A 57,671-nucleotide genomic window follows, 5' to 3' on the forward strand; every position below is an offset into this window, starting at 1 on the left:
GCTTGTTGAGTTTGGCAAAGCCAATTTGATTGAGAAGGCTCGTCAACAACCGGATAAAGTGAAAATGGTCTTAGATAAGATTAAGACTGATGGTTTGATGCCTACCCTAGAAACAGTTTTTAACAAACTAAATCAGCCTCTACCATTAGGCTATTGTAATGTTGGAGAAGTAATTGCTGTAGGTAAAGGCGTAAAAGAGTTCAAGGTAGGCGATAGGGTTGCTTCAAATGGAAATCATGCAGAGTATGTAAGCATACCTCAGAATTTGGTCGCTAAGGTTCCGGATAATGTGTCTGACCAAGAAGCAGCATTTACCGTTATTGGAGCAATAGGTCTTCAAAGCATTAGACTTCTCAATCCTACTCTAGGTGAAAGGATTGTTGTAATCGGTCTTGGCCTAATTGGATTAATTACTGCTGAACTTCTTCTGGCCAATGGTTGCGAGGTAATTGGGTTTGATTTCGATCAGGCAAAGGTTGACTTAGCAAAAGCTAAAGGAGTAAAGGCATTCAACCTTGCACAAGGAGGAGACCAAGTAAAGATTGTTGAAGAGTACACCAATGGTGTGGGTGCAGATGGAGTAATTATTACCGCTTCGAATAAATCTAATGACATTATTTCGAACTCTGCTCAAATGAGTAGAAAGCGAGGAAGGATAATTCTTGTTGGCGTTATTGGTTTGGATATTTCGAGAGCCGATTTCTATGAAAAGGAGTTGACCTTCCAAGTTTCTTGTTCCTATGGTCCTGGTCGTTATGATGAAGCATATGAACAAAAAGGTCAAGACTATCCCCTTCCATTTGTAAGATGGACAGAAAAAAGAAACTTTGAGGCGGTACTAAGCGCTATAGCCAGCGGGAAGTTGGACGTTAAATCACTCATTACTGAAGAGTTGCCATTAGAGGATTTCCAAAAGATTTACGGCAATATTGGATCCTCCAAATCAATTGCTACTCTATTAAAATATAGCAGCGATCAGAAGCAATTAGATCGCAAAGTAGCTGTTGGGCCATATCAATCTAAAGGAGGAGAGCTAGGCATTATCGGAGCTGGTAATTTTACTAATGCCATGATATTACCGGCACTTCAAAAGAACGGTGTACAGGCAAAATATATCGCCAGTTCTGGAGGTTTAAGCTCTAAAACATTAGCAAAGAAGTTTAATGCTGGGTTTGCCACAAGCGACTATAACGAAATCCTCAACGATTCAGATGTAAATCTGATTTTGGTAACAACCAGACACAACATGCATGCTAAAATGACTTTAGATTCATTGCAGGCTGGTAAACATGTATTTGTTGAAAAACCTTTAGCCCTAACCCTAGAAGAGGTAAATCAAATACGGCAGGCTGCTATGGACAATAGTAAGTCTGTAGTGGTAGGTTTTAACAGAAGGTTTTCTCTGCATATGACTAAAATCAAATCAGCATTGGGAGATGGAGCAGGAGCTATTAATATGATTGCTACAATGAATGCTGGTTTCATTCCTTCAGATGTTTGGGTGCATGATATGGAAGTCGGTGGAGGCCGAATTATTGGGGAGGCATGTCACTATATTGATCTGATGGTTTATCTATCAGGGAGTAAAGTTAGCTCGATTTGCATGAGTGCGTTGGGTAACAATCCACAAGAGAATACAGATAATGCTTCTTTGCTTGTGAAATTCGAAAACGGATCTCAGGGAACAATAAATTACTTTGCTAATGGCTCAAAGTCCTACTCTAAAGAAAGAATTGAAGTATACTCTCAAGAGAGAACTTTTGTCTGTGACAATTTTAGATTGACCAAGGGGTATGGAGTGAAAGGCTTTGGTAAGGTTAAAACTAAACAAGATAAAGGGCATGTTGAGCAGTTTAGAAGGCTCAGTCAATTCGCCAAGCAGGGAGGTAATCCGATCATTCCGTTTGAGGAAGTTATAAATGTTAGCAAAGCGAGTATTCTCGCAATTCAGAGCCTTAAAACTGGCACCTGGATAAATGTGGAGTAAAGTTCAACTTGTATTTAATACTGTAAAACATCTGAAATGGACTCAAGTTCAATATCAGATGTTTTACCGAATAAGAGGCAAATTAGGAATAAAGCCGCATCTAAAACCTTATGATTTTAGATCAAGAGATCAGATTCTTGTAGGCGAAATAAACTCATCTCTTTTTAATGATTTAATTCAATTTAAGGAGAAGAAAATAGAGTTTAATTTCCTGAACTTACCTCATCAGTTCGATGGAGATAGAATTGATTGGAATTTCAACGAGTACGGAAAGCTTTGGACATATAACCTTAATTACTTTGAATTCCTTCTGTCGGATGACTTGTCTTATAAAGAAGGAATTTCACTCATTGAAAACTATATAGATAACTGGGATCACTTAAAGGATGGGGGTGAGCCTTTTCCTATTTCTCTAAGAACCATCAATTGGATTAAGTTTCTTTCTAAAAATAAAGTCACAAATGAAAGAATTGATGAAAGGTTGTATCATCAGGTTCAATTACTCCTCAACAACTTGGAATACCATCTTTTGGCAAATCATTTACTTGAAAATGCATTCGCCCTAATATTTGCTGCCTATTATTTTCAAGACAAACAGATTTATGCTAGAGCAAAAGCTTTGTTACTCCAAGAACTGAAAGAGCAAGTTCTTGCTGATGGTGCACATTATGAGCGTTCACCAATGTATCATCAAATCATGCTGTTCAGATTGCTCGATGTTGTGAGTATCGTTCAAAACAATTCATGGAAGAATCAAGAGATGCTTCCTGAATTAAAGTCTAAGGCTCAAGTAATGCTGAGCTGGCTCGTTAATATTACATTGTCTTCTGGTGATATTCCTTATGTGAAAGATTCGGCACCAAACATAGCCCCAAAGAGCTCTGAGCTTTTAAACTATGCTGAGAGCCTAGGATTGAGTTTAAAAAATAATATCCTGCTTAAGGAATCAGGTTATAGATGGCTTCAGTCGGGAGATGCCAGACTTTTGGTTGATGTTGGTCAGGTAAGCCCTTCTTATCAACCAGGACATGCCCATGCAGATGAACTGAACTTTTTACTATTTGATAAAGGAACCCCCGTTATAGTCGATACTGGTATTTCAACTTATGAGAAGAACGATCAAAGGCAATTAGAACGCTCTACAAGTAGTCATAATTGCTTGGTTGTTAATGGTGAAAACTCTTCACAAGTTTGGGGAGGGTTTAGGGTTGGTAGAAGAGCTACCGTCACTTTGAATAAAGATAACGACTCCATAATATCAGCTGCTCATAGTGGATACAAACCTCTTGGTGCTCTGGTTCAAAGGACATTTAAGGTAACTTCTAATGGTTTCATAGTTGAATCAAAGGTCGAAGGAACGAGTCAGTTGGATGCGAGTGCTCATATTCATTTTCATCCTGAGGTTTCAGTTGTGAAAATATCCAAGAATATGTATCGACTTGGTAGATTTGAAATTTCCATTGAACCTGTTGCTGAATGTTTTTTAGAAAGCTATATGTTTGCCACTGGATATAACCAGTTAGTTCAAGCTAAAAGACTAACAATTAATAGAATTATGGAGAATAAAATAAAAATAAACTATGCTAATTGATATTATTGCAGGTGCCCGACCAAATTTCATGAAAGTGGCTCCAATTATTCACCAAATAAAGAAGAGGCAAGATGAAGGAGGTACTTTGCAGTATCGACTTGTTCATACCGGACAACATTATGATAAGAAAATGTCAGGGTCATTTTTTGAACAGCTGAATATCCCTGAACCCGATGTTAATTTAGAATCTGGATCTGGGACTCAAGCAGAACAGACTGCCAAAATTATGGTGAGATATGAGGCACTTCTTCTAGAGAAGCCTTGTGACTTAACTCTTGTTGTTGGTGATGTTACTTCTACCATGGCTTGTTCAATAGCTGCAAAAAAGCTGAATATAAAAGTAGCTCATGTTGAGGCAGGTATTAGGTCATTTGACCTTACTATGCCTGAAGAAATTAATCGTATGGTTACAGATAGTATCACAGACTTTTTCTTCACCACTTCAGAAACAGCGAATAAGAATCTATATAATGCTGGTGTTTCCAAAGAGCAAGTACACTTTGTTGGCAATACCATGATTGATACCTTAAGAGCAAATGAATCTCGACTACAGAAACCTGATATTTGGGACCAACTGGACCTTCAGGAAAAGAAGTACTTAGTCATGACAATGCACAGGCCTGCTAATGTTGATGAGGAGGCCAAGCTTAAGAACTTTATGGAAACTATAATTGCTAATTCTGGTGATTTTCCAATCGTTTTTCCAATTCACCCAAGAACCGCCAAGGTATTTGAAAAATTAGGCTTGGACAGTGACAAATTAAAACTAGTAGATCCGCTGGGGTACTTAGAGTTTAATTACTTAGTGAAAGGAGCCTTGGCTGTTATTACTGATTCTGGTGGAATTACAGAAGAAACCACCGTAATGGGTGTGCCTTGTATGACGCTCAGAGACAATACGGAGAGACCAGAAACTTGTGAAATTGGAACGAATGAGCTTATTGGAACAGATATTAAGGCTATTCCTCCAGCTATGGAAAAACTACTCTCTGGAAACTGGAAAAAAGGAAGTATACCTGAGCTTTGGGATGGAAAAACAGCTGAAAGGATTGTTGCTATTTTAGAACAATTGTAATGAGATTGCTCTTTATTACCGATAACTTTCCTCCTGAAGTAAATGCTCCAGCCACTAGAACATACGAACATTGTAAAGAATGGGCCTCTAAAGGAGTTGATGTTACGGTGATTACTTGTGCACCAAACTTTCCACAAGGAAGAGTTTACAGTGGATACAAAAACAAACTCTATAGTAAAGAAGAAGTTGATGGAATAAAAGTAGTTCGGGTATGGAGCTATATAACCTCGAATGAAGGGTTTCTTAAGAGAACTTTGGATTATATAAGCTTTGCTAAAACTTCATTTTTTGCGGGGCTTTTTGTAAAGACAGATATTATTGTAGCTACTTCTCCTCAATTTTTTGTTGCTCTCTCTGGCCGTTGGCTCTCTTTTTTCAAAAGAAAGCCTTGGGTTATGGAGGTAAGGGATTTATGGCCAGAGTCCATAAAAACGGTTGGTGCCATGAAAGATGGATTCTTGTTTAGATCTCTGGAAAAACTAGAGCTTAGCCTTTATAGGTCGGCTAAAAAGGTAATTACTGTAACTGATAGTTTCAAGATAAACTTAGTTAGTAGAGGGATCAACTCATCTAAGATTTCGGTTATTAAGAATGGAGCAAACTTAGACCTTTATGATAGCAATCAAATTGATGAATCACTTAAAAAATATTTAGGTTTAGATGGAAAGTTCATATTAGGTTACGTAGGAACACACGGTTTAGCACATAAATTGGATTTCATAATTGCTTGTGCCAATGAGATTAATGAACCTTCAATTCACTTTCTCTTTATTGGTTCTGGAGCTACTAAAGAAGCTTTGGTAAATCAATCTAATAAACTAGAGTTATCGAATGTGACTTTTTTGGATTCCATTGAAAAGAAAGATGTTTGGAGGTATATTAGCATATTAGATGCAATGATTGTTCCGTTAAAAAAGTCAGAGTTATTTAAAACGGTTATTCCTTCCAAGATATTTGAGACAAGCGCCATGAAAGTTCCGATTCTTTTGGGTGTTGATGGAGAAGCTCGATACATTGTAGAGTCTTATAATGCTGGCTTATTTTTTGAACCAGAGAACCAAGAAGAATTTTTAAAGGCTGTAAATATGTTAAGGGATGATACGGCTCTAGTATCAAGCATAAAGGCTGGCTGTGAAAAGCTCGCAACAGACTTTGATAGAAAAAAGCTAGCTGATTTAATGTTGATGAAGTTGAAGCAATGCGTTTAATTTTGCACTTAACAAATAATTAATATCCCCACTTTTTAATACTGTGTTTACTTTCTACCTTTGATATTCTCAATTGAGTAGTATGGAACAATTTTTTTTACTTGGTGGTACTGCCTTTTTAATTACTTTTTTGATCTTCCCTGTTTTCATTAAAGTATTTAAAAAGCGCAATTATTTGGATACACCTGGTGGACGGAAAATCCATACTGTTCAAACCCCTTCAATGGGTGGGCTTCCAATCTTCATTGGATTTGCCATTTCGTTGTTGATATGGATGCCTTTTGAACAACTTCGAGAAATTAAATATGTGATTAGCGCACTTACCATAATGTTCATTATCGGTTTCAGGGATGATTTGATAAATCTAAGAGCATTTCAGAAACTCTTTGGTCAGATTGCAGCAATGTTAATTATAGTGGCTGTTTGTGATATTAGACTAATGTCGCTTTATGGCCTTTTTGGTGTCTATGAAATCCCATTGGTTGTAAGTTATGCGCTTTCGGCTTTTACAATCATTGTCATCACAAATGCCTATAACCTTATTGATGGTGTAGATGGTTTAGCGGGCTCAGTTGGCATAATTTGTAGCATCTTCTTTGGGATTTGGTTTTACCTTGTTGGCGCTAGCGCTTATGCTTTTCTATCATTTGCTATATTAGGTGGTTTACTGGCTTTCCTTCAGTTTAATTGGGCACCTTCCAAAGTTTTTATGGGAGATACCGGTTCTTTAATGATTGGATTTTTCCTGTCTATCGTTACTATAAAGTTTATTGACCTAAATTATAATCTTCAAGCGGCTCATCCTTTTCGTTTTGATTCGTTTGTCGGGCCAGCTGTTGCTGTGCTGATTGTGCCGCTTTATGATACGCTCAGAGTGTTTATTAAACGAATGCTAAGAGGTAAGTCTCCAATGCATCCAGATCGAACCCATTTGCACCATATACTTCTACGCTTGGGATGTAATCATGCTCAGGCAACAGGTATTTTGGGAACAGTGAATGTGATTTTTGTTCTCTTAGCATTAGTACTTAAAAGTTTTCCGGATATGGTAGTACTGCCAGCATTGATAATTACAGCCCTAACCCTAGGTACAATTACTGAGCTTATTTTTAAGTCAATGATTGAAAAACGAAAAGAAGAACTGAAGGAAAGAAACCGAACTTATAGGAAAGAGGCAAAAGTGGTCTCTATTTCAAAGTCAGTGGGCTAGTATTTTATCACCGAAAACAATCTTGTGAAAGCTAAACATTTCTATGTTTAGCTTTTCTTTTATCTTGCAATTGATTTAGACAGAATAACCAAAGAATGGTGCAAAAAATTAGATCGTACTTTTACATAATTGGGTTGCTATCTTTGTTCGTTAGTAAGCCTGTTCACTCACAAACCCTACCGGATTTTAGTACCGTCAAAGTAGACGAACTTTCTGATGATCAGATTCAGAGCTTAGTGCAAAAGGCTTCGGCCATGGGCTATTCACAGCAGGATATATACAGCTTAGCGCAACAGCAAGGTTTGTCTTTAACCGAGATTTCTAAATTAGGAGAGAGGATAAATAAGATTAAGAGTTCTAGGGTAGCCAAAGGAGAGGTGTCCCCAATTGAAAGAGTCAGTAGAGGGTCTAATGATACGACTTTATATATCCAAAGCGCATATATAAATAGTTCCAATATATATGGCCTATCTATTTTTCAAAACGGAACGGCAAAGAAGGGGTTTGAACCTAGCTTAAATATACCTACACCACAGAGTTATATTTTGGGTGCTGGAGATGAACTGTTTATTGATATATATGGAACCTCTGAGCAATATTATCAGGCAGAAATTAATGCTGATGGAAATATTCTTCTAGAGAATTTTGGCCCAATTTTCTTGTCTGGACTTGATATTAATGCTGCTCAGAGTAAGATAAAGAACCAGCTTTCAAAAGTATATACTGAAATGGGAGGCGACTCCCCTTCTACTTTTGTTTCGGTTAATTTGGGAAAAATTCGGTCTATCAATATTACGGTGGTGGGTGAAGTTGCTATTCCTGGCACATACACTTTAAATGCGTTTGGTACTGTTTTTAACGCTCTGTATACAGTAGGTGGAGTAACGGAGAATGGGACGCTAAGAAATATAAAAGTGATTAGGTCAGGTAAACTGATTACTCAGCTTGATGTTTATGATTTTTTAATGTCAGGAGATAATAAGAGTAATGTAAGGCTTCAGAATGATGATGTTATTTTGGTGGAACCTTATACCAATCGGGTTGAGATTGTTGGAGCAGTAAAAAGACCAGCCATTTTCGAACTGAAAGAAAACGAATCTCTTTCTGACTTAATTAGGTATGCAGGTGGCTTTACAGAGAATGCTTTTTCTGACCAAATAAATGTGGTTAGAAATGTTGGTAAAGAGAAAGTGGTGGCTGATGTCTTCAAAAATCAATTTGACATTTTCACACCAAAACCTGGCGATGTTTATCAGGTAAAACTAGTGTTAGATCGCTTTACAAATCGAGTTCAAATAAAAGGAGCCGTTTTTCGCCCTGGGCAATATTCTATCTCTGAAGAGTTGACTGTCAAAGCACTTATTGAAAAGGCTGACGGATTGAAAGGAGATGCTAACTTGAGCAGAGCATTAATCATCAGAACAAACACAGACTTATCAACCGAGAATATTTCTATCAATTTGAAGGATTTGATGGAGGGCGTTTCTTCCGATATTCAATTACAACGTGAAGATGTGGTTCAAATATTTTCAATATACGATTTGAAGGAAGAGAGTTATGTAGAAGTATCTGGCGAGGTGAATTCTGGTGGAGTTTTCAGGTTTTCTGACCGTATGACGATAGAGGATGTTTTAGTAATGGCCGGAGGCTTTAAATCTTCAGCATCGGCATCAAAAATTGAAATTACTCGAAGGTTTGGTGATGCTAAGGCAGGTAACGTTTCGGAGGTGTTTGTGGTAGATGTTGATAGAAATTTGTCTCTTAATGAAGAGGATGACGCTTTTGAACTTCAGCCTTTTGACCATGTTATTGTCAGGAAAAACCCTGATTTCTTTGTTCAAAAATTTGTAGCTATTGAGGGCGAAGTTGCCTACCCAGGTAATTATGCCATAAAGAATCAAACTGAGCGAATTTCAAGCTTGCTTGAGCGTGCCGGTGGCGTTAACCAGTATGCTTATATAGAAGGGGCTACATTACTCAGAAAGACCGAGTTTCATTCAGAGATCAGTACTATTGAACAGAAGGTTCAAGCTTTAGAAGCATTACTTAATCGATATGCTGAAGCAGATCCATCATTATCTGAGTCTGAGTTGGCTCAGGTCGCTAGACTCAATCAACAATTAAATGAGCTTGATAAACAGAGTTTGGATATTGAAGGAGACCCTTTCTATGCTAAAAAGGAAAGGCTCCGAGAAATCGTACAGCGAAATGCGCTCTTTGGCGATGTGCAGCTTGGTAACTCTGATGCAATTGGTATCAACTTAAAGAAGATTTTGGAGGAGCCTAACTCTAAATATGATCTTATTCTTGAAGAAGGTGATGTGTTAGTTCTGCCTAAGCAACAAGAAACCGTGAGATTAAGAGGGCGTGTGCTTTATCCTACCACTGTGGTTTATGAGTCTAATCGAAACTTGAAACACTTTATCAATTTAGCAGGTGGCTTCGGTAATAGGGCTCAGCGTAAAAACACTTATGTCATTTATGCCAACGGAAGTGTGGCCAAAACCAAAAAGTTCTTGTTTTTCAAAACCTATCCTCAGGTATCTCCTGGGGCTGAAATTATTGTACCTGCTAAACCACCTAAACTACCCGTAGCAATTTCAGAAGTAGTAGGAATAACTAGCGGACTGGCCACTTTAGCACTTCTTATTAGTCAGATTAATTTTTAGATATGATGGATAAGGCTAATAACTCCTCAGAAGAGAATATAACTTTAGCTGTTTTAGTTCAGCGTATAAAAAACTGGATAGCTTTTATGTTTTCAGCTTGGAAGAGAATACTCCTCGGTACTCTCTTTATTGGTGCCGTATTTTTCCTTTATCAGTTTGCAAAAAAGAACAGTTACAGGGCAGAGACAACATTTGTACTAGAGTCTGAAGGAGGTGGTATCGGAGGGCAGCTATCCTCTCTGGCTAACCTAACAGGAATTAACCTCGGCTCTATGTCAGAAGGGAGCGGTCTGTTCCAAATAGACAATATCATTGAACTGTATAGATCTTACAGAATGATGAGAAAGACTTTGCTTACTGAAGTTGAAGTTTCGTCAAAAAAGCAACGACTAATAACTCATTATATTGAGGATGTTAAGTTGTCCAAAAAAATGAGTAAGACTGGAATTAATTTTGAAGTTCCGGATAATCAGATAGAGATCAGGCATGACAGTGTTCTCAAAGAGGTGGTAGAAGATATTCTTAAGTATAATCTTTCCGTTTCTAAGCCGAGTAGGAAACTCACTATCCTTAGTGTGGCGTATTCATCCAAAAGTCAGGAATTCAGTAAGGTGTTTAATGAAACTCTCGTAAAACATGTTAATGAATTTTATCTGGAGACCAAAACCAAAAAGAGCGGAGATAACTTAGGAATACTGGCTTATCAAACCGATAGTGTGAAAAGGGTATTGGATAAAACACTAGCCGATTTAGCCGAATTTGAAGAGAGACATCCAAACCTGAATCCGTTGAGGGCGAAAGAGCTTTTACCTTATCAAAAACTTCAAATTGATGCTAAGGCTTCTGCTGCGGTTTATGAAGAACTGGTTAAGAATCTGGAGCTTGCAAAAATTAGCGATCGTAATAATCAACCATTGATTCAAGTGATTGATGAGCCAGTTTTACCTCTTAAAAACCAAAAGATGAAGTGGTATAAGGCTTTAGTTATTGGCTTGGTCATTGGAGGGGTTTTAATGGTCTTTTGGGTAACCATGAGTTACTTTTACAGATTAGCCTTGAGAGAGGATAAAGAGTCAATCGAATAACCTTTTATCCATTTCTATTTCTTCTATCTTTGAACTCCCATATTTAAACCGTTTTGAAGCAAAAAATGCGAAATATTGTTATTACTGGCGTAGCTGGGCTAATTGGAAGTAGAATGGCAGACTGGATAGCGGTCAACCATTCAGAATACAATATCATTGGAATAGATGATTTGAGTGGCGGATATATTGAAAACGTTAATCCTAATGTCGAATTTCATCAGGTTGACTGTAAATCGGCAGAATTAAAAGAGATTTTTGCTAAATATAAGCCAGAAATTGTTTACCACTTTGCGGCATATGCAGCCGAAGGACTTTCTCCTTTTATAAGAAATTTCAATTATCAGAATAATCTTTTATCAACCTCTAATATTATCAATGAGTGTATTAGACATGGAGTTCGAAGGTTAGTTTTTACCAGTTCAATGGCTGTTTACGGTAACGGAACCCCTCCTTTTGATGAACAAGACACTCCAGCGCCAATAGATCCTTATGGAATTGCTAAATATGCTTGTGAAATGGATATCCAAGTAGCAGGTGAACAACACAGTTTAGATTGGTGTATCATACGCCCCCATAATGTTTACGGGATAAAACAAAATATTTGGGATACTTATAGAAATGTCCTCGGTATTTGGATGACCCAATACCTAAATAATGAACCCATGAGTATTTTTGGCGATGGTGAGCAGAAACGAGCATTTAGTTTTGTGGATGATTGCCTTGAGCCTTTGTGGAAAGCAGCTACTGATGAGCGTGCTTCAAAAAAGATAATTAACCTTGGCAGCTCTGTTTACCATAGTATCAATGAGGCCAATGAAATACTAAAACGGGTGATAGGTAAGGGTGAAACCATATACAAAGAGGCACGCCATGAAGTTAAAAATGCACACCCAACCTGGCAAAGATCGATAGAGCTACTCGACTACAAAGACCGTACTTCATTGGAAGAAGGTCTGACTATTATGTGGAATTGGGCTAAAAAACAACCTTTAAGAGAAAGGTTTAGATGGTCCGAATATGAACTTGAGAATGGCATTTATGATTTTTGGAAAAAGACAGAAATAGTAGCAAACGCATAAATATTTCATATGCTACCCTCGTTAGCCATAGTTATTGTAAACTGGAATAGCTTTGATGTAACACGTAACTGCCTCGCTTCATTGAGTGATATTGACTATCCTGATTACCGTGTGATAGTAGTTGACAATGGGTCGAATGATGGTTCTGGAGATAAGCTCAAAGCGCAATTTCCTAAAATCGTTCTTTTAAAGAATGAGAAGAATCTTGGTTTTACTGGGGGGAATAATACGGGCATTGAATTCGCTGTGAATGAGAATTTGGAATTGTTAATGCTGCTGAACAACGACACGATTGTTACGCCTGATTTTGCTAGCAGCCTAGTTGCAGTTTTACAACAAGATGTAAACATAGGAGCAATTCAGCCAAAGATAATGTTCAACCAAGAACGAGAAGTCATTTGGAATGCAGGAAGTTCATTTTCAAAGGTTTGGCATTTGACAAAAACTATTGGAATGGGTGAAGCCGACAAGGGGGCGTATGATGAACAGAAGGCAATTCCTTGGGTGACAGGCTGCTGTTTCTTGACAAAATCTTCAATAATACGCGAAGTAGGAAAGCTAGATGATCGCTTTTTCATTTATTATGAAGATACTGATTGGTCATTTAGAATTAAGAAGGCAGGATATAAGTTAGTTTATGAGCCTTCCTCTAAGATATATCATGAAGTAGGTAAGTCGAATGATAATCGGGAAACTTTTGGGGAGGGTAATCTGTCACCATTTTCACACTATGTCAATATCAGAAATCACATTTTTATAGTGAGACGATATGCCAAGGGTGTTTTTTTTATTACCTCAATGATTTATCAGCTTTACAAGCTTACTGGGTATTCACTATATTTTTTAATCCGAGGCAGATTTAAAAAGCTTAAGGCGTCATTTCGAGGTTTTTATCATGGCCTAACATTTCAAGTTTGAATTATTCCGTATGATTCCTAATTGCGAGAATTCCTGTAACTTGAAACTAGCTTTAATATACTTATGGGTGTCTTGAATGGTCTGTCTTGTTAGTTCTATTCTTAATATTGAGCCTATTTTTAGTATGGGGTGTAATCTATTGCGCTCAACAAATCCTATTTAAAAGGAATCTACATTTCCTCATCTATTTTTTTTGTGTATTTCTCCCTTTTTATGTCACCCTTCAGGCATTAACCTACCAACAAACAGGGTCTCCTTTGTTGGTGAGTTTAATCACTTATTTAAAAGAAATAATGGTGTTTATAACATTGCTGTCTTGGTTGCTGTATAAAAGGAATCTTTTTACAACTCCTATTAGATTGCAGCCTACGGACTATCTGTTTATTGCACTAATTGGTTATGCCCTTTTGTATCTTTTCTTACCCATAGGGGAAGTGTCATTTGTGAATAAGACCCTCTACTTTAAGAATATTTTAATGTTAGGATTAATGTACCTCCTTGGAAGGATTATGATGCTAGAGTCATATCAGGTAGTGAGTATTCTAAAAATAATTCTGACTGTGACTGTGCTGGCTTTCATATTAAATTTGTTCGAAAAGTCTATTGATACTCATTTTCAGACATTTATTGGTTATGCAAATCTAAATCAAGACATCAATGGGATTGATCCTGCAGGTGTTCATGGACTTACTTATACCTTTGGAGCAGAGAGTGGAGCTAAACGTTTTGCTGCCTTTTTCGAGAACCCATTGGGCCTAGCCTCTGCAATGTTGATGAGTTTTTCTGGGGCTTTTTTCCTTTTTCTCAATAGTAAAACAAAGCGTTATCAGTATGGAGTTTTGGTTCTCATTTCAGTTGGCTCTCTTCTTTTTGCCTACTCCAGGTCTTCTCTTGTGGGGCTATTTTTAATCATGTTTTTTATTGCAATTATTCTTGGTTACTATAAGCTCATCTTGTACGGGTTCTTAATGGTTGTTCTATTCTTCGCATCTATATTTCTTTTTGCAGGAGATGATTTACGCTACTTTGTGATAGATACTTTTAACTTGGCAGATTCATCAAGTATTGGACATGTTGTTGAGTGGTTAGAAGGAATAGAAAGCATTATTTCTAACCCAATGGGCATTGGGTTAGGAACAAGCGGAAATGCTGGCGGAGTGAATGAAGAGTTGAAAGTGGGTGGTGAAAATCAGTTTATTATTTTCGGAGTTCAGCTGGGTATCCCCTTTTTGATGCTTTATATTAGTCTACTCTTTTCCTCAATTTATTATTCAGTTAAAGCATATAAACTCGGTAGTACTATTTCAGAACGAGCCTTTCCTTTTATGGCGGCTACTTTTAAGTTTGCCTTTCTATTGCCTCTAATGACATCCAATGCGGAAATATATTTATATGTGGCGTACTTGTCTTGGTGGATGGTGGGTTATAGTATTCAAACTTTCGAAAAACTAAAAACAGAGAATCAGTTATAGTGTAATGCTATAGGCTCATTTATTGACTATGGATTCAAATATCAAACCTAAAACTGTTCTAATTGATATACATAATTTATATCGAGCAGAGACTGGCGTGAGAAAGTATACTGAGTTATTGATAAAAATTTTTTCTAATAGGAAGGACGGGAATTACAGGTACGTTTTTTACCCAGAACCTAGTAAGACTAGTTCATTTAATACTTTCAGAAAAAAGGGATCTCTGTTCTACAGGTTGATGGCTCAAATTGATATCATTGTTTGGAAGCAGATTACTATACCTTTTAAGGCTTTTATTATAAAAGCGGATATTGTTTTTTTTCCGGACTATTACCCTACTTTTTGGAGAATGAAGTCTCATAAGGTAGTCATGTTTCATGATACTTTTTTTTGGGATACTCCAGAACACTATGGTAGAATTTGGCTACCATATTTTAAATGGATTACTCTTCAGGGAGTAAAAAGAGGGGCATCAGTGATGACAATAACTAACTCTGCAAAATTAAAAATCCAAGGTATTCTCCCCTTTGAAGTGAAAGTCTCCGTCATTTCGCATCCTCATAGAGAAATGAAGAAGATTGTATCGGAAACGGATGAAATTTTGAGAAGCTTAAGCTTGGTCAACAAAGAATATTTTCTTCATGTAGGAGTCTTTGAAAAAAGAAAGAGTCTTCAGGTTTTGGTTAAGGCGTTTGATTCTTTTTTAAAGGAAACAAAAGATAGAAACTTTAAGCTAGTTTTAGTTGGTAACCCAGCTGCGAATAAGAGGTTTAATGACTTCCCAGAAGTTGTCAATCTCATTAAGAAATTAGGCATAAAAAAATCTGTAATTTTACCTGGCTACCTATCCGATTCGGACATTGCTAAATTATATAAATGTGCCCAAGCTTATATTTTTCCTTCTAATAATGAGGGTTTTGGAATTCCTATCTTAGAAGCGTTTGAGATGGGATGTCCTGTAATAACCTCAAGTCAGGAGGCGCTTGTCGAGGTATTAGGTGGTGCTGGCCTGTCTTTTGAAATGGGGAATCATAATGAATTGAGCGAGTTAATGTTGAAACTGCATTACAATTCTGAATTGAGGCAAACCTTGATAGAAAGAGGAAGTGTCAGGCTCCTAGACTTTAATCGTAACGAATATTTGAATAAAATGGAGGCTTATTTTTATAGCTTACCGTAAAGAGTGAAGGATTAAATGATAATGGATTGTCTTAACTATTGACTGTATTTAGATATTTCACGTCTCTATTTCGGTGTTTTAAATTTGTAAATTAAAGTGGTAAATAATAAGTCTAGAAGAATTCTCATGCTCCATAGCTCCTCCGATTTATATGGAGCAAGTAAAGTAGGGCTCGAAACAATAAAAATTTTGAAGGAGAACGGTTGTTATGTGGTGGTGGCTTTATCGAGTAACGGGCCATTATGTAAAGAGATTGTCAGCCTTGATTGTCCTGTTGAAATAATTCCGCTGGCTACAGTAAGAAGAAAATACTTTAATCTCAAAGGATTTTTTAATCGAGCCAGAGCTTTTCGTAACTCTATGAGAGAGCTAGATCGGATTACTAAATTACATGATATTGACACAATTTATTCAAATACTACAGGAGTTATTACCGGAGCTTTTTATAGTAAGCGTAAAAAACTCAAACATGTATGGCATGTACTTGAGATAATACCAGGTCCTAAATGGCTGTTAAAAGCTTATGCATATTTAATGCTACATTATTCTGATTGTGTTATAGTGGTTTCTGAGGCTGTTAAATCTCATTGGCTTAAGGTTGACAGAAATCTGAATATTCACAGGCTTTACAATGGTTTTAGTATTGAGCCATATTCAGGAAATGATAGTCTTAGAGATGAGCTAGGACTTCCTAATGATCAGTTGCTCATAGGTATGATAGCAAGAGTTCATTTTTGGAAAGGTCAATCGTATTTTTTAGAAATAGCGAGCCTACTAAAACAGAAATATCACAATATTAAGTTTGTAATGGTAGGAGACGCCTTTCCTGGTTACGAATACTTATATGATGATCTAAAACAAATCATAAAAGAAAATAACCTTGAGGATGCAGTTATAGATTTAGGCTACAGAACTGATATCAATAGAATTCTTCAGTCACTAGATATTTTCGTTCTACCATCCATTTTGCCAGACCCCTTACCCACTACTGTTCTAGAAGCGATGGCTTGCAGTAAGCCAGTGGTAGCTACAAATCATGGGGGAGCGCCCGAAATGGTCAAGTTAAATGAAACAGGGCTTTTAATACCATGGGACAATGCACATATGGCGGCAGAGACTATATTACCATTAATTGAAGATGGAGAATTAAGAAAAGTGATGGGGAAAAAAGGGGAAATTCGTGTAAATGAGGTGTTTTCATATGAACAACACCGTGAAAATTTAATTGCGATAATGAATAGTATTTAATAATGCGAGTATCAATTATAGGCACCAGAGGTTATCCATATGTTTACAGTGGGTATGAAACATTTATTAAAGAGCTTGTCGAAAGGCTGGTAAAAAAAAATGTAGAAGTAACAGTTTATTGTCATCGTAACCTTTTTAATGATAGGCCAAAGGAAGTGAATGGAGTAAAGCTGGTTTATATACCAACAATAGAAACCAAGTCATTGAGTCAGTTAATTCATTCTTTTTTCTCTATGACCCACGCCTGTTTGAGTAAAACGGATGTGGTTTTTGTTGTGAACTCAGCAAATGGTCCATTTGGCTTAATCACCCGTCTGTTTAGAAAGCCCACTGCTATAAATGTGGATGGTTTGGAATGGCTGAGACCAAAATGGAAGGGTTTGGGTGCAAGCTATTTTAAATGGGCTTCAAAGCAAGCAACAAAGTGGTATGATGTGATCATTAACGATGCCGATGAAATGCGTAGGATATACCTTGAGTTGTTCAATCGTGATTCTGAAGTAATTGCCTATGGTGGAAATATAAAATATTCTAAATCGCCAGAATTAATTGAAGAGTGGGGACTCGAACCTGGTGGTTACTATTTAATTGTTGGGAGGTTTATTCCAGATAATAACTGGGGAATAATGATTGAGGGATTTCGAAAGAGTAATTCAAAAAGAAAGCTTGTTATAGTAGGAGACGTGCCCTATCAAGATGAATACTCATCAAAGTTGAAAGCCCTTAGTCAAATTGACGACCGACTTATTTTTACTGGTTTGGTTAGGAATCGTGATGCTGTTGCTGAGCTTTTTCATAATGCCTATGTTTACATGCATGGTCATGAGTTTGGTGGAACAAATCCAACAATGCTAGAGGCCCTGAGCTTTGGTTCAGCCATAATAGCATTAAATACCCCTTTCAATAGAGAAGTACTTCAGAATGAAAGGTATGGTCAGTACTTTGAAAAGAATGAGACTAGTGTTCAACAATTGGTTGATAAAATAGATGCTGAATTTGAACGGGTTCAAAAAATGAAGTCTACTTCTAGAGAAGGGATCACAGAAAAGTATAACTGGGATTCAATCACGGATCATTACATAAGAGTATTTGAAGATTTAACTAAGAAGGCTGGCTAAATTCTACTTTTCGAAATCAAAGTATTTGTCCGCCTTATGCCTCATTTTGAATTGCTTGTAAATACGTTTTTTAATAGGCGATAAAAATCTAAGCTTATCTTTTATGATGTGAATAGAATGTAGTTGCGCCACTTTAAAAGAATTACGTGCTGATTCGTTTACTTCAGCTGGGTTATTCTGATTTCCACTTACTTTTATTAAAGCTAACCCTCCCCACATTTCTCTATTATTCCCATTGTGCCAAAATGAGCCTGTGATATAATCCAATTCTACATATTCAATGTTGTCATAACTAGAATAGTCAATGTCTTTCATTCCCTTGCGGCACTGTGGGTTATAACTGTCATGCAAAAGTATGACTAAGTCATTCTTATGAGGGTAATCGAGAATCATCTTTAAATCATCATGCACTCCTTTTCTTGAGTGATCTCCATCCACCAAAACGAAATTTAATTTTTCACCCGCTTTCTCAATATTTTTAAATAGATCCTGAAGTACATTCACAGACTGATCAACAATGAATTCTACGTTATCAAACAAAGGCTGAAGCGTTCTCTTGGGTTCTGGACTAATGTCTATAGAGTAAACTCTCTCAGAGAATTCACTAATTACTTGTAAACTACCACCCTGATAAGTACCTATTTCTACAGAACAATTGGGTTTTAAGTGCTCAAGTAATCCAATCAACGCATATTTCTCTGATCTAGACATCTGCCAAACTAAATCGGGATTAACTCGAAATGAAGAAATAAAAGGTAGGCCGTTGTCCATGCTTAAGCTGTTTATTTATTTTGATAAATGTAAACTAAATAGCGATTTTAGTTATTTAATTTGAAATTATGAGCTGTAAATGATTGCTGAGGTCAACCAATAAGTGCAACAAACTTATTACTTAGGACTTCAATTGGGTTTTGATAATTAAACTTTCTAATAGGTCTACAATTTAGCAACCATTCTACTTCTTTTATTCTCAAGTCGGATACTTTTCTAAGGTCAGTTTTCTTTGGGAAGAACCTTCTAATTACACCTATTCTATATTCGACATTTACTTTGTCCTGTGATGTGTATGGCCTTGTAAAGTAAGTTTTCACATTGAGGTCTTCTGCTATTTTAGCGTGCTGGGCAAACTCCTTTCCATTATCAAAAGTGATTTTTTCTATCCATGAGTTACTAAAGCACGTTAACCTTTGCTCCATTTTCTGATACAATTCATGTGCATTATTGCTGGAGAGTTTTTCTATTATTATCAGGGTTTTTCTGTTGGTCATTACCAACAGTGTCGATTGGTTGTTGCCCATCATTGGATCAACCTCTATTTTTCCAAAAATATTCGGCTTCACCTACGCCCAGCACTCTGATTGGGCGATCGATGTTTATAAGACATTGCTCTAAAAACAGGAATCTTTTCGAACGAAATTTATTACCAATACCTCCTTGCTTATCAGAATCTAAAATTGTTTTTGCATTTTTCATGAAAGTGACCAGTTACTTTTGTTTTAACATGCTCAATATATATTTTTTTTGAGTGAAATAATTCTTGTCTTTAAGTTTCAAAAAATTAGTGAAAATCAGTTTTTCGCCCTCATTTAGCTCTGAGCAATAAACCTGATAAAATGAATTGACTAAATCGAATTGATCTTTCATAAAAATTTTTGGTTTAAAAGTAAATAGTATATTTTTCTTCACTTTTTTAAAAAATCCTTCCTTCTTCTCTTTTATGGAGAAGGTGATGTTTTCTTCATGTTGCCTATAATTTACTGTGGGTTTATCCACAATACCAATCTGGCCAAAACTAAAAGCTATAAGAGCGAGCCATGCATCGTGATTTAGAATGATTTTATTTGGTATATCCTTGGCAAATTTTGCCATTGCACTGTTAAATAGTGTGGTACAGCCATTTACTACGTTACCAAATAATACCGTTTCAAGGCAGTGTTTATAATGGCTCCTGTTTGTTTCTTTCCAAAAGGACTTTGCAACAATTTCATCATTATAGTTTATCACAATTAAGTCTGAATAGACCAAGGCTGGTAATAACGGATCCTTTTCAATTTCGCACATTTTCAAAACTGAATCTTCTATTTTTCGCTTATCCCAGGTATCATCTTGGTCGCTTAATGCTATATAACCATCGTTGGACAGCTGTTGAATTCCTCTTTTAAAATTTTCTATGAGCCCGATGTTTTCTTTATTAATATGGAGGTGAATCTGTCCTTGACGTTCAAAATCTCTGAGAACCTGAACGGTGTTGTCTGTGGAACAATCGTCAAAAACATGAATTCCAGCGATCGGATAAGTTTGGTTAAGAATACTCTCTATTTGTTTTCGGATATATTTTTCACCATTATATGAGGCCAAAACTACATTTATGATTAATGAATCGGACGACATGTTAAGTGTGGTTCTTTTTAATTAGAAATGATAACCCCTCTTTAATAAACGTGTTTTTGAACAGAACGTATTGGAGGCTGAAGTATATTAAAGCACAGCTCACTATTGCCAATAATAGCTCTGAAATGTTATTCAACCCATTACTTTTAATCAATATAATAATCGGTAAAAATAAAGTGCAAATTACCCCAGATTGTAAAAGGGAAGTCCATGGAAGTATTTTAAGTAATCTTTTTGGAGTAAAATAGATGTAGGAGAATGTAACAACGAGTTCAGTTAAGGCTATTGAAATTGCGGTGCCGATAAATCCAAACTTCGGAACAAGGATTATATTAACTAATATAAATGTTATTAATCCATATATAGAAGCAGTAAACATTTGTTTATTCAAACCATGGGGTACTAAGACCTGATAGGCAAAGACATAACCGAACCCAATTAGAAGGGGAAGCAAAGCCATGTAGATCATTCCTTCGGAGGCAGGTAAAAAGGATTCACCCGAAAAAAGTATGATGATGTTCTCTCTTAGAAACCATAAACCAAAAAAAGCAGGAACAGCTATAAATGATATGAACGAAAATGATTTTAAAAGAAGTGCTTCTTCAAGCTTAGAGTCTTTACTGGATATACTTTGTGCAACTCTAGGTAGAAGTACAGCACAAAAGGCTGTAATAACTGGTATAACTGCTTTCGAAAGTTTTGTGCCAGCGGTATAAAAGCCAACTTGACTCTTATCGGCCAAAAAGCCTAAGAGTACAGTATCTAAGTTGGTATATACTGTGGCAGCAAAAATGGTACTAAAGATGAAAATCAGATGTAGAGTATGCTGCTTGAAATTGAGGCCTTTACTTTTTAGATGAACTCTTCCTCTTAAGAGAAATATGTTGATAACATTATTGCCGACAAGAATGAATGTCATTACAAAAATGTAAGGAATTACATCAGTCTGATTATGGACAAAAGTGAAAAGGAGAATCAAGCCAATTGATTTAACCGCAAACGATCGAATCGCTACAAGTTTAAACTCTTCTAGGCCGTTAAAAAACCAATCTAAGCTTAAAGTGCCTAGAAGAATAACTCCTGTGGCAATTAGAAAAAGCAATTTATCTTGACTTAAAGTAGGTATAGAAAAAACCAAAGTCAGATAGATTAAGAGCACAATAAATGTTGATATTAAATGTATGATGAATAGTTCCGAGAAAATGTTATTCAGGTCAGATTGGTTTTTTTTTACCTTAGCAATTTGATTGATACCGTAAATGGGTATTCCCAAAGCTGCTACTATGGAAAAGTATTGAGCAAATGAGATTACAAACTGTGCTCTACCGATTCCATCAGGGTTCAATATCCTTGAGGCGTAAGGAAAAGTGACCAAAGGAAAAACTACATTTGATATGCTCAATAAGAGATTATAAGCGTAGTTCTTTTTAATAGACATAGTTAGAAACGATATATCAAGTCAAGACTGGATTTGAAGTTAATTACATCTTTGCCTGGTACAAAATATTGAGCACCTGGAACAATCTGGTCTTGAATTTGATATTGGTAATTAAGAGATTTAATTACTCCTAATCGAGCATTTATAAGGAGGTTCCCGAAATCCCAACTAAGATTTGAGAAAGCACTGATATCAACCCAATGTCTTCTGGGGTCTTGTATATCATTGAATGCAAAAAAATAGTAATCATTATTATGAACATATCGCTCAAAAGTCAACCCTATTTTCTTCAATTCATTAACCCAATTGACCTCAAGGGTCTGGAGATTGCTTCCTGGCCCAATTCCCGCACCTAATACTTCTCCATTGTGTGTATACCCATGGCGTACACGACTGTGAATATAGAATGTACCTGCCTCTCGTATAATTCTGCCGGCACTTTGTTGTAATTGAGTAAATTCGAAAGAGGCGTCTATTTTTTGATCTTCCTTTTGTTGAAAGGGGAATAGTTTCCTAAACCCAGCGTTATAGGCAGCTGAATGCCATGGTTCTAAGAAAAAGTCTCGAAAATTCTGAGCAGCATCATTCCTTCCAAATTCAAAATATACTTCAGTCTGGATTTCCGGCCAAACGAACCTTAGAAAGGCAGAAGCTAACTGGTCTCTCTGAATTTCAGTTGCTATACCCCCGGGGTCATTTTTCCTCCACAGGTTGGAAACAGCACCAAAGTAATCCTTACTTTCTTTAGCATTTTCGTGGTACTGTTGAACTACCCTGGTAGCGCCTAAGTATAACCCTGGTATCCACTTAGGTTGATAGCTAAACATAATCCCTGAAAGATATCTCCAATCGTTAACTTTTGGACGATAAATAAATCTTCCGTTATGTACAATGTTATTACCTGGCGGTAAAAATCCAGATTCGTCTAGCCTACCCCCTATCATTTGAAATTCGAAAGATCCTAACCAACTCTTAATAGGTTTGATTGAGTTGATAGTTAGGTGTTTAAATCCTCTGGCGTTATTAGTCATTACCAGTGAGTTGAACCGTCCAGGCCCCCACCATAGGTTTTCATTTGATAACCCCAAAGAAATAGGCCCTGCGTTTAGTCGAATACTGCTCTGCCCCCAAAGGAATTTTTCATAATTCCCATCACCGTACCTTTCTGGCTGATCAATACTGTTTAAAGTATAACTATAATATCTGGCCCAAAGTACACTTCCCTGGTCAAGAGGAATTCCTTCGAATGATTTGTTTTCCGCGTATTGATAAGTTGGGTAAAACTGTAAAGACAATGGGCCAACTCTAGTATTGAACCCAGCGGATATGGTTTGTTGGTAACCACTTGCTGGTATTAGAGCTCCATCATTCCAGCCATATGGTTGTTTTTCTGTATACTGTGAATTAATCTGCACAGGTAGGAAGCTGAAGTCAAACCATGGTGTCTTAGAAGAACTAAATTTGACTTGAGGTTTTAATAAATCACTTTTTGTTTCGGGTGTATAAAGGCCTCGACTCTCAGTTGAATTTAAATAAATAGGCCTTAAAAGGAATGAGGCACTTGAGTCGTTGTTTTCAACGAGCTGAGACCTACGGTAATAATCCTCTATTACAGGCAACCCTACAATGAGCTTGTTTTGTGAAACCGCTGTAAATGCTGAAATCAATATAATAGACGAAAAGATACCTTTTCGAAACATTGATAAAAGTATAGAATTTAGAGTTGTTATTAGGGTCATAAAATCTCTGGTATTGTAATGCCTATTACTTTGAAGTTATCAATGGACCAACTTTTCAGGCAATAATCAGTTGCCGTGACTCCAGGAAGTTGAGCGCCAAGGAAAAATTCAATTGATGATCCACTTTGGTTAAACTTTTTGCTATACCTGTACTGTTTGGTTCCGCCCAAAATAGAATCAAACTTACAAACACCTGGGAGGTTTGTGTTTAGGGCATCTGCGTTTTCTGGATTTAAGCTACCTAGACTATTTGGGTAGCTCTGTTGAGTGTTACATTGGTGTGTTTGACAGAGAGTGTTTATGAAAGTAGAGTAGACTATATTATGACTGTCAATGTTGAAAATCCAAATATCGGGTTGGTTATTATTGTTAGAGTTTCCGTTTCCTTCCCAGCTGTCATGTATGTATAGATCAAAGCTTACTTCAATCATGTCAAATTCAGGTACATTATTTAAGTTCATTAGAAAACCATCAAAACCAAACCGGCCAAGTACATTTGAACCATCATAATTTTCGATTCTTGCGTTTTGGAAACTGCTTATAGACTTTGTTTTAGTTTTCCCATCTAAACCATCTTCAAAGTCATTAAAATAGATAGTTTTCTCTGTCACTTGGTCATTTAAACACCCAGACAATAAAAAGACTGTAATCATATTTATTAGAATAATAGTTTGATGTCTTTTCTTGTGGGTAGTTGGTTTTAATCTGGAGAAGGCATTCAAAATAATTTTCCTAAAATAAATCGAACCATTCGTCATGTGAGTTTCTAATTTTTTTTCCACTATTGAGTTTTACAAAGAAAACGTATTTTGACTGTTTTCAATCCAAAGATGAAAAGATTTTGATGTTGTATAGTATGTTTTAGTCATTCTTTACATATTAAACGGAGACTATATTTCTTAGCTTTGTGGAAAAACACAAATATGCTTAGATATTGCCTGTTGACGGTTTCGTTTTTTATGTCTTATTATTTTGTTTTAGGTCAAACTAAAGTTGAAATACAGGATAGTTTACAGGCGTATGTGTCAACAGGTACCGTTCTTTCTTCCAAAAGCTTTGCCCCATTCTACCTTATCAATAACCAATATGGAGAAGTTGATGGTGATGCGCCAGTTTTTCTAAAAGGGGAGGTGGGGTATAAAAGAACTATAAGTGAGTCATGGAGTCTTTTATCAGGCTTGGGGTTTCGCAATGAAAGGTTCTCCACGTATTATGTTAGAGCTAAATTCAAGGACTGGGAATTTACTGCAGGAAGAGCAAAAAGAACTTATGGAGGGTTACCCTCTGGACTTTCGTCAGGTTCTTTAGCCATGAGTGAAAATGCATTGCCACTTCCAATGATTGAGCTTAGTTTGAATGAGTTTAAGTCTGTGCCTTTTACTCATGGTTACTTAAAGTTTAGAGGCTCTTTGAGACAGAGTTGGATGGAAGAAGATCGATACATTTCAAAGGCATTGCTTCATGGAAAAACCTTTTATGGGATGGCCGATTTAGACGATTTGATTGGTCTACAAATTTCATCGGGCATCGTTCATTTTGCTCAATATGGTGGCGTTTCACCTCAAGGAGATAAACAGCCGAGTAGTTTGAATGACTATTTTCGAGTTTTTATGGGTAGAGGTATACATAACCCAGATGGCAGTAGTGCTGGTGAGGGTAATGCTATTGGTAATCACCTTGGCTTAACCGAGTTTACTTTTAGAAAAAGGTTGGGTGATCATACCTTAAGTTTGAACTATCAAAAGCCGTTTGAAGACGCGGGTAGTATTCAGTTTATAAGTTTTAAGGACTTTTTAATTGGATTGGAATGGGGCTTACCAAAGAGGGAATATCTGGTGAGTAAATTTTATGTCGAGGTGGTAAGAACAAAATGGCAAAGTGGGCGAGGGCTACCTGACCCAACAGATGATATTCAAACAGAAGAAGACAATAGGGGCAATGAGTTTGGCGAAAGAGATGACATCTATAATAACTATCTATATCGTTCGGGTTGGACTTATAATGATCAGGTGATCGGAAACCCATTGATTTTGACTTATCAGCATACACTTAATTTTCTGGACCCATACCCTGATTATGGGGTGGCCATTGCGAATAATCGGTTAACAGCACTTCATATTGGTATAGAGGGGAATTTCAGCTCAAAAATTACCTATAAAGGGTTATTTACTTACTCAAAAAACTTTGGTACTTATGCTGGTATATATGAGGGTAGATTTAATTGGGGGGGTATAGATAGAGACCCAAGTTTTGAGTATGTTTTTCTTCCAGCAAAAAAACAAGTATATACTTCTGTTGAGGTTAGCTATAATCAAGCTTTTAATCTTAAGCCCTTAGGTTTAAATCTTAGGTTGGCGAATGATTCGGGTGAGCTGTATAATGCATTTGGCTTAGAGATGTCAGTTTTATATAGATTGTCAAATTATTAATTCGAAAAACTATAAGTTCGTGGTATGAGTTGTTTTAATATCTTTGTGCCAGTATACTTTTTATGAGTTAATTAAAAATAAGATAACTCTCAAACTGTGAGAAAGAGATTTAATAGATATTTCCCTTATTTATTTGTTTTAGGAGAAATGATTGTTTTAACAATCATTTTCTTTAGCTCTCTATTCATAGCAGAGGGTGAGTTTGCTGTTGACAAACCATATTTATTATTGTTAATTTATTTATCTGTTTGGCCAATTATATCATACCTGAATAAGGATTATAAAATTGGTAGAGCAGTAAGTTATTACAATACATTTAAAAAGGCTTTTTTTAGTGTATTCATTTTCATTTCTGCCATTTCTATTTTTTGGTTGTTCTCTCAATCTGAATCGCTAGAACGACATTTCTTAACTACACTGGTACTACTTCTGTTTCTGTGGTTGACAATTTACAGAGTTTCAGTACATCTTATTTTGGATAAGTATAGAGAGTTTGGAGGTAATATTAGGTATGCTGTTATACTTGGTTATGATGAACTTGGTACTAAATTGTTTGACACCCTTAAAAGGAAAAGCCACTATGGAATTAGATGTATTGGCTTTTATGGTGATGTCAAAGATGGAATTGAGAACTATTCATACTTGGGAAGCTTCAAAGATTTTATCAAAGCAGATTTAGAGAGTATAGATCATATTTATGTAAGTGAAAGAGCTCCTAAATATGTGTTAGAAAAAGCAATAGAAATTGGAGAAAACAGTCTAAAAAGAGTAAAGCTCTTGCCTGAGTTCAAGACAGAGGCAATTAAGAGCTTTGTACTTCGAAGATATGATGCAGTACCTGTAATAGATGTAAACAATTTACCGCTAGATGCTAAGGTTAATACCTTTGTAAAGCGAATTTTCGATGTGGTGTTTGCCACATTTATGTTTGTGTTCGTTTTGAGTTGGATGTATCCGATTTTTGGGTTGATCATAAAACTAGAGTCTAAAGGGCCAATATTGTTTAAACAACTCAGACATGGAAAGGGGAATACACCATTTTACTGTTATAAATTCCGAACTATGATAGAGAACAGCGAAGCTGACTTTACATGGGCCAGTAAGAATGATCCTCGGATAACCAAGTTTGGGGCTTTTTTAAGAAGAACTAGTTTAGATGAATTTCCTCAATTTTTCAATGTGTTAATTGGCAATATGTCAATTGTTGGGCCAAGGCCGCACCCGCTGTCACTCAATAAAGCGTATGAAGCTAAAATAGAAAAATATGCTAAACGACACGCTTACAAGCCAGGGGTTACTGGTTTGGCACAAGCCATGGGTTTTAGAGGTGAAATAACGGATTATTATCAAATGAATTCTAGAGTAAGGTTAGATAGGTTCTATCTCCAGAACTGGTCTTTTATATTAGATATTAAGATTATATTCCTTACGATTTATGCTTTGGTTAAAGGTCAGAAGTTAGCTTATTAGGTTGACTATATTTTACTCAAGAGTTTACTTCTTCAAAATAATCTCTTTTTGAAACTCAACTTTGAACCCCAAGTTTTTGGAAGAGTAGTTTCCCCAATTATATTCTGATCCAACCAATAGCTTATTGTTCTTGATATTAATTAGTGTGCTTAATGCAACAGAGGTAAGTTCTATCGGTGTGCTTAGAGGCTTGACCTTGGCTCCATGGTTTACAAACTGCCTAAAGGAGAGAGTATATCGTAAATTTTGAATGCATCCTTGTGAATAGAAGCTAAGGCCAGTAACTACATTGTTTATTTTATTTCCTTGGGCATTTTCTGGATTAATAATTAAAAATATTGGGCTTCCAATAATTTGATTTTTATAAGTCCATCCATTACGGTAAACACCATTGTTGAGAAAATCATCTGGTCCAGCTCCAACACCGTTAAGGGAGCCACCTTGATTAGTGGTATTGACTATTTCAACTCCTAGTTGATTGACAATACCTGATTTATCAATCTGGTTTAACGAAAAACCGTATACCCCAGCGTTCCAGTTTTTTGGTTTTAACCCAGAGCCGTCTTCCCATAACCACTGAATGTAATTAGTTACATGCCATTTGTCACTAATGGCTGCTTTTATTTGTAAATCCCAGGTTCCTAGGTGATTTCCAAGGGCATTGAGTTTATCTGTTTCTAAAGCTCCGTCCCCTCCTTTACTCGCCATCATGATACGTATGAAGTCTTTAAATCCAGTTGGCTGGCTAATGTTGCTCTGATTATTTTTTCCACCCCATTGTGCATTATGAGTTATTCCAAAGCTGAATTCAGCGGGGACATTTTTAGGGTGAAACTTAAAGTGAAGGTATTTCTGGTGAAGAAATGCATTGCTTTGGTATCTATTAGCTTCAAACCAACCATGAGCTATATATCCTTTAACACTTAAGAATGAGCTAAAAATGGGTAGCCAATTACGGGTTTGAATCGAAAACTTCGGTATTGGTCTGGCATTGTTCCCATTGATAAGATTTCCAAAACCAAGATTGTTGTTATTACCAAAAAATTCATCCTTTTGGCCAAAAGTAAAGAGGAAATTCGAGTAACTAATACCAAAATAGTTTTGAATAAACCTACCACTAACATCACCTGAAACCGAGCCTATCCATTCAACACCATAGAAATAATCAAGGTTTTCTTTTGAGCTGATCTTTTTTCTTAGATGTAAATTGCTATAAATAAAGTTAGACTCCCCACTTCTAAAACGTTGACTATTGTTCCCTTGCATCCAAAATGGCAGCGTATCTTTAGAGGAGGTTATTCCTCCTTGAGTTAGCGTGAGAGCGTGAGAATATCGAGTAGAATCATTTTGGAGCTGGAAACCCAATAACGATTGAGTATAAAGTACCAAGAAGACGGTAAAGACTTTTTTCAATAACATGTAATTAAGACACCATAAAATAAGATATGGTTGTACTCTTATTTTATATAGTGTTCGAAATTTTTATGGTCCTTATCAAAAAGTTTCTCTTCTGGAAGTGACTTGAAGTAATCATAGGTTATTTTTAAACCTTCGACACGCGATATTTTAGGCTCCCAGCCAAGTATTTCTCTGGCTTTATCAATGTTGGGTTGTCTTTGCATAGGGTCATCTTTCGGTAATGGCTTATAAATGACTTTCTGCTGAGTGCCCGTTAATTTAATAATCTCTTCAGCAAATTGAGAAATGGTAATCTCATCAGGATTACCAATATTGACTGGTTGAGCATAGTCTGATAAAAGAAGACGATAAATACCCTCGACTAAGTCATCTACATAGCAGAAAGATCTTGTTTGTGATCCATCCCCAAAAACAGTCAAGTCCTCGCCACGTAAAGCTTGACCGATAAAAGCTGGTAATACACGTCCATCATTTAGACGCATTCTTGGGCCGTAGGTATTGAAAATTCTTACAATACGTGTTTCTAGTTTATGATATGTGTGATAAGCCATGGTCATGGCTTCTTGAAACCTTTTGGCTTCATCATACACTCCCCTTGGCCCCACAGGGTTTACATTACCGTAATACTCTTCAGTTTGCGGGTGAACCATAGGATCACCGTATACTTCGGAAGTTGAAGCAATAAGCATTCGTGCACCTTTATTTAAGGCTAATCCTAAAAGATTATGAGTACCTAAAGAGCCCACTTTTAAAGTTTGGATGGGAATCTTTAGATAATCAATTGGGCTTGCTGGTGAGGCAAAGTGAAGTACGTAATCGAGTTTTCCAGCTACATGCACAAACTTGGAAACATCATGATGATGGAATTCAAACTGCTCTAAGGGCATAAGGTGCTCAATATTGGAGAGGTGGCCTGTAATAAGGTTGTCCATACCAATTACATGATATCCTTCTTTTATAAAGCGATCACATAAATGAGAACCGAGAAATCCAGCTGCGCCCGTTATTAAAACTCGCTTCATAATTATATACCTATACCGTAGTAATCAAAACCAAGGTTCTTAACCTCTTGCTTATCATATATATTTCTTCCATCAAAAATTACTTTTGATTTCATCAGTTTTGCTACCACATCAAAGTTAGGAATTCTAAACTCTGGCCACTCCGTAACTAAAAGAAGTGCATCTGCATCAATAAGCGTGTCGTACTCATCTTTTGCATAAGTAACGGTGTCTTTTAAGTCGTGCTTAGCTTCTTCCATTGCAATTGGGTCGTAAGCCTTTACTTTAGCACCCATCTCTAATAAAGCATTGATAATTACGATAGAAGGGGCTTCCCTCATGTCATCAGTTTTAGGTTTGAACGAAAGTCCCCAAACTGCAAATGTTTTACCTTTAAGGTCGTTACCGAAGTGAGACTTTACTTTGGTTACCATGACAGACTTCTGGCGCTCATTTACTTCTTCAACAGCCTTCAAAACTGACATGATATATCCATTATCTTCGGCTGTTTTAATTAAAGCTTTTACATCTTTAGGGAAGCAAGACCCACCATAGCCTACGCCTGGGTATATAAATTTATTTCCAATTCTATTATCGCTGCCGATGCCCTTACGCACCATATTTACATCGGCTCCCATAATTTCGCAAAGGTTGGCAATGTCGTTCATGAAACTAATTTTTGTAGCCAGCATTGAGTTTGCTGCATACTTAGTCATTTCAGCCGATGGCACATCCATGAAAATAGTAGGGTGTCCGTTAAGAAGAAAAGGCTTGTAAAGCTTCTTCATCATTTCTTCTGCCTTTTTTGATTCTACACCAACCACTATCCTATCTGGTTTTAGAAAATCAGCGATAGCTGCACCTTCTTTCAAGAACTCAGGATTTGAAGCAACATCAAATGGAATATCTACTCCTCTTCTTTTTAAAGCCTCGGCTACTTCTTTTTTTACTTTTTGTGCTGTTCCTACAGGTACGGTGCTTTTAGTCACTACTACCATGTAGTTGTTCATGTTTTCGCCAATAGATTTAGCTACGGCTAGTACATACTTTAGATCGGCACTTCCATCTTCTCCAGGGGGGGTTCCTACGGCAATAAATGCTGTTTCGCAATCTTGAATGCTTTCAGCTAAATTAGTTGAAAAATGCAGGCGACCTTTTTCATAATTCTTCTTCACCATGGTTTCTAAACCAGGCTCATATATTGGCATTATGCCTTCTTTAAGGCCGTCAATTTTTTTCTGATCAATATCGATACAAGTCACATCGATGCCTACTTCGGCAAAACATGTTCCTGTTACTAAACCTACATAACCTGTACCTACTACTGCTATTTTCATGCGAACTAAATTTTATAGAAGTTTATGATAGACTTTCCGCTGGTCAAAATTAAACCGAACATATTAGAAATTGACCAGATTTATGATTTTTCTCTTGAACAATTAAACCTCTTTCTTTAATGTTAATTGCCAATTCCAAGAGTCTTGAAGAGAGTCTCTCAGTGATTTTTCGGTTTTCCAACCTAATACCTTTGTGGATTTAGTAACATCTGCATAAATTTTCTCGATGTCACCACTTCTCCTGTCTCCAATTTTGTAATTCAGTTTAGTGCCAGATACTTCTTCGAAAGTATTTACTATTTCAAGCACGGTATTGCCATGCCCAGTCCCAATATTGAAAATATCGAACGACAAATCGGAGTGTTGAGTTAAGTACTCTAAACTCTTTACATGAGCTTTAGCCAAATCTACAACGTGAATATAATCTCTGACGCAGGAGCCGTCTTTTGTATCATAGTTGTCACCAAACACAGTAAGTTGTTCTCTCCAGCCTGCAGCAGTTTGAGTAATAAAGGGAACCAAATTGTTAGGAACCCCTAACGGTAGCTCACCTATTTCAGAGGAAGGGTGTGCACCAACTGGATTAAAATAGCGTAAGGCAATAGCTCTAAATGACTTATCTGAAACCGAGGTATCCTCAATAATTTCTTCACAAACCTGTTTGGTGTTGCCGTAAGGCGACTCGGCAGTTTTCTTAGGGCTTTGCTCCGTAACTGGGAGTTGGTCAGGTTGCCCATATACCGTACATGATGAAGAGAATATTAGCTTTTCAACACCTTCTTCTTTCATCAAACGAATAAGGGTCATTAAGGAACCCACGTTGTTTTCGTAGTACTCTAAGGGTTTGGCTACAGACTCACCAACGGCTTTATAAGCTGCAAAATGGATCACCCCTGAAATTTGGTGATCTTTGAAAACCTGTCTGAAAGCTTCTTTATCGTTACAGTCAACTTTGTAAAAGGCAAAATCCTTACCTGTTATATTCTTAAGGCCTGTTAAAACCGACTTTCTAGAGTTAGATAAATTATCAACTATAATGGGGTTATAACCTGCATTATGGAGTTCAACAACTGTATGTGAACCGATATAACCAGCACCACCTGTAACAAGGATATTCTGCATAGACACAAATTTAGAAGCTTAGAGGGATTAATTAATATCAAACCCTATTTTTGTACCGAAATACTAATGCAATATGTCGAATTCGATCGAAGAAATTAAGAAGGAGGTAGAAGCCTTTGTGGTAAGTTCTGAAACTGAACTAGAGGCTTTTAGAATGCGATTCATCAGCCGGAAGAGCGTCATAGGTGAGCTTTTTGGTGACATGAAATCTGTTCCCGCTGAGGAAAGGAAGGCGTATGGCCAAAATGTTAATGCTTTAAAGAACCTTGCTGAAGAACGCTTTCAATTCCATATTGATAATTTAAAATCTGGAGCAAGAAAGGTAGAAGATCATGCTGACCTGACTTTACCTCCAGTTGAAGATCATTTTGGTTCTATTCATCCGTTGACTGCAACGCGCCAAAGGTTTATCGAAATCTTCGAAAGAATTGGCTTTAATGTTTCTTCTGGGCCTGAAATTGAAGATGACTGGCATAACTTTACTGCACTGAACTTCCCTGAAAACCACCCTGCAAGGGAGATGCAAGATACTTTCTTTTTAGAGAAGAATCCCGACATCGCTTTAAGAACACATACCTCGTCCGTTCAGATTAGGGTGATGGAAAATGAAAAGCCTCCAATCAGAACACTTTCTCCAGGAAGGGTTTTTAGAAATGAGGCGATTTCTGCCAGAGCGCATTGCGTATTTCATCAAATGGAAGGCTTGTACATCGATAAAGGGGTTTCGTTTGCCGATTTGAAACAAACGCTTTATCATTTCGCTAAAGAAATGTATACCAAAGATACTCAAGTACGATTCAGACCCTCATATTTCCCTTTTACAGAGCCTAGTGCAGAGATTGATATTTCTTGTCAGATATGTCATGGCGAAGGCTGTAACATTTGTAAGTACAGTGGTTGGGTAGAAATTGGTGGTGCTGGAATGGTAGATCCAAATGTGCTAGAAAATTGCGGAATTGACTCTTCAGTGTACTCTGGCTTTGCTTTTGGAATGGGAATAGAACGTATTACTATGCTTCGGTACGGAATTAAAGATTTACGTTTGTTTACGGAAAACGACATTCGCTTTTTAAAGCAATTCAATTCGCTATGATGCAATTACAAGACATTAAGAAAGTTGGGGTAGTAGGGGCCGGAACTATGGGGCAGGGAATCGCTCAGATTTCTGCCTTGGCTGGTTATAGTGTAGTGTTGTATGACCTCCAGTCTTCTGCTTTGGATACTGCCGAAAAGAATATTGAGAAGAATTTAGATAAGGGAATTGAGCGAGGTAAAGTTACTGCTGAAGAAAAAGATCAAGCGCTTTCTAATATTACTTTCAGCACCGATTTTGAATTACTAAAGGCCGACATTATTATTGAAGCCATAGTAGAAAGACTTGATGTAAAGAAAGAGTTGTTTGAAAATTTAGAAAATCAGAACACTGAAAAAACCATTTTAGCTTCAAACACTTCGTCTATTCCTATTACAAGAATCGCTAGAGATTTGAAGCACCCAGAACGGTTTGTAGGGATGCACTTTTTTAATCCTGCCCATATTATGAAATTGGTAGAGGTGATTTCTGGGGTTGCTACTTCAGACGATACTTCAAAAGTGGTTTATGAATTGGCTAAAGTACTAGGGAAAGTGCCCGTTATGGCAAAAGATGCTCCCGGATTTATTGTTAACAGAGTAGCGCGTAACTTCTATGTTGAAGGACTAAAAGTGCTAGAAGAAGGAGTTTCTGATGTTAAAGGAATCGATCGGCTTGTGGAGGCTTCTGGATTTAAAATGGGGCCTTTTAGGTTAATGGATTTAATTGGTGTGGATACTAATTTTTCAGTAACCACGTCAATGTTCAACGCATTTCATCAAGACCCAAAATTCAGGCCTTCGCGCATTCAAGAGCAGAAGGTTGATGCTGGCCATCATGGCCGTAAATCTGGAAAAGGATTTTACGATTATTCAGCTTAAAGTAATTCTTCGATCAATTTATCGATAGTAATACCTTCGGCTTCTGCCTTAAAGTTTCTCACGATTCTATGACGTAGAATTGGTTTAGCCACGGCTTTTACGTCTTCTATATCAGGAGAATACTTGTTATTAAGCAAAGCATTGCACTTGGCGGCAATAATCAAGTTTTGAGATGCTCTTGGCCCAGCACCCCACTCTACATACTCCTTAGTAATGGATGGAGCTCTTTCTGAATCAACCCTAGTTTTATGAACTAGATTAACGGCATATTCAACAACATTATCGGCAACGGGTACTCTACGCACCAAATGCTGGTAAGCCAATACCTCTTCGGCACCAAGTACCTTGTTGACTATTTTTTGTTCATCAGTAGTTGTCCCTTTTACAATATCAATTTCAGATGCGAATGAAGGGTATGTCAATTGAATATTGAATAAGAAACGGTCTAACTGAGCTTCTGGTAGAGGATATGTTCCCTCTTGTTCGATTGGGTTTTGGGTAGCTAGTACAAAGAATGGCTTTTGTAATTGAAATGTTTGACCTGCCACTGTAACTGCGTACTCCTGCATGGCCTCTAGCAAAGCGGCTTGTGTTTTTGGAGGAGTCCTGTTGATCTCATCTGCCAAAATAATGTTGGCGAAGATTGGGCCTTGAATAAATTTGAAATTTCTGTCTTTGTCCAAAGTTTCTGCCCCCAGAATATCTGAAGGCATTAAATCTGGAGTAAACTGAATTCGATTGAATTTAAGGTCTAAAGCAGAAGAAATCGTGCTAATAAGCAGAGTTTTAGCCAAGCCGGGAACGCCTACCAAAAGGCTATGACCCTGACAAAAAATTGAAGTCAAAAGTAGATTAACCACTTCATCTTGACCAATTATAACTTTTGAGATTTCCTTTTTAAGAACATTGAAATCCTCAAAAAACTTATTTGCAAGGGCTACTTCCGACTTTACTTCTTCCATTCTTATTTATCGTTCGTTATTCCGCAACGGTTAAATTCAGGGTCAACCATTACGTAAACTTCTTTCATTTTTTCCTTAATATACTCACTTCTTTTTTGTGCTTTTTTCATTTGCAAAGTGGCCGCTCTCAATTTTTCATAATCGTCAGTCATATTCGCTCTGTGCGGTTTAGTCTTAGATTTAAAGTAGATAATTTGAGCTGCTTTTGTACCGTCAGGCATATCAATGATTTCAGGCTTAGATATGTCTCCCTCTTTCATTTCATCAATGATAAAAAACATGGTTGGGTCTAAGTTGTCTGATGGAATTTTATTCGATCCAAACTGACCACTCAAGAATCCGCCATTTACCTTTGTACCTTCATCGTCAGAATATTGTTTCGCTACAGAGGCAAAAGTTATACTGTCGGATAAAATAAGGGTTCTAAGGCTATCTAAAAGATTAGAAGTGTTTTGAATGTCTTGCTTGGTTGGCTTAGGTGTAATGAGGATATGACGTGAATTATATTCGTTTCCTCGCTTTTCTACCAATTGTATTAGGTGTATTCCGAAAGAGGAAACTACGGGCATTGAGATTTCACCAGGTTTTAGGGCCAAAGCTCCAGCTTCAAAAGCAGGATCCATTTGTCCTCTTTTAGCGAAGCCTAGGTTTCCACCATTAGGGCCTGAAGGTCCTTGTGAATTTTCAATGGCCAAAATTTCAAAGTTTTCACCTTTCATGGCTCTTTCTCTAATCTTCATTAACTGATCCTTCACTTTTTGAACTTCCGTTTCATTTGGTTCAGGCTTTTTAATGATAATGCCAATTTCAAACTCGGTATTGAAAAGAGGCAAACTGTCTTTAGGAATATTATTGAAAAACCTGCGAATTTCTGCTGGTGTTACGGTTACAGCACTTAGTATATTTTCTTCTTGAGCACTTACTCTCAATTGTTCTTCAATGCTAGGCCGTAATTCTTCCATTAATTGATCAACAGATTTTCCATAAGCTCGCTGGATTTCACGCTCTGAGCCAACTTGCTGAATTATATTCTGCATTCTCATTTGAAGCTCATAATCTACTCTGCCAACACCTACATCTACAGAGTCTAATTCTGACATGGCCAATAAGAGCTTGGTTTCAATCATTTGCTCCAAAATCAAGCAGCGGGCATCGCCTGTAAAGTTTGCAGCCTCGCCACTAGATAAAAACCCAGCATAAGCCTGCTCAACCTCACTTTTAAGGATGATATGGTTATCCACTTTGGCCACAATCTTATCTACTACCTCTTGCCCAAAAGAGAGGTTTAGTGAAAGCACTGTGAGCAGCATTACTGCCAATCCGTTATTTATAAATTTCGTAATCCTCATTTTTTTTCGCTCTTTCATAAACTTTGTTCTCCAGACTCTTGGCGATATCTACCTTGCGCTTGTTAATAATAATGTTTTTAATGTCTTCCTTAACATACTCCATCGGAGAAACTTGCTCGGATAGCTTGAATTCGTGGATTCTGAAAAGGTAAAGATATAGAGAATCTGACTCTTCAACGTATCGGTTTCTTCTTAGAAACTGAATCTTATTTTCAATGGTGGAAAAAGGGGAGTTTTTAATCAGGTCATCAAAGTTAATCCATGTAGAATCTTGAAGCGAAAAATCACTTGCAAACTGAAACCCATAGGATTTAAGTGACTCTAGGTCTTCTGGCCTATCTGACTTCATCCACCTTCTAACATCTGCTTTTTTTTGTGCTGCTTGTAAAATTTTCAAGTACCTACCTTTTAGAATGTTCTGTCGGAGCTGAAAATTTTCAATGTTGTCATTATAATATTGTCTGATTTCTTCTTCGCTAACCTCTCTATCAAGCTGTTGTTCTACCATTAGCTTTTGGTATTCATAAGAGATAAGTGTGTAGCGATAGGCATCTACTTTTCTTTGAATCTCGGTCTGGTCGATGTTGCTATTATTGGAAGCTTCCCTCACGAATAGCTCTTTTTTGATCCAGTTGTCAATAAAGCGCTCAGTTATTCTTGCGCTATCTTCAGAGGACATACTTGCGTCTGTCAAACCATTGATGTCCGTTCTAAACAAAAAGGTATTACCCACCCTTGCTACAAGATTTTCGCTATTGTCCACCGTATTTTCCGACTCCATACCGAGAAATTCGCAAGAACTAAAAGCGAGTAAAGTAATTAGTAATATGTAGTATTTACCTTTTTTCATCAGAAGCGATTTGCTTCAATACGTTAGTGTCAATCTCAATTTTATTGGTTTTTCTTAAAGCCTTTAGCCACTCTAGTTCCAACCAATTTTGGTAATCTGCCATCACTTGACCTTTTACCTCCTCTAAACGATATAAACCCTTGGGGATTATTTCTTCAATGGCGTAAACTCGCTTTTCTGAGGGTTGACTAAAAAGAGTATGCTCTTTCCAGTTTTTTGCGAAATTAGGTAAATCCTCGCGTTGATATGTTCTTTTAGCAATTTTTAACGCACTAAAGACTTGAGGCTCAAGCTGAGCCTTCAGCTCACTTTCGAAAGATGAGTTCTTTGCCCACTTAAAAGTACTCAGCACTTTATCTAAGTTTTCAGAATTGGCCGATTCAATAACCCAAACCGAAGCTCTTTCTGGAGCGGTGTAATTTTCTTTATTTGAATTGAAAAAAGACTTTAGACCTATACTGTCTTCGATTGCTTTGTTCCAGACTTCTTTTTCCATTATTTCGAAAAGCATAAGCCCTTCTCTATATTCATTCAGTAGGAAAGCATATTCAGGGTATTTTTGAGGAGCCAAACCGTCTTCGTGCAATATGATTTGCTCTCGTTCAAAGAGTTTATAACGGTTCCATAAGGAAGCTGGAGTAATTTGGTTTGCATTCCCCAGTGAGTTAAAGAATTTGGAATAAGGAATTTCCTTCTCTCCAATTCTAAAAATGGACTGATCAGATAATTTTGGTAGGTTCAAATTTGGTAAGCCTACAGCCGCAATTTGCGCTATTGTATTCTGAAGAAGGGGTAAGTCCTGTTTAAAACCATTTTCGTGTTTTAATTTATTCACCAATACTTCTGGCGACAATTGATTTCTGCCTGAGCGCCTAATGTTTTCAGAAATCTTTGGTCTTAAATCTTCCAAAGAAGGCCTTTTTTCTACGGCATCGAGGCGGATAATATGCCAACCGTATGATGTTTCTAGTGGAGGGGCAATTTCTCCTGAATTTTTAAGCCCATAAGCAACATTCAAAAACTCTTCGGGTAACTGGCCACTACCAGAAAAAGGAAGAGATCCTCCATTGAGTTGGGTTTGACTATCGTCTGTATATTGTTTGCAGAGCTCTTTCCAGTCACCACCATTCTGAATGGAATCGTAAATGGTTTTGATCAACTGGTTTCCGCTCTCTCTAGAACGGCCGTTTTTAGTCAGAAAAATATGAGATGTTTTTACCCTCCCTTTTGTCTCTCTTTTATCATTTACCTTAATGATGTGATAGCCGAATTGTGAACGTATAATTTTTGAAATACCTCCAACAGGTGTTTCGTAGGCTCCATTTTCAAAGGGGTAAACCATCGACATGGCAGTAAACCAACCCAAACTTCCTCCATTTTTTGCTGAACCATCTTGAGAATTGTTTCTAGCTAAAAGAGCAAAATCGGCTCCGTTTAAGGCTTCATTCCTTAGGCTATCCGTTTTATCATAAGCCGCAAGAGTATCCATTGGGTTGGATTCATTGTCAATACGGATTAGTATATGGGAGGCATTTACCTCGTACTTCAATCGGTCATAAACCTCTAAAATGAGGCTTTCTTCTGAGACCGGATTTTGTAAGTAAGGTTTTTGAATTTGAGAGATGTACCCATTGTACTCTTCTAAAAAAGCTGGGGTAGAACCAATCCCGAGTTTTTTTGCTGCCAGTACTTTGAGCTTAAAGTCAATGTACTGGTCTAAATATTTTTCGAGCGAATCGTAAACAATGGGTGTTTTGTTTGTTTGGTTTTTTTGAAAGGCATAAAGGAACTCTGCCTTAGAAATAGGCTCTCCATTTATTTTTGCTACACTGACGTTGTCTTGAAAAGCCAATACAGGAGCAGAGTATAAACCGAGAATTAATAATACAAGAAAACGCATGATGGAGCTACTTTTTGAAAGTCACTTTTTTGAACAAGCGCAAGGTGTTTTGATTCGGGCTTGAATCAAACTCTATTTTGTCCATAATCTTTTTTACCAACATAATACCAACACCACCCTTTTGTTTGTTTCGAATTAAATCACCCAGAATAGGTTCGTTATATTTTATGATATCGAAGGCAGCTCCTTTGTCAATAATGTCGAACCAAACGCCTTCTTTATTAAAGCTGATGGAAATTTTCACATAATCTTCAAGGTCTGAACATTGGCCGTGGATAATAATGTTTGCACATACCTCGTCCACCGCCAATACCATCATATTGGTTTCAATATCAGGTACGGAATGCTTGTGTAACACTTCGGTCACAAATTTTCGCATCAACCTGAGTTTGTTTTTGCTGTAGGGTATATTAAAACTATAAGCCATTTATCTCTGCTAAAGCTTCTTCTTTTGTGTTTTTAAGTATAAGCAACTGGTCGAGGCCGAGAATGCCAAAAACTTTGAGCACCTTTTCGGACAGGCCATAAATAATAAATGTGGTATTGGTTTGGTTAATCTCTTCTATATAGGACATGAATACGCCAAGCCCAGCGGAAGAAATGTAGTTAAGGTTAGTGCAATCTATTATGATGTTACTGTGGCTTTCGTCAAAAGCCGACCGAAGCCCTTTGTCTAACTTTATGGAAGAACTGGCATCTGCATCTCCTGTTACGGCAATGGAGATATAATTGTTTTCATTGGTCTGTACAATCTCTAACATAGGCTTTTATACGTTCTTTATTTGAACTTGATCACCACCATAGTGTAGTCATCATTTAAATTTTTGTCTTCACAAAACTCAAAGAGTTTGTTAATGAATGTCTTTTGAATTGAAACGGCATCGAACTTTGCGTTGTCGGTCAGTATTTTTTTCATCCTGTCATAACCAAATTCCTCGCCAGTATGGTTAGAGGCCTCTGAAATACCATCAGTATATAGAACTATGACGTCATCTTTCTGGAAAGTCATTTTATTGACGAACACATAATTTTTGAAGTTGTCGTTTCGCAAAATCCCCAAACCAAGCCCCTTGTTTTCAAGGAATTCGGCACTGGAATTTTGACTCGAATAATAAAGTGTAGGGCAATGGCCTGCTCTTGAATACTCAACCGATCTCTGCTCGGTGTCTATTACAAAGTAAGAAAGTGTAATGAATGAGGTTTTCTCTAAACAGCCACTTAATGCTTTATTGGCCTTGATCAAAAACTGATCTGGAGATAAATCTAACTGAACCAAGCTTTGGAAAATCCCTTTCATCTGCGACATGTGGAATGCTGCCGAGGTTCCTTTTCCAGAAACGTCTCCTATTACAACCACAAATCTATGATCACTTAGTTTGAAGGTGTCATAATAATCGCCCCCCACTTCATCAGCCGCTTGGGTAAAGGCGTGAATTTGAAAACAAGAATCATGATCTAAGTTTGCAGGTAAAAGTGCTCTTTGCACTTTTTTAGCAATGTTTAGCTCTTTTTTATAGCGTTCGTTTTCTAAGGCTTCCCCCAAAAGGCGAAAATTTTCAATAGAAATACTGGCTTGACTGGCGAAGGTATTGATGATGTTAATCATCTCTTTATTGAAACCATCGCTCAGCTCGTTAAGCAAGTACATGTGGCCCGCTACTTTTTCTTGAATAATTAAGGGCACAATCAGTACCGACCTAAAATTAGATTTCTTAAATACAATTAATGTTTGATCTTGCTCAGTAGCTTTTGAAAGCGGATTTTTGAGTACGTATTTTTGCTTACTTCCTTTTATTTGTTCTACTACCTCAAGCCGATTTGTAGGGCTAAGGTTTTTCCTTCTAATTTCAGACTCTTCCGTTCCTTGTTTGTTTCGTTCAATTTCTAGCCAACCAGCATCGGCATATACTGCACTCATGGAGCTTGTTAGTAGAATATCGAAAATCTGATTTTCATTTTCTCCTTGCTGAATGGATTGACTCAGGCGCTGGAAGTTGATGGCTTCTTCCATCTTCTTCTCGAAAACAGAAGAGGTAGGTAAATTGAAAAGAATTACCAGAAGTGAAAAAATGCTATAGAAAAGCAAAAAGACAAAAAGAGAAATGATAAAGAGGTTATCTATGGACTTTAATTGATCCATGGTTTCTTCTCCAGGAACATAAATAGAGGTAAAGAAATAACCTAGGTAAATAGCTATAAGAAGAATGAGCAAAATGCTTTTCCACTTTTGCTTAAAGTTGAGATAAGCAACCCACTTTAAATTGGCCGATAGTATTAAGGCCATAAGGGTGATTACACCAAAAAGGATCTTAAATAAAATGCTAGTTTGAAGTTCGTCTCCGGTAAGGTTATAAAAAATGGAAAGTAATATTACTCCTTCAAATACATTCCACCATATGACCAGCCTTTTTGACTTTTGATACAGAATGAGCTTTTTCCAAACCGTAAAAGTTGAAATGAGAAAAACCGAAACCATTCCGAATCTGATACTGTAGAGTACTTCTTCTAAAAATGGATTGTTGGCCAGGGCAGAATCAGCAATGGAGCTATTAAATAGACCAATGGCAAGCGAAACCAAAGTGGCTACAAGGCCTATGGCAAATACCCGCCAGAGGTAATCAATAAAGTCTGTGCTTTCTAGTTTTGTAATTCTGAGGCGATAATACACCACCACAAACACAAAAAAGAAGTCAATAATCAGTACGGGAACAATTGGAGAAATGCCCAAATCTACATCGCTTCTGAAGGCCAAAACCTGCAAAACATCCAATAGCGTCATGATTAGCCAGAGTAGCAGGGCTATCACTAGGCTAATACGCATGTAGAATTTTTTTGTAAGCTTGGTTTTCATCAGTTTTTAGACGCGCCCGAATTTACGAATTTAACGCTACGGCCAAATCTTAAAACTAAAATTAAGCGAACGGCTTATCTTAAATCTATTCCTAATTCTTTAAGTTGTGCTTCATCAATAGTAGAGGGTGAATCAATCATTACGTCTCGTCCCGAAGTATTTTTAGGGAAGGCAATGTAATCTCTGATGCTGTCTGAACCACCAAACATGGCGCAAAGTCTATCGAAACCAAAAGCGATACCACCGTGTGGAGGTGCACCATATTCGAAAGCGTCCATTAAAAATCCGAACTGGGCTTTAGCTTCATCTTCTGTAAAACCTAAGTGTTTAAACATTAGCTGCTGTGTTGCTCTGTCGTGAATTCTAATAGAGCCACCACCAATTTCAACACCATTGATGACCAAATCATAAGCATTGGCCCTTACTTTTCCTGGGTCGGTATCGAGCAAAGCCATGTCTTCTGCCTTTGGTGAAGTGAATGGATGGTGCATTGCATGGAAACGCTTCGTTTCTTCATCCCATTCCAATAACGGGAAGTCGATTACCCAAAGTGGTTGGAAAGTATTTTTATCGCGTAAGCCCAACTCTTTACCCATGTGCAAACGCAATTCGCTCATTTGCTTACGGGTTTCGTTTGTGGTTCCGCTAAGTACTAAAATTAAGTCGCCCGCTTTTGCGCCCGCTTTTTCTGCCCAAGCCTTTAAGTCCTCTTGAGTATAGAATTTATCTACAGAAGATTTGAAAGTGCCATCGGCATTACATTTTACATACACCAAACCTTTGGCGCCAATTTGTGGTCTTTTCACAAAGTCGGTAAGGGCGTCTAACTGTTTACGAGTGTATTCTGCACAGCCCTCGGCACAAATTCCAACCACCAATTCTGCCTGATCGAAAATGCTAAAGCCTTTGTTTTGTGCCAATTCGTTCAGTTCAACAAACTTCATCCCAAAACGGATGTCGGGTTTGTCGTTGCCGTATTTGCGCATGGCATCGGCATAAGTCATGTGAGGGAAGTCGCCCAATTCTACACCTCTTACGGCAGAGAACATATGGCGGGTCATGCCTTCGAAAGTATTCAGAATGTCTTCTTGATTTACGAAAGACATTTCGCAGTCTATTTGAGTAAACTCAGGCTGGCGATCGGCCCTAAGGTCTTCATCTCTAAAGCATTTCACGATTTGGAAATACCTGTCGAAACCAGAAACCATCAGCAATTGCTTAAAGGTTTGTGGCGATTGCGGCAGCGCATAGAATTCACCTTGGTTCATTCTAGAAGGCACCACAAAATCACGAGCTCCTTCTGGCGTAGACTTGATCAAAACAGGTGTTTCTACCTCAATAAAGTTTTGCTGGTCTAGGTAATTACGAACTGCCATAGCCAATTTAGAGCGCAATTGCAGTTTGCTGCGCACTTCGTTTCTTCGTAAATCCAGATAGCGGTATTTCATTCTGAGTTCTTCACCGCCATCAGTGTCGTCTTCAATAATGAATGGAGGTACTTTAGATCCGTTCAGGATCTCTAGGCTTTCTACTTTAATTTCGATGCCTCCTGTAGGAATATTATCGTTTTTAGAATAACGTTCTACCACGGTTCCTGTGGCTTTTACAACGAATTCACGGCCTAGTTTTCTGGCTGTTTCCAACACTTCGGCAGGCGTACTTCCTTCTTCAAAAGAAAGCTGAGTAATGCCGTAACGGTCTCTTAAGTCGGTCCACATGAGGCCGCCTTTATCGCGCGACCGCTGTACCCAACCACAAAGTGTAACTTGCTCGTTGCTATTGCTTTCTCTTAATTCGCCACAGGTATGCGTTCTTAACATGGTATGCTTTCGTAAAATTGAGCCGCAAATTTAGTAATTGTTTTAGCAAATGGGGCTAATATTAGGCCTCAATCGAAAGAGACTTTTAATCTTTACTTATTCTGAAAAGATTTTTTCTTTCAATAGCCTCTTGGGGGAAATAAACGTTTGAACTTTGGAACTATCAGTACATAAAGACGAGTTTTTCATGGGTGAAGCTTTAAAGCAAGCCCAAATGGCTTTCGACAGGGGAGAAGTACCTGTTGGAGCTGTAGTAGTTGCTGAAAAACGAATAATTGCCCGAGCTTATAATCAAACAGAGCAATTGAATGATGTTACCGCTCACGCAGAAATGTTGGCTATGACATCGGCTTTTAATTATTTGGGAGCCAAATATTTGAAAGAATGCACTTTGTATGTTACGTTAGAGCCTTGTGTAATGTGTGCTGGAGCTCAATATTGGGCACAACTCGGTAAATTGGTGTACGGAGCCAAGGATATTCGAAGAGGATACAGCATTCACGAGAGAAATTTGCTACATCCTAAAACAGAAGTAGTAGGAGGCTTGTTAGAAGGAGAGAGTGAAGCGCTTATGAAATCGTTTTTCTCTAAATTGAGACCATAAATTTTTGTTCAACATATAATCATAAATAAACATGGCATTTAAACTTCCAGATTTACCATATGCATTTGACGCGCTTGAGCCGCACGTGGATGCAAGAACGATGGAAATCCATCACGATAAACATCATGCAGGTTATACCAACAACCTGAACGCAGCAATTGAAGGTACTGAAATGGAGGGCAAAAGTATTGAAGAGCTTTTGGCCAATCATACTGACAATGCAGCAGTAAGAAATAACGGTGGTGGTTATTATAACCACGATCTTTTTTGGAAAGTAATGTCTCCAAACGGTGGCGGTAAGCCTTCTGGTGAATTGGCTTCGGCTATTGATTCAGCTTTTGGTTCTTTCGATGGCTTTAAAGATGCTTTCTCAAAAGCAGCAGCGACAAGATTTGGTTCAGGTTGGGCTTGGCTTTGCGTTCACTCAGGTGGCAAAGTAGAGGTTTGCTCTTCTCCTAACCAAGATAACCCAATGATGCCAAATGTAGGCTGTGGTGGAAGACCAATTTTGGGTCTTGATGTTTGGGAACACGCTTATTACTTGAATTACCAAAACAGAAGGCCTGATTACATCAATGCTTTCTTTAACGTAATTAACTGGGACGAAGTAACCAGAAGATACAACGAAGGAAAGTAAGATTCTAAAATCTTTTCTAGCCTTAAAAAGGCGTTATACAGAAGCCTCGAATTTTAGACATTCGAGGCTTTTTTTAATGATTCTGATGGAGATTATCAACGGGTTGATTAGCACTTGAATACAGAAGAGGGAACAAATAACTACCCATTACTCGCATGCCTTGAAGCCAATGCCAAGCGAGGATCATGAATGAATGGAAGCTTTTGCATGGCCACTACTTCCAGACTGAGAAAATCGAATTCTTCTACCACCTTGCCTGTAATTTCATAAATGCCTTTCCCCCTAAAAGGGTACTTCGCTGCTATTGGAGGAAAGTGCGTACTGTCTACAAAATAACCCTCACGGTCAATCCAAGTGCCAAACTGCATTCGTTTTCCGCCTGAAGTGGTGGTGCTTTTTACGTGGATTAAATAACCCACCATTTTCACGAGTTTGTTTTTATGCTGTTCCATTTGCCTTGCCATTACCTCTTCTTCTGGTTGCTTTGTTAATAGATGGAAAGGGTTGCAAAGCGGAAAACCGAGTAATTCAATTTGATCAAAAGCATCTTCGAGCAGATCGTAGCTGAGCTCGGGTAAGTTATAGTGCTTTACCTCTGGGTCGAAAAGCATTTTGGCGGGTTTGGTTTTTTTCTGCTGCCCTAGTTTCAGGTAAGCCTCCCAAAGCAATTCCTTTTTGGTATAGCCTGTAAAACGAAAAGCATTGATTCGGATAAGTAAACTCAACTGATCGAGTGAGATTTGCACCCTTTTTAAAAAGTGATCGAAGCTCATAAACACTCCGTTCTTTTGCCTTTCTGTAAGCACTTCCTGCACTGTATTTTGCTCTAGCGCACCAATAAATGCCAGCCCCATAAAGATGGTGTTGCCATAAATGGTACAGAGTTGTTCGCTTTGGTTTACACAAGGCGCCTGAATATCGGCACCGTGCATAAAAGCCTCGTGTGCATACAACTCCACACTGTAAAATCCACCACCATTATTCATAGTAGCCACCATGTATTCCAAAGGGTAATAGGCTTTTAAGAAAAGACTTTGATAACTTTCTACAGCATAACTGGCCGAATGGCCTTTGGCAAAAGCATAACCCGCAAAGCTTTCTATTTGCCGCCAGATTTCTGCTGCCAACTGATGGGAATGGCCTTTGGCCGCGCAATTTTCAAAATACTTATCGCGTACACTTTGAAATTCTTCTCTAGAACGGTATTTCCCCGACATGCCCCTGCGCAATACATCGGCTTCTGCCAAAGTAAGGTCGGCAAAGTAATGTGCCACTTTAATTACATCTTCCTGATACACCATTACGCCATAAGTTTCGGGCATAATACTCAGCATGGTTGGGTGGGCTTCTTTCCGTTTTTCAGGTTCGCGAAAGCGTAGAATATATTGGCGCATCATGCCCGATTTGGCCACCCCAGGCCGAATGACCGAACTGGCCGCCACCAAGCCCAGGTACTCTTCCACCCTCAGTTTTTTGAGCAGCATGCGCATGGCTGGCGATTCTACATAGAAGCAACCTATAGCTAGGCCTTCGCGCAGCATGACCTTAATTTTTGGATCTTTTTTAAATTGAGTGATATTATGAATGTCGAAATGTGGGTCGTCAGGGTGGTTTTTGGAAATGATTGATAGGCTATCCTTGATCTTTCCCAAGCCGCGCTGGCTCAGAATATCGAATTTATATAGGCCCACATCTTCGGCCACTACCATATCGAAATGAGTGGTAGGGAAACCCTTAGGAGGAAGGTAGGTAGCAGTGTAATAATGGATGGGCTGCTCCAAAATCAGGATTCCACCTGCGTGAATACTCAGGTGGCTTGGGAAATTTTCGATGTAATTCCCATAACGCAAAACCAGCAAATGCAGCTCGTCCAAGTCTTCCACTTTAGCTGACTGGATGTGATCTATTTCGTGTGGAGGTACACCGAGTACTTTGCCCAGTTCACGCACAATGGCCTTGAACTGGAAAGTGCTGTAAGTAGCCAGTAAGGCTGCATTTTTAAATTCTGAAAAAATGAAGTTGGTAATGTCTTCTCTATCTTTCCACGAAAAATCAATATCGAAATCAGGTGGGTTTTTTCTGTAAAGGTTGATAAAACGCTCGAAATAAAGGTCGAGTTCTATGGGGTCTACATCGGTAATGCGTAGTAAATAGGCCACCACAGAATTAGCACCACTGCCTCTACCTACATAGAAATAGCCTTTGCTTCTTGCATATTGGCATATTCGCCAATTGATCAGAAAATAAGACATAAAGCCCTGTTGCTTGATCACCTTTAGTTCTGTTTGAATACGATCCAATATTTTCTGTGTAGACTGTGGGTAGCGGTAAGCAAAACCTTCTTCGCAAAGCCTTTCTAACAGGTGGTAATCGGCTTCTTGATTGCCGCAGTATGTCTGTTGGTTCTTGTTTAGGTTTTCTCCTTCAAAATCAAAATGGATACTACATTCACTTAACAGATTTTCAGTATTCGTGATCATATATTGGTGATCACAGTACAATGCCTTTAAATCTTCCACAGGCCGAATGAAGTCCTCCACGCTGCTTTCTTCTGTCTTAGGGAGTTTGCTCAGCAGTGTATTATTATCTATCGCTCGCAACAAACGATGGGCATTAAAGTCCTTTTTAAAAGCAATTCTTTCCCCGATTTCTTTATCAATTTTACTTCTGAATGTGGCCGTTGGCAACATCACTAATTTAGTCTTTTCCATCTGGTGTGGCGGATAGACTAACTTAATTAGATCGGCAGGCTTTATACCTATAAATTCATTTTCACGAAGTTGAAAATGGGTGTATTTCTGAAAAGGGTACACCACAAAAGCATGTTGAAAAACTGGGGCTCGGTTTGGAATTTTTTCTCCAGAATGCAGAAACCGAGAGAGGTAATCATTGAGCTCTTTAAAGCCTTCGTTGTTTTTGGCAATGGCTACAAAAAGCTGATCCGCCCCATTTCTGAAGTCAATTCCTAAAACGGGTTTGATATCATATTTCGGAGCCATTCGTACAAAGTTGAGACTGGCAGCGGTGCTGTTAATATCTGTTAGGGCAAAAGTACGTACTTCCGCTCCCTGCATTTGAGCAAGCAATTCGGCTGTTTTAATAGTGCCGTATTTAAAGCTGAAATAGGAATGGGTGTTGAGGTACATAAATACTTGACTCAATATTTAAAGTAAGGTGCAATCAACCTTCTTTATAAAAGGAACCTCAATAAAATGGCTCCATCTGTCTACCGAATTCCCTCTTTTAAGAAGAGTTAAAGAATCAACATTAAAACCAGCCGTATATGGTTTCTCACTAAAGCTCTTATAGGCATTTATATATTGATCGTCCGAAAGTTTTCTACCAATAGTTAAGTGAGGGGTACAGCCTTTTTTAATGTTCTTTAGTGACAGACGATTTTGATAAAGGCTAACTCTCAAAGTCTCATATAGCTTTTCTATTGGCTTCTTATTCTTGATGTTTATAAAAAAGGTATTGTTAGCGGGAAAAAAGTCGAATCCTTTAAGCAAAACACAAAAGCATGGTTGCTCAGAAACAATCTTCCTAATTGATTGTGCCAATTCCCTTTCTCTTTCCTCACTTTGAGGAAAGTTCATTAACGTAATATGTGCATGGGAGTGAAGGCCAGTGTAAACTCCATTTTTTTTAGCAAACTCATATTTTATGCTTTTTACCTCTTTCTTTATTAAATGGGGTGGGCTTATGATTATAAAGTACTCGCAGAGAGTATTCGAAGGTGGAAATAAAGTAAGCATCTATATTATCTGTTAAATTCTACATCAATTTTATCGCCTCCTATTTGGCAACAACGGGGGTGGTTCTCCTGTAAAAGGATTAAAACGGCTGATGGTTTTAGCTTCCATGCCTGCTGCACGCATTACCACTCTATCGCCATATTTATCGCGCATTTTATCCATAGCATGGTAAAGGTTGAGCTGCTCTTCTATGTCTTCAAAAAGGTTGATCTGGTAACTTCCTTCTACCAAATGGCTAAAGCGAACGCCAATCAGTCTGACTAAAAGTCGTTTATGGTAAAGTTTATTAAACAGTTCCAGCACCTTAGCAATCAGCACATGATCTGCGGAAGTATATGGAATTCGAGACTGAAGCGTATAAGTATTGAAATCGGAATAGCGCACTTTGACGGTAACACAAGAAGTGAGTTTCTGCCCCCTGCGCAACTGAAAAGCAAGGTTTTCGGCCATGGCCAGCAGTATACCTTTGAGTTTAATTACATCAATGGTGTCTCGGTCAAAAGTTCTTTCGGTAGAAATTGACTTTCGTTCGTTGTAGGGCATCACAGGCGAATTGTCTAATGCTTGCGCCTTCTTCCAAATACTCACCCCATTTTTACCCAGTACTTTTTCCATCAACTCCATGGGCATTTCTTGAATGGTTTTGATCTGTTTTACTCCAAGGCTATAAAGCGTTTGTTGCGTTCTTTCGCCCACCATAGGAATTTTACTGATGGAAAGCGGGGCAATAAAAGGCACTTCAGTGCCCAGGTCTACTTTTATTTGGTTGTTGGGTTTTGCTTCGCCCGTAGCTATTTTAGAAATGGTTTTGTTCTTCGATAAACCAAAAGAAATAGGTAAACCTGTTTCTTTGGTAATTCGCTTGCGCATTTCGGAGGCCATGAGATAACTGTTGAAAAACTTATCCAAACCTGTCAAATCAGCATAGAATTCATCGATAGACGATTTCTCGTAAAGAGGGACTGTTTCTTTTATAATGTTCGTTACGTCTTCGGAATAATTAGTATAGGTAGCGGAATTACCTCGAATTTGAATGGCATCGGGACAAAGCTCTTTGGCTCGTTTCATTGGCATGGCTGAATGCACACCATAGGCTCGCGCTTCGTAACTACAGGCAGCCACCACCACACGATCGGTAACCCCACCAATAAGTACAGGTTTGCCAATAAGCCTACTGTCGAGCAGGCGTTCAACAGATACAAAAAATGTATCCATATCGAGATGAAGGATTGTTTTTTCCAATTCAGTAGTCTTTCCAAAAGTCAATGCAAATCTAATAATTTTAGTTAACTAAAATTATTAGATTTACGGATTAAGAATACTAAAATTGTTAAGGGTTATGCCAAAGCTTTTGGTAATCTTACAATGAGTAAAAAAATTTGACCTCAAGTCATTAAAGTAGAACAAAAGTATGGCGTGATAGCTACTGGGCTAATACTTGTTGGGCTTTAGAAAATATTATAGTCTTCTTTATAATAAAAAAGAGGCCATATGCCTCTTTATTTTTCTGTTTAACTTGCTTGATAATGAAAGTTACTTGCCGATAATGTCATGCGTTTTCATAGTTGTATATTTTGGGTAGTAATAATCAAATTAACATATATCCATGTTATTACCAAACTTAAAAGCTCCTACTTTAATAGAACTCCCTTTTCGGTAATACCTCTGTTTTACTGTTTTTGTAAAGCCACTGAATGCATGTCTTGCTCTAACTGTAATTTCAATGTTGTTGTTTTCGTTCCAAATTTCATCCAAATTTCCTAAACATAAAAATTGATACGCAAATTCTGCATACTGATCATTTTTATTAATGCAATTTAAAGACCAAACTCTTTCCTTTAATAACGGTAGAGCACGAAAAAAGATGTTTTGGCCTCCCTCTGTTACATCGTACCTGAGTAAGAATAACTGAGCTTCAACGTCATATATTTTACTTCTCCATGTTTTATTGATCAATTTAAAAACATAACAAGGCGTTGGGTTACCCTCTATATCTATAGTTTCATAAGCAATTTCCTTACTTAATTCTAGTTTTGGTCTGACCTTGGTGAGGAAAAAAAGAAACATTAATGAGGAAATTATCCCCGTTCCTAAGCCCACCAAGAGGTTAGCTAATAAGTCCATATTAAAAAATCAAACCGCTATTATAATGAATTTGATTTTAAATACAACTACTAATAGTATAAAATCCTCACAGACAAGATAAAAGGTTTAAATGGGTTGATCATAATTTATTAAACAGAAACATTTTTAATAGTAACTAAGAATAATCTCTTTAAAGTCATAGCGTTCTTGTTAACTAGCCTAAACCCCACCACATCTTTCAATCAATGCCACACGCAGATGAATTGCAAAAGACTCCTCTTTGTTGTTTTTTGTGTTGTTTCGATTGAAAATTGGCTTAAAAGAGACTCCCATAATTTGTATAACATTTTGATAACAATTTACGGGAACTAACAAGACAGGACAAGAGAACTAACATGCCTTAACACCAAATAAGCCACTGTTTTTCAGTGGCTTATCTCTCGTTTACACTTGTTAGTTAGTGTTAAAAGTGATCCCGACAAGAATCGAACTTGTATCTAAAGTTTAGGAAACTTCTATTCTATCCGTTGAACTACGGGACCATTCCTTTTTAGGAGGGGCAAAATTAATTAATAATATGTGTCTTTCAAGTAGTTTGGAAAGATGGTCATGTGTTGCTTTTTCACCTTCTCGAAAATCACTTCACGCATTTCGGAAATGTTCTCTTTTTTCTCTGCCGAAATAAACACAACACTTTCACCTTCAGCATTTAAATAGGTTTTCTTTAACCTTTCTAATGTCATTGGTGGATGCTCCATTTCTTCCTCTATTTCTGGATCTAAAGATTCAACCAACTTATCAATTTTATTAAAAATAATGATCGTGGGTTTATCTGCCGCACCAAGGTCTATCAGAGTTTGATTTACCGTTTCCATTTGATCTTGAAAATAGGGATGCGAAACATCTACCACGTGCAAAAGAATATCAGCTTCTCTTACCTCGTCTAAAGTAGATTTAAATGACTCGATCAAATGTGTAGGGAGCTTTCGGATAAAACCTACTGTATCAGATAATAGAAAAGGGATATCATCGATGGCCACTTTTCGCACGGTGGAATCTACGGTAGCAAAAAGTTTATTTTCAGCTAATACATCAGCTTTGGTCATTAGGCGCATAAGAGTTGATTTACCCACGTTGGTATATCCAACCAAAGCCACACGCACTATATTGGTTCTGGATTTTCGCTGAACTGCATTTTGCATTTCAATTTTCTCCAGTTTCTTTTTCAGCACATCAATCTGGTTCCTTACAATCCTACGGTCGGTTTCAATTTCCATTTCACCAGAACCACCTCTAGTGCCTGTTCCACCCCTTTGTCTTTCTAAGTGAGTCCACATTCTAGTTAGTCGAGGCAATAAGTATTTAGATCGCGCCAGTTCAACCTGAGTTTTGGCCTGAGCAGTTTGCGCACGATAAAGAAAGATGTCCAAGATGAGTAAACTGCGGTCGTAAATTTTTACTTCCAACTCCCTTTCTAAATTTCGTAACTGTGAAGGAGAAAGGTCATCGTCAAAAATGATTGTCTTAACATCTTCTGCCTTAATATAGGTCTTAATCTCTTCGAGCTTACCTTTACCTACAAAGGTCTTCACCTCTGGTCTCTCCATTCTTTGAGTAAAAGACTTTACAACTTCGAGGCCGAGGGTTTCAGCCAAGAAAGCCAATTCGTCTAAATACTCTACTACCTTTTCTTCGGGTTGGCCTTTAGTGATGAGCGCGACCATCACTGCTGTTTTTTCGTCCGTGTCCGTTGTTAAATATCCTCCCATAAAGCATCAAAATTACTACTTATCGAAGCCATTTCTAAATTCAACTTAGAAATTGCGTCATGAAACTAAAAAGTATAAACACCATTTAAGGGTATAATAGTTTTGTAGCGCTTTATCATTTGATAAGACAGCTTAACAACTTAAGTTTGATGGGAATTTTTAAGCAATGAAAATTATAGAAACTGGCTTTAATGACCTGTACGAAATTGAGTCTACGGTGTTTGGAGATGACCGAGGATACTTCTTTGAATCGTATCGAAAAAAGACTTTTGAAGACCTCGGAATATCTTCGGGTTTTGTTCAAGACAATGAATCCTTTTCTGTGAAGGGCACATTACGTGGACTTCACTTCCAAAGCGAGCCTTATGCCCAAGCAAAACTAGTAAGAGTTGCATTGGGTAAAGTAATGGATGTGGCTATAGATTTAAGGCCAAATTCGCCAACTTTCGGAAAACACCATACCGTTATTTTAGATGCCAAAAGACATAACCTATTCTTAATCCCCACTGGGTTTGCACATGGATTTTTAGCTTTGGAAGACAGCGTGTTTTCATATAAGTGCACCAACTACTATAATAAAGCATCGGAAGGCGGTATTTTATGGAATGACCCTGAACTAAATATTGATTGGCAAATAGAAAACCCAATCGTGTCTGAAAAGGATAAACTTTTACCTAATTTTGCAGTGTATAAAAACGCACCTCAATTTTGAGTATACTTTCTTTTCTAAAGCCAAAGGATACTTTTCCAGCTTCCGTTTTGCCAATCAAAACAGATATCCACTCACATTTAATCCCTGCGATTGATGACGGTGTGCAGTCTATTGAAGAATCGCTTACGGTCTTGCGCGAAATGGAGGCCTTGGGTTACGAAAAGGTAATTACTACTCCGCACTCTATGCCTGGCACTTACGATAACTCTCCCGAGAATATTTATGCTGGCTTGGAAGTTATGCGTGAAGCCATTAAAAAGGAGGGAATCAATATTCAATTAGAGGCCGCCACAGAATATTACCTCGATGAGTCGTTTGTAGAACTAATAGACTCTGGCGCTCCGTTAATGACTTTCGGCAAAAAATACGTTTTGTTCGAAACTCCGTTTATGAACATGCCTCCACAGTTGAAAGAGGTTACCTTCAAGCTGAGTTTAAAAGGTTACAAACCTGTTTTTGCCCATCCCGAACGTTATTTGTACTTAATGCAAAGCGAATATTTATTGGATGAGTTGATTGATAGAAATGTGATTCTACAGCTGAACATAGTGGCTTTAACAGGCTGTTATTCTAAACCTGTTCAAAAGTTTGCAGAAAGATTAATCGATATGAAAGCCGTAAAATTGGTTGGTACAGACTGTCACAATATGGGGCATATCAACCTGTTAAAAGAAGCGGTGAAAACAAAGTACTTCAAAAAATTAATGAACTTAGATCTTCTAAATAATTCCCTTTAGAGCTATGATTTTTGTTACTGGCGCTACGGGCTTACTCGGTAGCTTTATTTGTAGAGAACTTATTAAAAATGGTCAGTCTGTTCGGGCAGTAAAACGCGGAAGCAGTCAACTGACTTTAATTGAAGATATTGCTGACCAGATTGAGTGGGTGAATGGCGACATGAACGACACCACTTTTCTTCTAGAAGCACTGGAAGGCGTTGATGGAGTTATTCACGGAGCCGCAATTATTTCTTTTGATAAAAGAGATGAGGATAGAATGTACAAAACCAATGTGCAAGGCACTGCTGATTTGGTAAACGCTTGCTTAAAGGCAGGAGTAAAAAATTTTGTACAAATAAGCTCTGTAGCCGCTTTGGGTAGAAAGCCTGGTCAAAAATTTATTGACGAAAAAGACAAATGGGAAGGCACAGAATATGACTCTATTTATGCCCGATCAAAATATTTGCAGGAGTTGGAAGTTTGGCGTGGTGCTCAAGAAGGCTTGAATGTAAAAATTGTAAACCCTTCTGTAGTATTGGGCCCAGGGCTGTGGGGCAGCGGAAGCACTTCGGTTTTTAAATACGCCTACGACAGTAAAACATTTCACCCTGAAGGCACCATCAATTTTGTTGATGTTCGCGATGTAGCCGAAATCTGTGTTAAATTACTTAGTGCAGATGTTCAAAACGAGAGGTTTGTGCTTAATGCCGACACGAAGGAGTTTAAAGACTTTTTTGCAGAAGTAGCAAATCGATTTGGCAAGAAGCCGCCAACTAAACCCGTGCCTTATTGGATGCTTAAGGTCGCTGTAAAATTGGAGTTTATTCGTTCCAGAATTATGCGTCAAAGTGCATTGATCACGAGTGATACAGCCAAACTATCGCGCATGCATTATCATTTCAGAAATGATAAAGTAAAGAACACATTAAACTTTGAGTTTCGCCCGATGAACGAAACTTTAGACTGGAGCGTTAAAGAGCTTAAATCCATGCACAACCTTTAAAAAAATAGGGTTATAAACAGATCAGGAAAAAAAAGACAAGGGCATATAGTTTGCCATTCATTTATTCCTTACTTTGAATAAACCTTTCGAAAATAGATGCAAGAAGACTATCCTAGCAGAGAAGAGGAACGTGGGCTGATCAAGAAATTCGAGGAGCAACTCAAGCAAAAGACATTTAATTTTTTCGATATCACTGAATACGAAACAATTATTCAGTATTATATCGATCACCTTCAGTTTGGTAAGGGCTTAAAGGCATGTAAACTTGCTATTGATCAATTCCCGTTTTCTCAAGAAATAAGCTTACTGATGTCGCAATGTTACATCGGTAAAGAAAATTATCAAGAAGCCCTTAGGGTAATTGATGAAGCTCAAAATTTGCATCCAAATGATGTAGAACTGAACACAGTAAAAGGGACAATTTTTTCCTTTTTGGGTGAATATAAAAAAGCGGTTGAAGTATTACTTAACACGCTGGATTATGCCGAAGATAAATCGGAAGTATATTATAATATAGGCCTTACCTACCAAACCAATTCAAAATACGAAGAAGCCATTGGTTATTATAAGCAAGCCATTGAAGAAAATCTGAATCACGAAAACGCACTTTATGAGTTGGCCTATTGTCTAGATGTTACAGGCAAACTTGAAGACAGTGTTGATTATTACAAGCAGTTTATAGATCAAGATCCTTATTCTACCTACGCATGGTACAATTTGGGAATTGTACTGAATAAGCTAGAACGCTATGAAGAAGCAATAAAAGCTTATGACTATGCCCTAGTGATTGACGATACTTTTTCTTCAGCTTGGTTCAATATGGGTAACTCCTATATGAACCTAGATAAGTTTGATGAAGCTTTGGAAGCGTATAAAAATACCCTTACAAATGAAGGCCCATCGGCAGAAACCTATTGCTGTATAGGTACTTCCTATGAAAAACTCGAGCAATACGAGTTGGCCATGAAGTATTACCGAAAATCTACAAAACTAGACCAGTTTTATGAAGACGCTTGGTATGGAATAGGGTGTTGTCTCTCTGAACAAGATAAGTACTATGAGGCCATTCATTTCTTTAACAAAGCACTTAAGCTCGATCCAGAAAACTCGAACTATTGGCTGGCCATTGCAGATGCCGAACAGCATGTTGGCAATGTAGTTTCTAGCTTTGAAGCTTATCAAGAGGCCGCTATGCTCGAACCAAACAATGAAATGATTTGGCTTGATTGGTCGCTTATTTATTACGAGCAAGGCGAACACATTAAAGCCATCGAATTGATTGATAGGGCTTTGGAGGAACTCCCAGAAAATTCTGACTTAATGTATAGAATGGTAGTTTACCAAATCTCGGCAGGTAGATACAAAGAAGCCTTTGCTTATCTAGAAAATGCTTTAATTTTGGACTTTGAAAATCACGAAGTGCTTTTCGATTTCTTTCCTAAAATTGAAACCCAAAAAGCATTATTCAAGATCATTGATCAGCACCGAAATAAAATTTAAATGCACTACTTTTTAGATAACGTGCCCGAAAGGACACAAAAACCAAGAGAAAAAGGCTTCACCATGGTCATGGACAAAGGCCTAAGTGTAAGACAAGCAGAAGATTTTCTTAGCGTAGGAGCTAATCATGTAGACATTATCAAATTAGGCTGGGCTACCTCGTATGTTACGGCCAATCTAGAAGATAAACTTAATGTGTACAGAGCTGCTGGAATTCCCTTTTACTTTGGAGGAACACTTTTCGAAGCCTTTGCTGTAAGAAATCAATTTGACGATTACAGAAAGCTGCTAGACAAGTTTCAAGTACCATTTGCAGAGGTTTCTGACGGTTCTGTAGAAATGGATCACGATAAAAAGTGTGAATACATCACTAAACTTTCTAAGCAAGTAACTGTACTTTCAGAGGTTGGGTCTAAGGATGAGGAAAAAATTATTCCTCCGTACAAATGGATCGAACTGATGCAGAAAGAACTAGACGCTGGTGCTTGGAAGGTAATTGGAGAGGCACGCGAAGGAGGTAATGTTGGTCTTTTCAGGTCGAGCGGAGAGGTTCGTTCGGGCTTAGTTCAAGAAATTCTAACTAAGATTCCTTTTGAAAGAATCATTTGGGAAGCCCCGCAAAAAGCGCAGCAAGTGTACTTTATTAAACTGGTTGGCGCCAATGTAAACCTTGGAAATATTGCACCAGAAGAACTAATTCCATTGGAAACAATCCGTTTGGGTTTAAGAGGAGATACTTTCAATCACTTTCTGGACAAATAAGAATGAAGAACATTAAGGAATTCATTCTTCTCTACTTCAAAGGTATTGCCATGGGAAGTGCTGATGTAGTTCCTGGTGTTTCAGGAGGAACAATTGCATTCATTACTGGTATTTACGAAACACTATTAAACGCTATCCGCAGCGTTGATCTTCAAGCGCTACAGTACTTGAAAAAATTTCAGATCAAGGCACTATGGAAACACGTTAATGGAAACTTCTTGTTACCCCTTTTGGCAGGAATTGCCACCAGTGTG

47 protein-coding genes and 1 tRNA gene (2 of these 48 running past the window's edge) are annotated in these 57,671 nt (G+C 37.7%); 25 read left to right on the forward strand and 23 right to left on the reverse strand.

Annotated elements, in window-relative coordinates; all coding sequences use genetic code 11:
- The 13 genes from AAC026_RS04010 to AAC026_RS04070 form a co-directional block, all read left to right on the forward strand.
- On the forward strand, positions 1–1,987 hold the 3' portion of the coding sequence (locus tag AAC026_RS04010) for a bi-domain-containing oxidoreductase (RefSeq protein WP_339695205.1). It extends 131 nt beyond the left edge of the window; only the last 1,987 of its 2,118 coding nucleotides appear in the window; the start codon falls outside the window, past its left edge; the stop codon is at positions 1,985–1,987.
- Positions 1,977–3,578 carry an alginate lyase family protein gene (locus AAC026_RS04015; protein WP_339695206.1) on the forward strand — a complete coding sequence of 534 codons (1,602 nt, stop codon included), beginning with the start codon at positions 1,977–1,979 and terminating at the stop codon, positions 3,576–3,578. The genes AAC026_RS04010 and AAC026_RS04015 overlap by 11 nt, the downstream gene beginning before the upstream one ends.
- Complete coding sequence (wecB, locus tag AAC026_RS04020; RefSeq protein ID WP_339695207.1) at positions 3,568–4,653, forward strand: UDP-N-acetylglucosamine 2-epimerase (non-hydrolyzing); 1,086 nt, start codon at positions 3,568–3,570, stop codon at positions 4,651–4,653. The genes AAC026_RS04015 and wecB overlap by 11 nt, the downstream gene beginning before the upstream one ends.
- Entirely contained in the window at positions 4,653–5,861 is a 1,209-nt protein-coding gene (locus tag AAC026_RS04025; protein WP_339695208.1) for a glycosyltransferase family 4 protein, read from the forward strand. The genes wecB and AAC026_RS04025 overlap by 1 nt, the downstream gene beginning before the upstream one ends.
- An 82-nt stretch (positions 5,862–5,943) precedes the next feature.
- On the forward strand, positions 5,944–7,071 hold the full coding sequence (locus AAC026_RS04030; RefSeq protein WP_339695210.1) for an MraY family glycosyltransferase: 1,128 nt from the start codon (positions 5,944–5,946) through the stop codon (positions 7,069–7,071).
- Between the two features lie 143 nt (positions 7,072–7,214).
- Positions 7,215–9,740: an SLBB domain-containing protein gene (locus AAC026_RS04035; protein ID WP_339695212.1), complete on the forward strand. Its 2,526-nt coding sequence runs from the start codon at positions 7,215–7,217 to the stop codon at positions 9,738–9,740.
- A gap of 2 nt (positions 9,741–9,742) precedes the next feature.
- Positions 9,743–10,825, forward strand: coding sequence for an exopolysaccharide biosynthesis protein (locus tag AAC026_RS04040; protein ID WP_339695213.1), 1,083 nt, complete (start codon positions 9,743–9,745; stop codon positions 10,823–10,825).
- 65 nt (positions 10,826–10,890) lie between these two features.
- Positions 10,891–11,904 carry an NAD-dependent epimerase/dehydratase family protein gene (locus AAC026_RS04045; RefSeq protein ID WP_339695215.1) on the forward strand — a complete coding sequence of 338 codons (1,014 nt, stop codon included), beginning with the start codon at positions 10,891–10,893 and terminating at the stop codon, positions 11,902–11,904.
- Positions 11,905–11,913: 9 nt separating this feature from the next.
- On the forward strand, positions 11,914–12,822 hold the full coding sequence (locus tag AAC026_RS04050) for a glycosyltransferase family 2 protein (protein WP_339695217.1): 909 nt from the start codon (positions 11,914–11,916) through the stop codon (positions 12,820–12,822).
- Between the two features lie 476 nt (positions 12,823–13,298).
- Positions 13,299–14,294, forward strand: coding sequence for an O-antigen ligase domain-containing protein (locus AAC026_RS04055; RefSeq protein WP_339695218.1), 996 nt, complete (start codon positions 13,299–13,301; stop codon positions 14,292–14,294).
- Positions 14,295–14,532: 238 nt separating this feature from the next.
- A complete protein-coding gene (locus AAC026_RS04060) occupies positions 14,533–15,474 on the forward strand; it encodes a glycosyltransferase family 1 protein (protein ID WP_339695219.1) in 942 nt (313 codons plus the stop codon).
- Between the two features lie 126 nt (positions 15,475–15,600).
- On the forward strand, positions 15,601–16,722 hold the full coding sequence (locus AAC026_RS04065; protein WP_339695221.1) for a glycosyltransferase family 4 protein: 1,122 nt from the start codon (positions 15,601–15,603) through the stop codon (positions 16,720–16,722).
- A gap of 2 nt (positions 16,723–16,724) precedes the next feature.
- Complete coding sequence (locus tag AAC026_RS04070) at positions 16,725–17,840, forward strand: DUF1972 domain-containing protein (protein ID WP_339695222.1); 1,116 nt, start codon at positions 16,725–16,727, stop codon at positions 17,838–17,840.
- A 3-nt stretch (positions 17,841–17,843) separates the two neighbouring features.
- On the opposite strand, the gene AAC026_RS04075 is transcribed toward AAC026_RS04070, so the two are convergent.
- From AAC026_RS04075 to AAC026_RS04100, 6 genes are all read right to left on the reverse strand, one after another.
- Positions 17,844–18,611, reverse strand: a complete 768-nt coding sequence (locus tag AAC026_RS04075) for a class I SAM-dependent methyltransferase (RefSeq protein ID WP_339695224.1) — start codon at positions 18,609–18,611, stop codon at positions 17,844–17,846.
- A 92-nt stretch (positions 18,612–18,703) separates the two neighbouring features.
- Positions 18,704–19,180, reverse strand: a complete 477-nt coding sequence (locus AAC026_RS04080; RefSeq protein ID WP_339695225.1) for an IS30 family transposase — start codon at positions 19,178–19,180, stop codon at positions 18,704–18,706.
- 145 nt (positions 19,181–19,325) lie between these two features.
- On the reverse strand, positions 19,326–20,231 hold the full coding sequence (locus AAC026_RS04085) for a glycosyltransferase family 2 protein (protein WP_339695227.1): 906 nt from the start codon (positions 20,229–20,231) through the stop codon (positions 19,326–19,328).
- 1 nt (position 20,232) lies between these two features.
- The gene (locus tag AAC026_RS04090) at positions 20,233–21,669 is read right to left on the reverse strand and encodes a flippase (protein ID WP_339695229.1); all 1,437 of its coding nucleotides are present in this window, start codon (positions 21,667–21,669) and stop codon (positions 20,233–20,235) included.
- Positions 21,670–21,671: 2 nt separating this feature from the next.
- Positions 21,672–23,369: a capsule assembly Wzi family protein gene (locus AAC026_RS04095; protein WP_339695231.1), complete on the reverse strand. Its 1,698-nt coding sequence runs from the start codon at positions 23,367–23,369 to the stop codon at positions 21,672–21,674.
- Between the two features lie 35 nt (positions 23,370–23,404).
- Positions 23,405–24,019 carry a hypothetical protein gene (locus AAC026_RS04100; RefSeq protein WP_339695233.1) on the reverse strand — a complete coding sequence of 205 codons (615 nt, stop codon included), beginning with the start codon at positions 24,017–24,019 and terminating at the stop codon, positions 23,405–23,407.
- A 312-nt stretch (positions 24,020–24,331) separates the two neighbouring features.
- Between AAC026_RS04100 and AAC026_RS04105 the strand changes: the two genes are divergently transcribed.
- Both AAC026_RS04105 and AAC026_RS04110 read left to right on the forward strand, forming a co-directional pair.
- Positions 24,332–25,837: a capsule assembly Wzi family protein gene (locus AAC026_RS04105; RefSeq protein WP_339695234.1), complete on the forward strand. Its 1,506-nt coding sequence runs from the start codon at positions 24,332–24,334 to the stop codon at positions 25,835–25,837.
- A gap of 96 nt (positions 25,838–25,933) precedes the next feature.
- Positions 25,934–27,307, forward strand: a complete 1,374-nt coding sequence (locus AAC026_RS04110; RefSeq protein ID WP_339695235.1) for an exopolysaccharide biosynthesis polyprenyl glycosylphosphotransferase — start codon at positions 25,934–25,936, stop codon at positions 27,305–27,307.
- A gap of 24 nt (positions 27,308–27,331) precedes the next feature.
- On the opposite strand, the gene AAC026_RS04115 is transcribed toward AAC026_RS04110, so the two are convergent.
- From AAC026_RS04115 to galE, 4 genes are all read right to left on the reverse strand, one after another.
- Positions 27,332–28,720, reverse strand: a complete 1,389-nt coding sequence (locus tag AAC026_RS04115) for a capsule assembly Wzi family protein (protein WP_339695236.1) — start codon at positions 28,718–28,720, stop codon at positions 27,332–27,334.
- 44 nt (positions 28,721–28,764) lie between these two features.
- The gene (locus AAC026_RS04120) at positions 28,765–29,748 is read right to left on the reverse strand and encodes a UDP-glucuronic acid decarboxylase family protein (protein ID WP_339695238.1); all 984 of its coding nucleotides are present in this window, start codon (positions 29,746–29,748) and stop codon (positions 28,765–28,767) included.
- Between the two features lie 2 nt (positions 29,749–29,750).
- Positions 29,751–31,064 (reverse strand): UDP-glucose/GDP-mannose dehydrogenase family protein, encoded by a 1,314-nt coding sequence (locus tag AAC026_RS04125; protein ID WP_339695240.1) that lies wholly within the window; start codon positions 31,062–31,064, stop codon positions 29,751–29,753.
- A gap of 102 nt (positions 31,065–31,166) precedes the next feature.
- On the reverse strand, positions 31,167–32,186 hold the full coding sequence (gene galE, locus AAC026_RS04130) for a UDP-glucose 4-epimerase GalE (RefSeq protein WP_339695241.1): 1,020 nt from the start codon (positions 32,184–32,186) through the stop codon (positions 31,167–31,169).
- A 73-nt stretch (positions 32,187–32,259) separates the two neighbouring features.
- On the opposite strand from galE, the gene pheS reads away from it, so the two are divergent.
- Both pheS and AAC026_RS04140 read left to right on the forward strand, forming a co-directional pair.
- Positions 32,260–33,279 (forward strand): phenylalanine--tRNA ligase subunit alpha, encoded by a 1,020-nt coding sequence (pheS, locus tag AAC026_RS04135; RefSeq protein WP_339695243.1) that lies wholly within the window; start codon positions 32,260–32,262, stop codon positions 33,277–33,279.
- The gene (locus AAC026_RS04140) at positions 33,276–34,139 is read left to right on the forward strand and encodes a 3-hydroxyacyl-CoA dehydrogenase NAD-binding domain-containing protein (RefSeq protein WP_339695245.1); all 864 of its coding nucleotides are present in this window, start codon (positions 33,276–33,278) and stop codon (positions 34,137–34,139) included. Before pheS ends, AAC026_RS04140 begins: the two co-directional genes overlap by 4 nt.
- Here the strand turns inward: AAC026_RS04140 and AAC026_RS04145 are convergent.
- The 8 genes from AAC026_RS04145 to aspS form a co-directional block, all read right to left on the reverse strand.
- Positions 34,136–35,101, reverse strand: coding sequence for a MoxR family ATPase (locus AAC026_RS04145; RefSeq protein WP_339695247.1), 966 nt, complete (start codon positions 35,099–35,101; stop codon positions 34,136–34,138). The genes AAC026_RS04140 and AAC026_RS04145 overlap by 4 nt on opposite strands.
- Positions 35,102–35,103: 2 nt before the next feature.
- Positions 35,104–36,450 (reverse strand): peptidylprolyl isomerase, encoded by a 1,347-nt coding sequence (locus tag AAC026_RS04150; protein ID WP_339695249.1) that lies wholly within the window; start codon positions 36,448–36,450, stop codon positions 35,104–35,106.
- Positions 36,425–37,300: a peptidyl-prolyl cis-trans isomerase gene (locus AAC026_RS04155; RefSeq protein ID WP_339695251.1), complete on the reverse strand. Its 876-nt coding sequence runs from the start codon at positions 37,298–37,300 to the stop codon at positions 36,425–36,427. Before AAC026_RS04155 ends, AAC026_RS04150 begins: the two co-directional genes overlap by 26 nt.
- On the reverse strand, positions 37,287–39,200 hold the full coding sequence (locus AAC026_RS04160; RefSeq protein WP_339695253.1) for a peptidylprolyl isomerase: 1,914 nt from the start codon (positions 39,198–39,200) through the stop codon (positions 37,287–37,289). The genes AAC026_RS04155 and AAC026_RS04160 overlap by 14 nt, the downstream gene beginning before the upstream one ends.
- Before the next feature lie 7 nt (positions 39,201–39,207).
- Positions 39,208–39,627, reverse strand: a complete 420-nt coding sequence (locus tag AAC026_RS04165) for an ATP-binding protein (RefSeq protein ID WP_339606287.1) — start codon at positions 39,625–39,627, stop codon at positions 39,208–39,210.
- On the reverse strand, positions 39,617–39,961 hold the full coding sequence (locus tag AAC026_RS04170) for an STAS domain-containing protein (protein ID WP_339606288.1): 345 nt from the start codon (positions 39,959–39,961) through the stop codon (positions 39,617–39,619). Before AAC026_RS04170 ends, AAC026_RS04165 begins: the two co-directional genes overlap by 11 nt.
- A 17-nt stretch (positions 39,962–39,978) precedes the next feature.
- Positions 39,979–42,021 carry a SpoIIE family protein phosphatase gene (locus tag AAC026_RS04175; RefSeq protein WP_339695255.1) on the reverse strand — a complete coding sequence of 681 codons (2,043 nt, stop codon included), beginning with the start codon at positions 42,019–42,021 and terminating at the stop codon, positions 39,979–39,981.
- Between the two features lie 104 nt (positions 42,022–42,125).
- The gene (gene aspS / locus AAC026_RS04180; RefSeq protein WP_339695257.1) at positions 42,126–43,871 is read right to left on the reverse strand and encodes an aspartate--tRNA ligase; all 1,746 of its coding nucleotides are present in this window, start codon (positions 43,869–43,871) and stop codon (positions 42,126–42,128) included.
- A gap of 154 nt (positions 43,872–44,025) precedes the next feature.
- Between aspS and AAC026_RS04185 the strand changes: the two genes are divergently transcribed.
- Positions 44,026–44,475 (forward strand): nucleoside deaminase, encoded by a 450-nt coding sequence (locus AAC026_RS04185; protein ID WP_339695258.1) that lies wholly within the window; start codon positions 44,026–44,028, stop codon positions 44,473–44,475.
- 31 nt (positions 44,476–44,506) lie between these two features.
- On the forward strand, positions 44,507–45,112 hold the full coding sequence (locus AAC026_RS04190) for a superoxide dismutase (protein WP_339606293.1): 606 nt from the start codon (positions 44,507–44,509) through the stop codon (positions 45,110–45,112).
- Positions 45,113–45,252: 140 nt separating this feature from the next.
- Here the strand turns inward: AAC026_RS04190 and dnaE are convergent, their stop codons facing one another.
- The 5 genes from dnaE to hflX all read right to left on the reverse strand — a co-directional run bounded on the left by dnaE (position 45,253) and on the right by hflX (position 52,721).
- Positions 45,253–48,273 (reverse strand): DNA polymerase III subunit alpha, encoded by a 3,021-nt coding sequence (dnaE, locus tag AAC026_RS04195; RefSeq protein WP_339695260.1) that lies wholly within the window; start codon positions 48,271–48,273, stop codon positions 45,253–45,255.
- Between the two features lie 624 nt (positions 48,274–48,897).
- A complete protein-coding gene (gene dinB, locus AAC026_RS04200) occupies positions 48,898–50,109 on the reverse strand; it encodes a DNA polymerase IV (protein ID WP_339695262.1) in 1,212 nt (403 codons plus the stop codon).
- 351 nt (positions 50,110–50,460) lie between these two features.
- Complete coding sequence (locus tag AAC026_RS04205; RefSeq protein WP_339695266.1) at positions 50,461–50,991, reverse strand: hypothetical protein; 531 nt, start codon at positions 50,989–50,991, stop codon at positions 50,461–50,463.
- Between the two features lie 431 nt (positions 50,992–51,422).
- Positions 51,423–51,494: transfer RNA gene (locus tag AAC026_RS04210), tRNA-Arg, on the reverse strand.
- A gap of 27 nt (positions 51,495–51,521) precedes the next feature.
- Positions 51,522–52,721 carry a GTPase HflX gene (gene hflX, locus AAC026_RS04215; RefSeq protein WP_339695268.1) on the reverse strand — a complete coding sequence of 400 codons (1,200 nt, stop codon included), beginning with the start codon at positions 52,719–52,721 and terminating at the stop codon, positions 51,522–51,524.
- Positions 52,722–52,887: 166 nt separating this feature from the next.
- On the opposite strand from hflX, the gene rfbC reads away from it, so the two are divergent.
- The 6 genes from rfbC to AAC026_RS04245 form a co-directional block, all read left to right on the forward strand.
- Positions 52,888–53,433: a dTDP-4-dehydrorhamnose 3,5-epimerase gene (gene rfbC / locus AAC026_RS04220; RefSeq protein ID WP_339695270.1), complete on the forward strand. Its 546-nt coding sequence runs from the start codon at positions 52,888–52,890 to the stop codon at positions 53,431–53,433.
- Positions 53,430–54,170 (forward strand): CpsB/CapC family capsule biosynthesis tyrosine phosphatase, encoded by a 741-nt coding sequence (locus AAC026_RS04225; protein ID WP_339695271.1) that lies wholly within the window; start codon positions 53,430–53,432, stop codon positions 54,168–54,170. The genes rfbC and AAC026_RS04225 overlap by 4 nt, the downstream gene beginning before the upstream one ends.
- Before the next feature lie 4 nt (positions 54,171–54,174).
- Positions 54,175–55,155, forward strand: a complete 981-nt coding sequence (locus AAC026_RS04230) for an SDR family NAD(P)-dependent oxidoreductase (RefSeq protein ID WP_339608970.1) — start codon at positions 54,175–54,177, stop codon at positions 55,153–55,155.
- Positions 55,156–55,251: 96 nt separating this feature from the next.
- Positions 55,252–56,655, forward strand: a complete 1,404-nt coding sequence (locus AAC026_RS04235; RefSeq protein WP_339608972.1) for a tetratricopeptide repeat protein — start codon at positions 55,252–55,254, stop codon at positions 56,653–56,655.
- Positions 56,656–57,417: a phosphosulfolactate synthase gene (locus AAC026_RS04240; protein ID WP_339608974.1), complete on the forward strand. Its 762-nt coding sequence runs from the start codon at positions 56,656–56,658 to the stop codon at positions 57,415–57,417.
- Between the two features lie 2 nt (positions 57,418–57,419).
- Positions 57,420–57,671, forward strand: partial view of a DUF368 domain-containing protein gene (locus AAC026_RS04245; RefSeq protein ID WP_339695272.1) — the 5' portion only. It continues 687 nt past the right edge of the window; only the first 252 of its 939 coding nucleotides appear in the window; it begins with the start codon at positions 57,420–57,422; its stop codon lies off the right edge, out of view.

It is taken from the genome of uncultured Roseivirga sp. (genome assembly GCF_963973945.1).
Lineage (GTDB): Bacteria > Bacteroidota > Bacteroidia > Cytophagales > Cyclobacteriaceae > Roseivirga.

Excerpts from the sequence above, each read along its gene's own strand:
- AAC026_RS04015 (WP_339695206.1), top strand. The coding sequence starts at position 1,977 with ATGTGGAGTAAAGTTCAACTTGTATTTAATACTGTAAAACATCTGAAA.
- wecB (WP_339695207.1), top strand. The coding sequence starts at position 3,568 with ATGCTAATTGATATTATTGCAGGTGCCCGACCAAATTTCATGAAAGTG.
- AAC026_RS04025 (WP_339695208.1), top strand. The coding sequence starts at position 4,653 with ATGAGATTGCTCTTTATTACCGATAACTTTCCTCCTGAAGTAAATGCT.
- AAC026_RS04030 (WP_339695210.1), top strand. The coding sequence starts at position 5,944 with ATGGAACAATTTTTTTTACTTGGTGGTACTGCCTTTTTAATTACTTTT.
- AAC026_RS04040 (WP_339695213.1), top strand. The coding sequence starts at position 9,743 with ATGATGGATAAGGCTAATAACTCCTCAGAAGAGAATATAACTTTAGCT.
- AAC026_RS04045 (WP_339695215.1), top strand. The coding sequence starts at position 10,891 with ATGCGAAATATTGTTATTACTGGCGTAGCTGGGCTAATTGGAAGTAGA.
- AAC026_RS04050 (WP_339695217.1), top strand. The coding sequence starts at position 11,914 with ATGCTACCCTCGTTAGCCATAGTTATTGTAAACTGGAATAGCTTTGAT.
- AAC026_RS04055 (WP_339695218.1), top strand. The coding sequence starts at position 13,299 with ATGTTAGGATTAATGTACCTCCTTGGAAGGATTATGATGCTAGAGTCA.
- AAC026_RS04060 (WP_339695219.1), top strand. The coding sequence starts at position 14,533 with ATGGCTCAAATTGATATCATTGTTTGGAAGCAGATTACTATACCTTTT.
- AAC026_RS04065 (WP_339695221.1), top strand. The coding sequence starts at position 15,601 with ATGCTCCATAGCTCCTCCGATTTATATGGAGCAAGTAAAGTAGGGCTC.
- AAC026_RS04070 (WP_339695222.1), top strand. The coding sequence starts at position 16,725 with ATGCGAGTATCAATTATAGGCACCAGAGGTTATCCATATGTTTACAGT.
- AAC026_RS04075 (WP_339695224.1), bottom strand. The coding sequence starts at position 18,611 with ATGGACAACGGCCTACCTTTTATTTCTTCATTTCGAGTTAATCCCGAT.
- AAC026_RS04085 (WP_339695227.1), bottom strand. The coding sequence starts at position 20,231 with ATGTCGTCCGATTCATTAATCATAAATGTAGTTTTGGCCTCATATAAT.
- AAC026_RS04090 (WP_339695229.1), bottom strand. The coding sequence starts at position 21,669 with ATGTCTATTAAAAAGAACTACGCTTATAATCTCTTATTGAGCATATCA.
- AAC026_RS04095 (WP_339695231.1), bottom strand. The coding sequence starts at position 23,369 with ATGTTTCGAAAAGGTATCTTTTCGTCTATTATATTGATTTCAGCATTT.
- AAC026_RS04105 (WP_339695234.1), top strand. The coding sequence starts at position 24,332 with ATGCTTAGATATTGCCTGTTGACGGTTTCGTTTTTTATGTCTTATTAT.
- AAC026_RS04120 (WP_339695238.1), bottom strand. The coding sequence starts at position 29,748 with ATGAAGCGAGTTTTAATAACGGGCGCAGCTGGATTTCTCGGTTCTCAT.
- AAC026_RS04125 (WP_339695240.1), bottom strand. The coding sequence starts at position 31,064 with ATGAAAATAGCAGTAGTAGGTACAGGTTATGTAGGTTTAGTAACAGGA.
- galE (WP_339695241.1), bottom strand. The coding sequence starts at position 32,186 with ATGCAGAATATCCTTGTTACAGGTGGTGCTGGTTATATCGGTTCACAT.
- pheS (WP_339695243.1), top strand. The coding sequence starts at position 32,260 with ATGTCGAATTCGATCGAAGAAATTAAGAAGGAGGTAGAAGCCTTTGTG.
- AAC026_RS04140 (WP_339695245.1), top strand. The coding sequence starts at position 33,276 with ATGATGCAATTACAAGACATTAAGAAAGTTGGGGTAGTAGGGGCCGGA.
- AAC026_RS04145 (WP_339695247.1), bottom strand. The coding sequence starts at position 35,101 with ATGGAAGAAGTAAAGTCGGAAGTAGCCCTTGCAAATAAGTTTTTTGAG.
- AAC026_RS04150 (WP_339695249.1), bottom strand. The coding sequence starts at position 36,450 with ATGAGGATTACGAAATTTATAAATAACGGATTGGCAGTAATGCTGCTC.
- AAC026_RS04155 (WP_339695251.1), bottom strand. The coding sequence starts at position 37,300 with ATGAAAAAAGGTAAATACTACATATTACTAATTACTTTACTCGCTTTT.
- AAC026_RS04160 (WP_339695253.1), bottom strand. The coding sequence starts at position 39,200 with ATGCGTTTTCTTGTATTATTAATTCTCGGTTTATACTCTGCTCCTGTA.
- AAC026_RS04165 (WP_339606287.1), bottom strand. The coding sequence starts at position 39,627 with ATGGCTTATAGTTTTAATATACCCTACAGCAAAAACAAACTCAGGTTG.
- AAC026_RS04170 (WP_339606288.1), bottom strand. The coding sequence starts at position 39,961 with ATGTTAGAGATTGTACAGACCAATGAAAACAATTATATCTCCATTGCC.
- AAC026_RS04175 (WP_339695255.1), bottom strand. The coding sequence starts at position 42,021 with ATGCGTATTAGCCTAGTGATAGCCCTGCTACTCTGGCTAATCATGACG.
- aspS (WP_339695257.1), bottom strand. The coding sequence starts at position 43,871 with ATGTTAAGAACGCATACCTGTGGCGAATTAAGAGAAAGCAATAGCAAC.
- AAC026_RS04190 (WP_339606293.1), top strand. The coding sequence starts at position 44,507 with ATGGCATTTAAACTTCCAGATTTACCATATGCATTTGACGCGCTTGAG.
- AAC026_RS04205 (WP_339695266.1), bottom strand. The coding sequence starts at position 50,991 with ATGGACTTATTAGCTAACCTCTTGGTGGGCTTAGGAACGGGGATAATT.
- hflX (WP_339695268.1), bottom strand. The coding sequence starts at position 52,721 with ATGGGAGGATATTTAACAACGGACACGGACGAAAAAACAGCAGTGATG.
- rfbC (WP_339695270.1), top strand. The coding sequence starts at position 52,888 with ATGAAAATTATAGAAACTGGCTTTAATGACCTGTACGAAATTGAGTCT.
- AAC026_RS04230 (WP_339608970.1), top strand. The coding sequence starts at position 54,175 with ATGATTTTTGTTACTGGCGCTACGGGCTTACTCGGTAGCTTTATTTGT.
- AAC026_RS04235 (WP_339608972.1), top strand. The coding sequence starts at position 55,252 with ATGCAAGAAGACTATCCTAGCAGAGAAGAGGAACGTGGGCTGATCAAG.
- AAC026_RS04240 (WP_339608974.1), top strand. The coding sequence starts at position 56,656 with ATGCACTACTTTTTAGATAACGTGCCCGAAAGGACACAAAAACCAAGA.